The sequence below is a fragment of the Sphingomonas sp. AC435 genome (assembly GCF_979253005.1).
Window position 1 is genome coordinate 400,723 of the sequence record NZ_CEEDCJ010000001.1, and the last position, 56,196, is coordinate 456,918.

General features: G+C 68.0%; 54 protein-coding genes (2 of these 54 cut by a window edge). 20 read left to right on the forward strand and 34 right to left on the reverse strand.

The annotated features are described in order from the left end of the window. On the reverse strand, nt 1-1,135 hold the 5' portion of the coding sequence (locus AC0CH8_RS01820; RefSeq protein WP_465238440.1) for a glycoside hydrolase family 27 protein. 377 nt of this gene lie to the left of the window's left edge; only the first 1,135 of its 1,512 coding nucleotides appear in the window; its start codon is at nt 1,133-1,135; its stop codon lies off the left edge, out of view. Nucleotides 1,136-1,211: 76 nt separating this feature from the next. Here AC0CH8_RS01820 and AC0CH8_RS01825 point away from each other — a divergent pair, with 76 nt between their 5' ends. Further along, nucleotides 1,212-2,123, forward strand: coding sequence for a glycoside hydrolase (locus AC0CH8_RS01825; protein ID WP_465238441.1), 912 nt, complete (start codon nt 1,212-1,214; stop codon nt 2,121-2,123). A gap of 583 nt (nt 2,124-2,706) precedes the next feature. Here AC0CH8_RS01825 and AC0CH8_RS01830 read toward each other — a convergent pair. The 4 genes from AC0CH8_RS01830 to AC0CH8_RS01845 form a co-directional block, all read right to left on the reverse strand. After that, the gene (locus AC0CH8_RS01830) at nt 2,707-4,263 is read right to left on the reverse strand and encodes a family 43 glycosylhydrolase (RefSeq protein WP_465238442.1); all 1,557 of its coding nucleotides are present in this window, start codon (nt 4,261-4,263) and stop codon (nt 2,707-2,709) included. Further along, nucleotides 4,260-6,629, reverse strand: coding sequence for a beta-L-arabinofuranosidase domain-containing protein (locus AC0CH8_RS01835; protein WP_465238443.1), 2,370 nt, complete (start codon nt 6,627-6,629; stop codon nt 4,260-4,262). Before AC0CH8_RS01835 ends, AC0CH8_RS01830 begins: the two co-directional genes overlap by 4 nt. Nucleotides 6,630-6,743: 114 nt before the next feature. Next, nucleotides 6,744-7,784: a glucokinase gene (locus AC0CH8_RS01840; protein ID WP_465238444.1), complete on the reverse strand. Its 1,041-nt coding sequence runs from the start codon at nt 7,782-7,784 to the stop codon at nt 6,744-6,746. Nucleotides 7,785-7,881: 97 nt separating this feature from the next. After that, a complete protein-coding gene (locus AC0CH8_RS01845; protein WP_204199293.1) occupies nt 7,882-8,736 on the reverse strand; it encodes a hydroxypyruvate isomerase family protein in 855 nt (284 codons plus the stop codon). A gap of 135 nt (nt 8,737-8,871) precedes the next feature. Between AC0CH8_RS01845 and AC0CH8_RS01850 the strand changes: the two genes are divergently transcribed. Together AC0CH8_RS01850 and AC0CH8_RS01855 are read left to right on the forward strand one after the other, a co-directional pair. Next, the gene (locus AC0CH8_RS01850; protein WP_465238445.1) at nt 8,872-10,110 is read left to right on the forward strand and encodes a glycoside hydrolase family 43 protein; all 1,239 of its coding nucleotides are present in this window, start codon (nt 8,872-8,874) and stop codon (nt 10,108-10,110) included. Then, nucleotides 10,107-11,690, forward strand: a complete 1,584-nt coding sequence (locus AC0CH8_RS01855; RefSeq protein WP_465238446.1) for an alpha-N-arabinofuranosidase — start codon at nt 10,107-10,109, stop codon at nt 11,688-11,690. The genes AC0CH8_RS01850 and AC0CH8_RS01855 overlap by 4 nt, the downstream gene beginning before the upstream one ends. Nucleotides 11,691-11,730: 40 nt before the next feature. Here the strand turns inward: AC0CH8_RS01855 and AC0CH8_RS01860 are convergent, their stop codons facing one another. The 14 genes from AC0CH8_RS01860 to AC0CH8_RS01925 form a co-directional block, all read right to left on the reverse strand. Then, a complete protein-coding gene (locus AC0CH8_RS01860) occupies nt 11,731-13,542 on the reverse strand; it encodes a DUF885 domain-containing protein (protein ID WP_465238447.1) in 1,812 nt (603 codons plus the stop codon). Between the two features lie 121 nt (nt 13,543-13,663). Next, entirely contained in the window at nt 13,664-14,677 is a 1,014-nt protein-coding gene (locus AC0CH8_RS01865) for an inorganic phosphate transporter (protein WP_204199289.1), read from the reverse strand. Nucleotides 14,678-14,684: 7 nt separating this feature from the next. Then, on the reverse strand, nt 14,685-15,749 hold the full coding sequence (locus AC0CH8_RS01870) for a DUF47 family protein (RefSeq protein ID WP_465238722.1): 1,065 nt from the start codon (nt 15,747-15,749) through the stop codon (nt 14,685-14,687). Between the two features lie 197 nt (nt 15,750-15,946). Beyond that, the gene (locus tag AC0CH8_RS01875) at nt 15,947-16,495 is read right to left on the reverse strand and encodes a hypothetical protein (RefSeq protein ID WP_204199287.1); all 549 of its coding nucleotides are present in this window, start codon (nt 16,493-16,495) and stop codon (nt 15,947-15,949) included. A 41-nt stretch (nt 16,496-16,536) separates the two neighbouring features. Beyond that, nucleotides 16,537-17,070 (reverse strand): demethoxyubiquinone hydroxylase family protein, encoded by a 534-nt coding sequence (locus AC0CH8_RS01880; RefSeq protein ID WP_465238448.1) that lies wholly within the window; start codon nt 17,068-17,070, stop codon nt 16,537-16,539. Beyond that, entirely contained in the window at nt 17,067-17,546 is a 480-nt protein-coding gene (locus AC0CH8_RS01885; protein ID WP_239474725.1) for a disulfide bond formation protein B, read from the reverse strand. The genes AC0CH8_RS01880 and AC0CH8_RS01885 overlap by 4 nt, the downstream gene beginning before the upstream one ends. Continuing rightward, the gene (locus tag AC0CH8_RS01890; RefSeq protein ID WP_465238449.1) at nt 17,546-18,892 is read right to left on the reverse strand and encodes a S41 family peptidase; all 1,347 of its coding nucleotides are present in this window, start codon (nt 18,890-18,892) and stop codon (nt 17,546-17,548) included. The genes AC0CH8_RS01885 and AC0CH8_RS01890 overlap by 1 nt, the downstream gene beginning before the upstream one ends. 235 nt (nt 18,893-19,127) lie before the next feature. Further along, entirely contained in the window at nt 19,128-20,285 is a 1,158-nt protein-coding gene (locus tag AC0CH8_RS01895; protein ID WP_465238450.1) for a murein hydrolase activator EnvC family protein, read from the reverse strand. Continuing rightward, complete coding sequence (locus AC0CH8_RS01900) at nt 20,285-20,707, reverse strand: 23S rRNA (pseudouridine(1915)-N(3))-methyltransferase RlmH (protein WP_204199283.1); 423 nt, start codon at nt 20,705-20,707, stop codon at nt 20,285-20,287. The genes AC0CH8_RS01895 and AC0CH8_RS01900 overlap by 1 nt, the downstream gene beginning before the upstream one ends. 12 nt (nt 20,708-20,719) lie before the next feature. Continuing rightward, nucleotides 20,720-21,133 (reverse strand): ribosome silencing factor, encoded by a 414-nt coding sequence (gene rsfS / locus AC0CH8_RS01905; RefSeq protein WP_465238451.1) that lies wholly within the window; start codon nt 21,131-21,133, stop codon nt 20,720-20,722. 28 nt (nt 21,134-21,161) lie between these two features. Continuing rightward, nucleotides 21,162-21,749: a nicotinate-nucleotide adenylyltransferase gene (locus tag AC0CH8_RS01910; RefSeq protein WP_465238452.1), complete on the reverse strand. Its 588-nt coding sequence runs from the start codon at nt 21,747-21,749 to the stop codon at nt 21,162-21,164. After that, nucleotides 21,746-22,033 carry a type II toxin-antitoxin system RelE/ParE family toxin gene (locus AC0CH8_RS01915; RefSeq protein ID WP_465238453.1) on the reverse strand — a complete coding sequence of 96 codons (288 nt, stop codon included), beginning with the start codon at nt 22,031-22,033 and terminating at the stop codon, nt 21,746-21,748. The genes AC0CH8_RS01910 and AC0CH8_RS01915 overlap by 4 nt, the downstream gene beginning before the upstream one ends. Continuing rightward, nucleotides 22,024-22,281, reverse strand: coding sequence for a CopG family ribbon-helix-helix protein (locus tag AC0CH8_RS01920; protein WP_465238454.1), 258 nt, complete (start codon nt 22,279-22,281; stop codon nt 22,024-22,026). The genes AC0CH8_RS01915 and AC0CH8_RS01920 overlap by 10 nt, the downstream gene beginning before the upstream one ends. Before the next feature lie 31 nt (nt 22,282-22,312). Then, complete coding sequence (locus AC0CH8_RS01925) at nt 22,313-23,584, reverse strand: glutamate-5-semialdehyde dehydrogenase (protein ID WP_465238455.1); 1,272 nt, start codon at nt 23,582-23,584, stop codon at nt 22,313-22,315. Between the two features lie 63 nt (nt 23,585-23,647). Between AC0CH8_RS01925 and AC0CH8_RS01930 the strand changes: the two genes are divergently transcribed. Continuing rightward, nucleotides 23,648-24,733, forward strand: a complete 1,086-nt coding sequence (locus AC0CH8_RS01930) for a DUF3667 domain-containing protein (protein WP_465238456.1) — start codon at nt 23,648-23,650, stop codon at nt 24,731-24,733. A 32-nt stretch (nt 24,734-24,765) separates the two neighbouring features. Here the strand turns inward: AC0CH8_RS01930 and AC0CH8_RS01935 are convergent, their stop codons facing one another. The 7 genes from AC0CH8_RS01935 to AC0CH8_RS01965 form a co-directional block, all read right to left on the reverse strand. Further along, the gene (locus AC0CH8_RS01935; RefSeq protein WP_465238457.1) at nt 24,766-25,137 is read right to left on the reverse strand and encodes a hypothetical protein; all 372 of its coding nucleotides are present in this window, start codon (nt 25,135-25,137) and stop codon (nt 24,766-24,768) included. A 78-nt stretch (nt 25,138-25,215) separates the two neighbouring features. Further along, entirely contained in the window at nt 25,216-26,004 is a 789-nt protein-coding gene (locus tag AC0CH8_RS01940) for a MipA/OmpV family protein (protein WP_465238458.1), read from the reverse strand. A gap of 508 nt (nt 26,005-26,512) precedes the next feature. After that, nucleotides 26,513-27,499, reverse strand: a complete 987-nt coding sequence (locus AC0CH8_RS01945; RefSeq protein ID WP_465238459.1) for an MlaA family lipoprotein — start codon at nt 27,497-27,499, stop codon at nt 26,513-26,515. A gap of 221 nt (nt 27,500-27,720) precedes the next feature. Continuing rightward, a complete protein-coding gene (locus AC0CH8_RS01950; RefSeq protein WP_465238460.1) occupies nt 27,721-28,296 on the reverse strand; it encodes a PEPxxWA-CTERM sorting domain-containing protein in 576 nt (191 codons plus the stop codon). A 103-nt stretch (nt 28,297-28,399) separates the two neighbouring features. Continuing rightward, nucleotides 28,400-28,609 carry a hypothetical protein gene (locus AC0CH8_RS01955; RefSeq protein ID WP_465238461.1) on the reverse strand — a complete coding sequence of 70 codons (210 nt, stop codon included), beginning with the start codon at nt 28,607-28,609 and terminating at the stop codon, nt 28,400-28,402. A gap of 83 nt (nt 28,610-28,692) precedes the next feature. Beyond that, nucleotides 28,693-30,270: a phosphoglycerate dehydrogenase gene (gene serA, locus AC0CH8_RS01960; protein ID WP_204199272.1), complete on the reverse strand. Its 1,578-nt coding sequence runs from the start codon at nt 30,268-30,270 to the stop codon at nt 28,693-28,695. Between the two features lie 105 nt (nt 30,271-30,375). Continuing rightward, complete coding sequence (locus AC0CH8_RS01965) at nt 30,376-31,530, reverse strand: phosphoserine transaminase (protein WP_465238462.1); 1,155 nt, start codon at nt 31,528-31,530, stop codon at nt 30,376-30,378. Nucleotides 31,531-31,663: 133 nt separating this feature from the next. Here AC0CH8_RS01965 and AC0CH8_RS01970 point away from each other — a divergent pair, with 133 nt between their 5' ends. Beyond that, the gene (locus AC0CH8_RS01970; protein ID WP_465238463.1) at nt 31,664-32,302 is read left to right on the forward strand and encodes an extensin-like domain-containing protein; all 639 of its coding nucleotides are present in this window, start codon (nt 31,664-31,666) and stop codon (nt 32,300-32,302) included. Nucleotides 32,303-32,311: 9 nt separating this feature from the next. After that, entirely contained in the window at nt 32,312-33,199 is an 888-nt protein-coding gene (locus AC0CH8_RS01975; RefSeq protein ID WP_204199269.1) for an LOG family protein, read from the forward strand. A 169-nt stretch (nt 33,200-33,368) separates the two neighbouring features. Here the strand turns inward: AC0CH8_RS01975 and AC0CH8_RS01980 are convergent, their stop codons facing one another. Then, nucleotides 33,369-34,076, reverse strand: coding sequence for a c-type cytochrome (locus AC0CH8_RS01980; protein ID WP_204199268.1), 708 nt, complete (start codon nt 34,074-34,076; stop codon nt 33,369-33,371). 99 nt (nt 34,077-34,175) lie between these two features. Here AC0CH8_RS01980 and AC0CH8_RS01985 point away from each other — a divergent pair, with 99 nt between their 5' ends. Together AC0CH8_RS01985 and AC0CH8_RS01990 are read left to right on the forward strand one after the other, a co-directional pair. Then, entirely contained in the window at nt 34,176-35,066 is an 891-nt protein-coding gene (locus tag AC0CH8_RS01985; protein WP_465238464.1) for a prephenate dehydratase, read from the forward strand. A gap of 84 nt (nt 35,067-35,150) precedes the next feature. Next, nucleotides 35,151-35,447: a hypothetical protein gene (locus AC0CH8_RS01990; protein WP_465238465.1), complete on the forward strand. Its 297-nt coding sequence runs from the start codon at nt 35,151-35,153 to the stop codon at nt 35,445-35,447. Between the two features lie 145 nt (nt 35,448-35,592). On the opposite strand, the gene nudC is transcribed toward AC0CH8_RS01990, so the two are convergent. Genes nudC through AC0CH8_RS02005 form a run of 3 tightly spaced genes read right to left on the reverse strand, consistent with a single transcriptional unit; the run spans nt 35,593 to nt 38,875 of the window. Further along, nucleotides 35,593-36,456: an NAD(+) diphosphatase gene (gene nudC, locus AC0CH8_RS01995; protein ID WP_465238723.1), complete on the reverse strand. Its 864-nt coding sequence runs from the start codon at nt 36,454-36,456 to the stop codon at nt 35,593-35,595. Nucleotides 36,457-36,476: 20 nt separating this feature from the next. Beyond that, nucleotides 36,477-37,787 carry a serine hydrolase domain-containing protein gene (locus AC0CH8_RS02000; protein WP_465238466.1) on the reverse strand — a complete coding sequence of 437 codons (1,311 nt, stop codon included), beginning with the start codon at nt 37,785-37,787 and terminating at the stop codon, nt 36,477-36,479. Then, on the reverse strand, nt 37,784-38,875 hold the full coding sequence (locus tag AC0CH8_RS02005) for an A/G-specific adenine glycosylase (protein WP_465238467.1): 1,092 nt from the start codon (nt 38,873-38,875) through the stop codon (nt 37,784-37,786). The genes AC0CH8_RS02000 and AC0CH8_RS02005 overlap by 4 nt, the downstream gene beginning before the upstream one ends. A 14-nt stretch (nt 38,876-38,889) precedes the next feature. Here AC0CH8_RS02005 and AC0CH8_RS02010 point away from each other — a divergent pair, with 14 nt between their 5' ends. The 4 genes from AC0CH8_RS02010 to AC0CH8_RS02025 all read left to right on the forward strand — a co-directional run bounded on the left by AC0CH8_RS02010 (nt 38,890) and on the right by AC0CH8_RS02025 (nt 44,343). Then, nucleotides 38,890-39,417, forward strand: a complete 528-nt coding sequence (locus AC0CH8_RS02010) for a DUF721 domain-containing protein (RefSeq protein WP_465238468.1) — start codon at nt 38,890-38,892, stop codon at nt 39,415-39,417. Next, nucleotides 39,417-40,079 carry a thioredoxin domain-containing protein gene (locus tag AC0CH8_RS02015; RefSeq protein ID WP_465238469.1) on the forward strand — a complete coding sequence of 221 codons (663 nt, stop codon included), beginning with the start codon at nt 39,417-39,419 and terminating at the stop codon, nt 40,077-40,079. The genes AC0CH8_RS02010 and AC0CH8_RS02015 overlap by 1 nt, the downstream gene beginning before the upstream one ends. Nucleotides 40,080-40,088: 9 nt before the next feature. Continuing rightward, a complete protein-coding gene (locus tag AC0CH8_RS02020) occupies nt 40,089-40,814 on the forward strand; it encodes a DsbA family protein (RefSeq protein ID WP_465238470.1) in 726 nt (241 codons plus the stop codon). Between the two features lie 139 nt (nt 40,815-40,953). Continuing rightward, a complete protein-coding gene (locus AC0CH8_RS02025; protein ID WP_465238471.1) occupies nt 40,954-44,343 on the forward strand; it encodes a chromosome segregation SMC family protein in 3,390 nt (1,129 codons plus the stop codon). A 138-nt stretch (nt 44,344-44,481) separates the two neighbouring features. On the opposite strand, the gene AC0CH8_RS02030 is transcribed toward AC0CH8_RS02025, so the two are convergent. Next, entirely contained in the window at nt 44,482-45,228 is a 747-nt protein-coding gene (locus AC0CH8_RS02030) for a hypothetical protein (RefSeq protein WP_465238472.1), read from the reverse strand. A gap of 145 nt (nt 45,229-45,373) precedes the next feature. Here AC0CH8_RS02030 and AC0CH8_RS02035 point away from each other — a divergent pair, with 145 nt between their 5' ends. Both AC0CH8_RS02035 and AC0CH8_RS02040 read left to right on the forward strand, forming a co-directional pair. Beyond that, nucleotides 45,374-45,658 (forward strand): CsbD family protein, encoded by a 285-nt coding sequence (locus AC0CH8_RS02035; RefSeq protein ID WP_204199257.1) that lies wholly within the window; start codon nt 45,374-45,376, stop codon nt 45,656-45,658. A 112-nt stretch (nt 45,659-45,770) separates the two neighbouring features. Next, complete coding sequence (locus AC0CH8_RS02040; protein ID WP_465238473.1) at nt 45,771-47,018, forward strand: putative DNA modification/repair radical SAM protein; 1,248 nt, start codon at nt 45,771-45,773, stop codon at nt 47,016-47,018. On the opposite strand, the gene AC0CH8_RS02045 is transcribed toward AC0CH8_RS02040, so the two are convergent. Then, a complete protein-coding gene (locus tag AC0CH8_RS02045; RefSeq protein WP_465238474.1) occupies nt 46,966-48,387 on the reverse strand; it encodes a glycosyltransferase in 1,422 nt (473 codons plus the stop codon). The genes AC0CH8_RS02040 and AC0CH8_RS02045 overlap by 53 nt on opposite strands. A gap of 49 nt (nt 48,388-48,436) precedes the next feature. Between AC0CH8_RS02045 and AC0CH8_RS02050 the strand changes: the two genes are divergently transcribed. After that, nucleotides 48,437-49,822, forward strand: a complete 1,386-nt coding sequence (locus AC0CH8_RS02050; RefSeq protein ID WP_465238475.1) for a UdgX family uracil-DNA binding protein — start codon at nt 48,437-48,439, stop codon at nt 49,820-49,822. Nucleotides 49,823-49,911: 89 nt separating this feature from the next. On the opposite strand, the gene AC0CH8_RS02055 is transcribed toward AC0CH8_RS02050, so the two are convergent. Further along, nucleotides 49,912-50,724, reverse strand: coding sequence for an aldo/keto reductase (locus AC0CH8_RS02055; protein WP_465238476.1), 813 nt, complete (start codon nt 50,722-50,724; stop codon nt 49,912-49,914). Between the two features lie 72 nt (nt 50,725-50,796). Here AC0CH8_RS02055 and AC0CH8_RS02060 point away from each other — a divergent pair, with 72 nt between their 5' ends. Further along, nucleotides 50,797-51,432 carry a DedA family protein gene (locus tag AC0CH8_RS02060; RefSeq protein WP_465238477.1) on the forward strand — a complete coding sequence of 212 codons (636 nt, stop codon included), beginning with the start codon at nt 50,797-50,799 and terminating at the stop codon, nt 51,430-51,432. Between the two features lie 1,090 nt (nt 51,433-52,522). Here the strand turns inward: AC0CH8_RS02060 and AC0CH8_RS02065 are convergent. Continuing rightward, complete coding sequence (locus AC0CH8_RS02065) at nt 52,523-53,404, reverse strand: cold-shock protein (RefSeq protein ID WP_465238478.1); 882 nt, start codon at nt 53,402-53,404, stop codon at nt 52,523-52,525. A 245-nt stretch (nt 53,405-53,649) separates the two neighbouring features. Here AC0CH8_RS02065 and AC0CH8_RS02070 point away from each other — a divergent pair, with 245 nt between their 5' ends. From AC0CH8_RS02070 to lptB, 4 genes are all read left to right on the forward strand, one after another. After that, nucleotides 53,650-54,270, forward strand: a complete 621-nt coding sequence (locus AC0CH8_RS02070; protein WP_204199251.1) for a ribonuclease D — start codon at nt 53,650-53,652, stop codon at nt 54,268-54,270. Beyond that, on the forward strand, nt 54,263-54,913 hold the full coding sequence (lptC, locus tag AC0CH8_RS02075) for an LPS export ABC transporter periplasmic protein LptC (protein WP_465238479.1): 651 nt from the start codon (nt 54,263-54,265) through the stop codon (nt 54,911-54,913). Before AC0CH8_RS02070 ends, lptC begins: the two co-directional genes overlap by 8 nt. Nucleotides 54,914-54,918: 5 nt before the next feature. Further along, the gene (locus AC0CH8_RS02080; protein ID WP_204199249.1) at nt 54,919-55,458 is read left to right on the forward strand and encodes an LptA/OstA family protein; all 540 of its coding nucleotides are present in this window, start codon (nt 54,919-54,921) and stop codon (nt 55,456-55,458) included. A gap of 115 nt (nt 55,459-55,573) precedes the next feature. After that, a protein-coding gene (gene lptB / locus AC0CH8_RS02085; protein ID WP_204199248.1) for an LPS export ABC transporter ATP-binding protein crosses the window boundary here: on the forward strand, nt 55,574-56,196 show its 5' portion. It continues 157 nt past the right edge of the window; the window shows 623 of its 780 coding nt (coding positions 1-623); the start codon lies at nt 55,574-55,576; its stop codon lies off the right edge, out of view.

The window sequence follows — 56,196 nt, forward strand, 5'->3', positions numbered from 1 at the left end:
GTGTCATGTGCGTGCGATATTCGTCGTCGGTCATGCCGCCATTGCCGACCTCCAGCATGTCGGGGTCGTTCCAGCCGCCGGGTCCCGCCGGCGCGAATTTCGGATTCCGGACGAAGCCGATGTCGGACATCGTCTTGTAATCGTCGGTGATGTCGCCCGTCGTCCGCCAGAGGTGCCCGCCGACCTGCCGCCCCCAGGACGACACGGCGAAGCGCCCATATTCGCATAGGGAATAGATCATCGGCCGGCCCGTCGCCCTCAGCGCCGCACCCATCTGGAAATAGGTGCGCTGGACGCTGTCGGCATCGGCGTAGAACCACTCGCCCGAGCACAGGTCGTATTTGACGTAGTCGACGCCCCAGTCGGCGAAGGTCTTCGCATCCTGTTCGACATGGCCGTAACTGCCCTCATACCCCGCGCAGGTTTTCGGGCCGGGGGAGGTGTAGAGGCCCAGCTTCAGCCCCCTGGCATGTACATAGCCCGACAGCGCCTTCATGTCGGGGAATTTGGCGTTGGGTTGCAGCACGCCGGCGGCGTCGCGCTTCCCCTGCCAGCCGTCGTCGATGTTGATGTGCGTGTACCCGACATCGCGCAGCCCGCGCGCGACCATCGCGTCCGCCATCGCGCGGATCGTCGCGTCGTCGATGCGATCGGCGAACGCGTTCCAGCTCGACCAGCCCATCGGTGGCGTCGCAGCGAGGCCATCGGGAGCGAGCGTACCGAGCGGCGGCAGGTCCGGCGCAGACCGGAACGTGCGCGCCGCGACGTCCGCTGCGGCGGCCGGGCGACCCGCCTGGCGCACGTCGGAATGCCACAACCCGCCCTCCAGCATCACACGCTTGCCGTCGATCCGCGCGGTCCAGCGCCGCGTCGGCCGGTCGGGGTCGTTCAGGTTGCGCGTATCGAACGTCAGCGTGCCGCCGGACCAGCGGGCGTTCTGCATCGGGATCGTGCCGTACCAACCGGTCGTGACCGATCCGCTGACCGATCCCTGTTCGTCCGACACCTGCATCATCGTCACGCCGGGATAGGCGGGCGCGTCGTCGAACACCCACGCCCGCTCCGCAGCGGCGGCAAGGCTCGCATGACCCGCGCCCGTCAGGCATGCCAGCACCAACATCGTCAACGGTCGCATTCTCGTCCTCCCCCACTTTACGCAGACATAATGTCGCGTTTATACCGTATACGATAAAAAGGGAGCAAGTCGTTCGATGATGCGGATCAGGTCGTTCGCCCTGCTGGCTCTTGGCTGCACGGCCATCCCCGCGGGCGCTCAGGATGCACCGGCGACGCCGGCCGCCTATGCCGCAGCGATGATCGGTCCGCCGCCCGCCACATTGAAGCTCGATCCCTTCTATCGTCGCTTTATCGATGCGGAGGGTATTCCGATCGCGTCGTCCGCCGCGGTGCCGGACACCGCGCTGCTGCTGGCGCGCGACATCGCGGTGGCGATGCTGGCGGAGCGGCCGGACCTCCGCCGGGCGATGATCGCGTCGGGTTTTCGCGTCGCGATCATGGGTGAGAAGGAGGGCACGGTCGACCTGCCCGAGCAGCGCGACTGGAAGAAACCGACGATCGACGATCCGCGGCTGACCATCTGCGAGCGCAAACTTTACCCGCAGCGGATCGGCAAGCTCACCGACGCCGAATACTGGAACCGGCGCGCGCGCGGCATGGGCGGATCGCTGACCAGTGCCGCGACGGAGAACCTGCTCGGGATGCGCGACACCCGCTATTACGGGGAGAACATCTTCGTCCACGAATTCTCCCACGCGATCCTGGAGGCGGCACGGACGGTCGATCCGGGCCTCTACGCGCGTGTCGAGCGGGCCTATGCGTCGGCGATGGCGCGCAAGATGTGGACGGGTGAATATGCCGCCGTCACCGTCGACGAATATTGGGCGGAGGGGACGCAGACCTGGTTCAATTCGAACATGCTGGCAGTGGTCGATGGTCGCCGCATCCTGTCGGACACCGACCTCGCGGCCTATGACGTCGCCCTGTTCAACGTATTGAGCGAAGTCTACGGCACCCGCCACCGCGTCCCCGGCGACGCCTATTACATGCATCCCGCCCGCGTGCCGCTGGGGCCGCCGCCGACCTCGACCGCGGAGGTGTGCTGACGCCGGGGTGTCATGCCGCTCTCACGATCCTGGACGACGTGGCTCGTGGGAACGGCCCCTTCGACCAGTCGAGGACGACCGCAAGAAGTCGCGATCTGATTGCGCGAGGTCGAACCGACCCTCGTCCCTCCCCTTCGGGGGATCGTTGCGAGACGGCGCCACTTCCGGCTCCAAATCACCACCCCGGCGAAGGCCGGGGTCCGGTTGGGCAACATTCTCAGGCGAGTACCGCACTAATCCCAACTGGGTTCCAGCCTTCCCCGGCGCGGCAGAAGAAGGTTTTGCGATAATTTGCTTTGGGAGAGAGCTGAGTTGGGACCCCGTAACAGCGCTCCCTAGAGGGAGAGGGCCACCTCAGGAAATCACACTGAAAGGGTTCTCGCCCCTTCGGGCACGTACCGGTCCTGTGTCCGCGCGAAAGCGAGGACCCAGTACTGGGCTCCCCCCTCCGCGGGAGCACGGAGGTGCTGGAACCGTCGCCCGACGTTGAAGGGCATGAGTATCAACCCCGCCCGGAGTCACAAAATGCCCTGCGCCGGTTCCATGCTCCCAGCCCGAACGCCGATCCGACCAGCCCCCCGCTCTACCCGCACGCCGGTAACGGACCCGCCGGCGCCGTCACCGGCGGCGCAGCGCGCGGGGCAAGTGCTTCCCACTCCGACACCGCGACGGCGGCGTGGCGCGTGCCGCTGCCCGCTGCATCGAAAACGGCGCGCAGGCACCGCGTCGTGATCGCCGGAAAGCGCACCGCCTGCCAGACATCGGGTACGGTGGCGTAGGCGCTCGCCCCCGGTACGCGCTTCCAAGCGCCGTCCCAATATTCCAGATGCCAGGCGGCAGGCGGCGCAACGCCCTCGTTCGCGCCGGCGGGATGATCCGCCCAGAAGCGGATGCGGCTGCCGTCGAGCGTCACCGGCTGCGGCCAGCGGTATTCGATCCACTGCTGCGGCGGATTGTCGGGGGACCAGCTGCCCCACAGGTCCGGAGGCAGCGGCGCATCCCGGACGATGCCGTCGTTCAGCGCCTTGATCCAATATTGCACCGGCACCGGTTCGTTCGAGGCGTGCGCCTGCGCCGCGGCGGCAACGTTGCGGGTCGGGACGGGCGGCGGCACCGGGCGGCGGGTCGTCACCACCGGCCGGATCGCCGCGGGCGAGACGCTGTCGTCCCATTCCAGCCGGTCGATCGCCACGCTGCGTCGGAAATGGCCGCCGCCGACCGCATCGGCGGTGTGATAGGCCAAATACCACTGCCCCTTGAACGCGACCGCGCCGGGGTGGCTGGTGGTCGAACTCACCGGCTTCAGCACCGTCCCGCGATAGGTCCACGGCCCCAGCGGCGACGCGGCGGTGCCGTACGCGATGCAGGCATGATAGACGGCCGGCGTGCAGGCGGGGTCCGGCCCGGCATTGTTGCCGGCGTACAGCATGTAATAGGTGCCGTTGCGCTTCATCAGCCACGGCGCCTCGAAGAAGCCGGTCAGCGATTGAACCGCGATCTCCTTCCCCTTTGTGGTGACCATGTCGCGGGCCAGTTCGATCCCGCGCAACTGCCCGAACGTGCCCCAGTACAAATAGACGCGGCCGTCGTCGTCGATCAGCACGGTCGGATCGATGTTCTGGATGTCGTTGGCGACGGGCGTCGTCTGCGACACGATCGGTCCGGCGGGATGCGCATCCCGCCACGGGCCGGTGATCCGGTCCGCGACCGCCACACCGATCGCGAACTTGTCCGCCGCGTTGCTCTCGCGCTGGAGCACGGGCGCGTACAGATAGAAGCGCCCGTCCGGCCCCTTGACGATCTGTCCGGCATAGGCCCTGCCCGGCTCTGCCCACGCGAATACCGCCTCCGGTTTGACAAGCGCCGGATAATGCGTCCAGCGACCGGCGGCCGGGTCCTTGGTCGACAGCAATTGCCACTCGTTCATGATGAAGTCGTTGACGCCCGCTTCCGCCTCGTCGCGGCCGGCCAGTATCCACAACGTGTCGCCGTCCACGATCGGCGCGGGGTCGGTCGAGTAATAGCGACCATCGGCAAGGATCGGGTTGCCCGGCGCGGTGACGGGCACGCCGGTCTGCGCCGTGGACGCGCCGGCCAGCGACAGCGCAGAAATGGCGGCGGCCAGGACCGGGCGCCTCACTTGCCCGCTCCCGCCAGCAGGCGCGCGCCGAAGACCGGCCCCGCCGTTCGCCCCTCATGCGGCACGAACCGCACGCGCACGCTCGCCTTGCCGCGGGTCAGCGCCGGCGGCAGCGGGTAATCGACATCGATGAACTTGCCGGGGGCCTTGCCCGTCAGCTGCTCGCCCGCGACCTTCACGTCGTCGACCAAGATATCGAAATCACGGTTCTTGTCCTCGCCCCAATAGGTCGCTTGCAGGATCAGCGGGCCCGGTCGCGTCTTCAGCGTGAAGGCCATATATCCGCCCGACCGCACGTCGCGGCCGTTACGCCCGCGATAGCTGACCGGCCACGACTGCTCGCTCTCCAGATTGTGATCGCGCTCCGGCTGCATCTCGCCGAAATACAGGATGTCGATGGAGCGGGCCGCCACGTCCTGCTGCCGCGCGAGTTCGGCCTTGAACGCGACTTCTTCCTGCTGCCACTGATCTTGCGTGAACTGCCGGAAATAGACCGCACTGCGGCGGTCGAACTGGCGGTAGAAGGGAACGAAGGTCAGGTCGCCGGGCCGCCCGACACCGCGGGCGGTGAAGGTCGATACCTTGGTGGCGACGGGCGCGAAGGCGGCCAGCACGTCGTCCCCGACCAGGGCCGGCTCCATCCCCGTCCATTTGTCCTCCGCCGGGCCGAGGTCGGCGGCCATCACCAGCGGCCCGCGCAGGATCGCGACCGGTCCGCCGCCCTCCGCAACCTCGGTGCGCAGCTCCAGCGGCAGCGTGATCGCGACGGTGTCGCCCGCTTTCCAACGGCGTTCGACGATCGCGTAGCCGGCGGTGCGCGACACCGGCACGGCCTGACCGTTGACCGTCACCGCCTCCTTGCCCGCCGCCCAGCCGGGTACGCGCAGCGCGACGCGGAACCGCCCGCCCTTGCCCAAGGTCGCGAAGGTCAGCCGCGCCTCCGGATCGTGGGGATAGCCGGTGTCCAGCGCCACCGTCGCCCTGCGCGCCGCCCAGGTCGCATCCGCCGGGATGTAGAGGTTGACCATCAACATCCGGTCCCCCTCCCAGAAGATCGAATCGCCATGCTTGGCATGCGCTTCCATCCCGCTGCCGCCGCAACAGACGAAGCCTTCTTCCCCCGCCGGCGCATATTCGCGAGCCGCCCCCGACAGCATCGGCGTGAAGTAGGAGAAGCCGGCATTGCGCGGATTGAGCTGCGACAATGTGTGGTTGACGTGTGCGCGCTCGTAATAGTCGAACAGCGCGCCGTTCGGCTCCCACGCGAACAACTGCCGCGTCAGCTTCAACATATTGTACGTGTTGCAATGCTCGCACGTCGCCTCGCTCAAGGCGCCGGCGATGCGATCCGGTCCGAAGAAATACTCACGATCGGCATTGCCGCCGATCGCGTAGCTGTGGTGCTGCGTCACCGTCTCCCAGAAGAAGCGCGCGGCGGTGCGGTATCGCTCGTCGCCGGTCAGGTCGTACAGGCGTGCAAGGCCGACCAGCTTTGGCACCTGCGTATTGGCGTGGAAGCCGGCCAGCTTGTCCTCCCGCGCGGCGAGCGGATCGAGCACGCGGCGATCGTAGATCCGCTGCGCCACCTTCAGCCAGCGGGCATCCTTCGTGCGCGCGTAGAGTTCGGCGTAACTTTCGTTCAGGCCGCCATATTCGCACCCCAGCACCTCCTGCATCTGCGCGTCGTCCAGCGCCGCGAACACGCGCTCGAAATAGGTGGCGAGGCCGATCAGCACCGTCAGCGCCTGCGCATTGCCCCATGCCTCGTGCACGTCGAGCAGGCCGGCGAACAGCTTGTGCACGGTGTACAGCGGCGACCACGAACCGTTGAGGTCGAACCCGCCGGACTTGATCTCCCCCTTCATGATCTCCGGGAAGATCTCCTCCCCGTCGACGATCGCGCTTTCGCCTTTTCGCTTCCGCCCCAGTGCCCCGACATAGCCAGTACCGCGCTTCGCCTGCGCCTCCGCCAGTTCGGCGACGATGTAGTCGGCGCGGCGGCGACACTCGGCATCGCCGGTCTGCGCGTTCATCAGCACCAGCGCGGTCAGGTAATGACCAAGCGTGTGGCCGGCGAGCGAATCGCTCTCCCAGCCGCCATAGATCTCCGCCTTCGGCGCCAGCCCGGCATATTTGCGGAAATTGTGCAGCAGCCGGTCGGCGCTGAGACCCAGCAGATAGCGGTGGTTGACCGTCACCGCCGTCGCGAAGTCGGACGGTTTCAGCCGTACCGCCGACAGCGGCAACGACTTCAAAGCTGGCAACCCCGCCGGTCGATCGACCGCGGCGTGCAGGGGCCGCGCAAACGTCACCGCCGCCAGTGCCGTGCCGCTATGCAGCAATGACCTTCGCGTAATCGGCGTCATGATCGTTCCCTCGTCCGTTTGACCCCGTGTAGTCGGACAAGAAAATTTCGTATACCTTATTTTACTCGTGGTCGAACGGATGATTCCGAATAGCGGCTGGAATGCTGCCGAGCGTCATCTGCTGCGAAGCGCCTGTGCCGCTCCGATCAGTTCGGCATGATCCAGATCGCAGAAGGCGCGCGGCATCGCCTGAAGCAGCCGGCCGTATTTCCCCGTCCCGGCGAACACGGCCCGCATGCGATCCGACGCCAGGATCGGACGCAACGCGCTCGCCAGACCACCCGTCACGATCAGGCCGTCCCAGGCGCCGAACGTCAGGACCAGACTGCCGAGATGCGCCGAGAAGGCCTCGGCCAGCAGGTCGCAGGCCTGACGCGCGACCGGGTCCGTGGCACGGTTGCGCGTGATCGCTTCGGGCGTCGTCGATCGACGCGGCGATTTCTGCACGGTAGCAAGATGATCGTAGATCGTGCCGAGTCCGACCGCGGAGATCAGATGCTCCGCAACGACCGGATAGCGGTCGGGAAACAGGGCCGCCGTCAGATCCGCCAATGCCCGTGATGCGGGAGCCAAAGCGGCATGCCCGGCCTCCGTCGCCACGACGGCGATGCCGCCATCGGCATGGCGCGTCATCAGCGACACGCCCAGACCGGACGTCATGCCGACGATGCAATAGGTGCCGGGGCGCTGCGGATCGATCGGCGGCGACGCTCCGATCGGCTCGAATCGCCGATCCTGATGCTCGGCGAGTGCCCACGCCTCCGCCTCGAAGTCGTTGAGGATCAGCGGCGGCCGGCCGAGCATGGCGCGAAGCCCGGAACGCGACACGAACCAGCGCGTCTGCGTGACGGAGATCGTATCGCCCCGGGGCAACCCCGCGACGGCGATCGCGATCCGTTCCGGCAAGCGGTCGAGGCCGAGCTCACGCTGGAACGCGGTCAGCGCGCCGGCGACGCTGGAACTGGCATCCGCGCTATAGGTGCGGATGCCGGTGAGCTGCGGAAGCCCCCGAGCGTCGGTCAACGCGATCCGCAACCCCTTGCGCCCGAGATGCGCGACGAGGGCGGGTTCCAGTCCGGACTCCACGGCCGTGCGCGGCGGTGGCGGACATGGCGATAGCGGGTGCGGCAGTCCGGCCGCTCTGATGTCGAGCACGAATCTCTCTCCTGCGCCCACTGTCGTGACGTGCAGGTGTTATCGCTAACGTCCGTTGATTATTCGTGTTCGATCAATCGCCGCACCGCGCGGGGCGCTACACCGTGCAGATGCGCACCGCCTCGCGAAGCGCCGGCAGCGGATCGCCGGCGGGCACGAACTCATGCGCGAAATACCCCTGAAAGTTCAGGTCGGCGACCGCCCGCGCGACGCCGTGCCAGTTCACTTCCTGCGTGTCGTTCAATTCGTGGCGACCCGGCACGCCGCCGGTGTGGAAATGTCCGATCCACTTGATGTTCTTGCGGATCGTATCGATCAGATCGCCTTCCATGATCTGCATATGATAGATGTCGTACAGCAGCTTCACGTTCGGTGAGTTCACCTGCTCCATCACGCGCGCTCCCCACGCGGTGTGATCGGCCATATAGTCGGCATGATCGACCTTGCTGTTGAGCAGTTCGAGGCAGATCGTGACGCCATTATCCTCGGCGATGCGCTTGACGCGGTTCAGGCCGGCGACGGTGTTCGCCGCTCCCTCCTCATCGGACATGCCGCGACGATTGCCGGGAAAGGCGATGACGTTGGGCACGTCGGACTTCTTCGCCTGGGGGATGCCGACCCGGAACGCCGCCTCGATCGCCGCATGGTTCTCGCGCCGGTTCAGCCCGTTCGCGATCGTCATGCCGTCCGCCGCATAGCCCATCGTGCAGCGCAGCCCATGCTTGCGCGGCACCTCGTAATCGGCCGGTTGCAGCAGATCGATCCCCTGCATCCCGATCTTCGCGGCGAACGCGCACAGGTCGTCGAGCGGAATCTTCTCGTAGCACCAGCGGCTGACCGATTGCTTCAACCGCCCGGCGGACGGTGCGGCAGCGCAGGCCGCGATCGGGCCGAGGCTCGTCGTCGCTGCAAGGGAGAGGGTGGAGCCGATGGCCTGTCGCCGTGTGATCATCGTCGCACGGTACCGGAGCGTGCGGCGAGCGCAAGGCACGTCGCGTCGAAGCCGACCATACGGGGATATTGTCAGACTAATTGACGCTGCGGAGGCGTCATGATCTAAGGCACTCCAAAATAGGAGAGAACCGGAATGAAGGCTGCATTCGGATACGGCATGGCATTCCTGTGCCTCGGCGCCCTGACGATTCCCACCGGATCGCGCGCCGGCGAAACCCCGGCGAAGACGCCGGCAGCGGGCGACACCCCGGCGAAGACGCCGGCAGCGGGCGACACCCCGGCGAAGACGCCGGCAGCGGACGAAACCCCGGCGAAGACGCCGGCGGCGGGCGAACGCCAGCTCCAAGTGGTTCGCGATCTCGCCCGCCATCCAGCACCTCCGGCCGCCAAACTCCCGCGCTCCGCCTATCTGATGACCTATTTCAAGGACGAGACGCACTCGCTGTACTTCGCGATCTCGCGGGACGGATACAGCTTCACCGACGTGAACGACGGCCGCCCGGTTCTGTCGGGCCGCGCTATCGCCGACCAGAAGGGCGTACGCGATCCCCACATCATGCGCGGTCCCGACGACGCATTCTACATGTCCATGACCGATCTTCACATCTTCGCCCAGCGCGAGGGGCTGCGGACGACGGAGTGGGAGCGGCCCGACAAGGATTTCGGCTGGGGCAACAACCGCAACCTGCTGTTCATGAAAAGCCGCGACCTGATCCACTGGACGCTGGCGAAGGTCGACGTGTCGCGCCTGTTCCCCGCCTTCGCCAAGGCCGGCAATGCCTGGGCTCCCGAGACGATCTGGGACCCGGCGAAGCAGCGGATGATGGTGTATTTCACCACACGCTACGGCAACGGCCCGAACTTCATGGTCTATTCCTATGCCGATCCGGCGTTCACGACGCTGACGACGGTGCCGAAGAAGATCCTCGATTATCCGCGCCCGGACGTGAACGTGATCGACGCCGACATCACGAAGGTCGGTGGCAAATATCGCATGTTCTACGTCGCGCATGAAAAGCCGGGCAACATCCGCCAGGCGGTGTCGGACCGGCTGACCGGACCCTATGCGTACGATCCGCAAAAGGTCGATCCGGAGAAGGTCGCCGCGGAGGCACCGACGCTGTGGAAACGGTACGACACCGACACCTATGTGCTGATGTACGACGTGTTCGGGGCCAAGCCGAACAACATGGGATTTGCCGAGACGAAGGATTTCCGGACCTTCACCGATATCGGCCGCTTCAACGATCCCGGATCGCGCATGAAGGCGACCAACTTCGCATCGCCCAAGCACGGCGCGGTGATGCCGATCACCGATGCGGAGGCGGCACGCCTCGAAACCTATTTCAGCGGCAGGGGCCCGGCGCGATGACCGGCGCGCTGCGCCGGCTGGCGCTCATGCTGGGTCTGATCGCCACGCCGGCGCTGGCGCAGCAAACGACCCTGCTCGTCCACGCCGATCGTCCCGGCCCGCAGATCGCGCCCGAAATCTACGGCCAGTTCGTCGAGCATCTGGGTCGCGGCGTCTATGAGGGCATCTGGGTGGGCGAGGATTCGCCGATCCCGAACACGCGCGGAATCCGCAACGACGTGGTCGCGGCACTGAAACAGGTGAAGGTGCCCGTCATCCGCTGGCCCGGCGGCTGCTTCGCGGATTCCTATCACTGGCGCAACGGCGTCGGCCCACGCGACCGGCGCGCGCAGGAGATCAACGCGTCCTGGGGCGGCAAGCCGGATACGAATGCGTTCGGCACGCACGAGTTCATGGATTTCCTGGGCCAGATCGGCGCGCAACCGTTCGTGTCGGTGAACGTCGGCTCCGGCAGCGTGCAGGAGGCGGACGACTGGATGCGGTACATGACCGCCCCCGCGGACAGCGACCCCGGTCGTGCCCGCGCCGCCAATGGTCGCGCATCGCCGTGGGCGGTGCCCTATATCGGTGTCGGTAACGAGAGTTGGGGCTGTGGCGGCAACATGACCGCCGAGACCTATGCCGCGACGTTTCGCCATTACGCCGCATTCCTGCGCAGCTATTCGGGACCGGCCGCCCGCTTGATCGCGGTCGGCGCGGACACTGACGATTATGCGTGGACCGAGACGATGATGGCGCGCGCGATGACGTGGCGCCCCGATCCCACGCCGCTCGCCTATATCGATCGTCGGCCGTTGATGTGGGGCCTGTCGCTCCACTTCTACACCTTTGCGGGCAACGACTGGCAGGACAAGGGCCGCAACGTCGGTTTCGATCGCACCGGCTGGGCGAAGGCGCTGGGCCGCGCGTCGCTGACCGATGCGCTCATCGCGAAGCATTCGGCGATCATGGACCGGTACGATCCGGGCAAGACCGTGGCGCTGGCGGTGGACGAATGGGGTGCGTGGTTCGCCAGCGAGCCGAGCACGTCGGCGCTGTATCTCGACAGTACCCTGCGCGACGCGGTGATCGCAGGTGTCAGCCTCAACATCTTCAACCGGCATGCCGACCGGGTGAAGATGGCGAACGTCGCGCAGATGGTGAACGTCATCCAGTCGCTGGTGCTGACGCGCGGGGCCGACATGGTCGTCACGCCGACATGGCACGTCTTCGACCTGTACAAGGTGCATCAGGGCGCGACGATGATCCCCGTCGACGTCGCGGCTCCGGACTATGTCGAGGGTAAGGAGCGCATGCCGCAGGTCAACGTCTCCGGCAGCCGCGATCCGCAGGGCGTGCTGCACCTGTCGATCGTCAATCTCGACCCCGACCGCCCGGCCCCGGTCCGCGCCCTGCTGGCAGGGGGCACGGGCCGCACCGCCACGGCCGAGACGCTGACCGCCGCCCGCATCGATACGCGTGTCGAATTCGGCAAGCCCGATCCGTTCGTGCCGCGACGCTTGCAGGACGTGCGCCTCGCCGGCGACACCCTGACGATGACGCTGCCCGCACGCTCGGTTACGCTGGTGACGATCCGGTAGGGGAGACGATCCGGCAGGCGTTCGCGAAGACAGGTTGCGACTAGTTCTTGCCGATCCGCTCGCGCGCGACCCGCTCCAGCACCGTCAGCGGCATCGCTCCCATCGTCAGCACACGGTGAAAGCCTTTCGGGTCCCAGTTCGCCCCCGCCCGGCGCTTCGCCTCGTCGCGCATCCGCACCCAGACGGTATGGCCGATCTTGTAGCTGCACGCCTGTCCCGGCCAGACGGTATAGCGGTCGATCTCGCCCTGGCTGCGCCCGCGGGCGATGCCGGTCGTCGCGATCAGGTAATCGGTCGCCTTCTCCCGACTCCAGCGCTTGGCGTGCATGCCGGAATCCACCACCAGCCGCGTCGCGCGGAACAGCAGCGACTGGAGGTAGCCGATCTGCCCCAGCGGATCGCCGTCATACAGCCCCATCTCGTCGGCGAGCTGTTCGGAATAGAGCGCCCACCCTTCCGAATAGCCGGAATAGAAGCCGCGGCGGCGGATCAGCGGAATGTCCTCGCTCTCCAGCGCCGACATGACCTGGAGATGATGTCCCGGCACCGCCTCATGATAGCTGAGCGTGGCGAGCCCAAATTTCGGACGATCGAACGTGTCGCGCAGGTTGATGAAGTAGATCGCCGGACGCGACCCGTCGAGCGACGCGGACTGGTAATAGCCGCCGGGCGCACCGGCCTGGATCGCCTCGGGCACCCGACGCACCTCGACCGGAGCCTTGGGCAGGACGGCGAATTGTTCGGGCAGGCGCCGCGTCATCGCCGCGATCTGCGCGCGCAGTTGCTCCAGCAGCGCATCGCGACCCGCATCGGTGTTCGGATAGAGCTGGTCGGGTCGCTGATTCATCGCCACCAGCCGCTCGCCGACGCTGCCCTGGGTCAGCCCTTGCGCCGTTAGAAGACCATCCAGCCGCGCACCGATCTCCGCCACCTGCGCCAGACCCAGCCGGTGGATCTCGTCGCCCGTCATGTCGACCGTGGTCGCCGCACTTGCCGCGGCCGCATAGTAGGCGTCGCCGTCCGGCAGGCGCCAGACGCCCGCATCGTGCACCGCCCGTGCGCGCAGGTCGGTCACCAGCGCCCGCTGCCGGTCCAGCGCCGGGAACACCCGATCGCGCATCAGCGCAGCGACGGCCTGCGCCCGCTCCGGCGGCAGGTTCGCCGCCTTCAGCTTGGCCGCCAGATCGGTGACCGGCCCGGTCGCGTCGGGCGCCCTGTCACGCACCGCCGCCAGCTGCTTCAGCGTCGTATCGAGGATGAAATCCGGGGCGAACACACCCCTGGCGGCATCCTCGCGCTGGCGTTCGGTTTCCGCGTCGATCGCGCCCGCGAATGCCTGCACCCGCGCCACATAGGCGTCCGCATCCGTCGCGTCCCGGACACGGTGCTGGTTTCCCAGGAAATCGGGTACGTCGCGATAGGCGCCGGTCAACTGCGTCAGCACATAGGGGGCGAACCGCCCGGCACTGGCCCCAAACCCGTAGCGCTGGCCGGCGACGACGCGCTGAAGGCCATATTCGACGACGTCGTAATCGAGCCTGGCCGCGTCGCCCAGCGTGTCGCGCGGCACCGCCTTCAGCGCGGCCAGTTCCTGCTTCGCCCGCGCGAACTGCCGCGTCTGGCCCGCGCGCGACGTGTCGTCGAGCCTCGACTTCAGGCCGCTGCGCGCACCCGTATCCAGCCCCAGCGATGTCGCCTGTTCGGGACTGTCGTCCAGCCGTGCGTAGAAGAAGCGATCGAGCATCGCCCGGAACTCCGCATCCCGCGTCCCCACGGCGGCACGTACCTGTTGGGGCAGGACCATCAGGGCGGAGGTGAGGCTGGCCGATGCGAGGAACTGGCGGCGATGCATGGACGCTCCCGACGATGGATGGTCGCACCGCAGGGTGCCCGGTGATGTTGAAGGCCGCGAGCGGCTTTGTCGAGGACCGGCCAAGGCCCGCAGATGATACGCCGATCCTCGCGGAAGGCGCCTAGAACAACAGCGTCAGCGCGTAGAAACCCGCACCGACCAGTGCGGACGCCGGGATCGTGATGATCCACGCCGCGACGACGCTCTTCGCCACGCCCCAGCGCACGGCGGAGGCGCGGCGCGCGGTTCCGGCACCGATGATCGCGCCGGTGATCGTGTGGGTCGTGGATACCGGAATGCCCATCGCCGATGCCCCGAACAGCACGATCGATCCGGCCATCGAGGCGCTAAATCCCTGATGCTGCGACAACTTGGTGATCCGCGATCCCATCGTCTCGATGATCTTCCACCCGCCCGTCATCGTGCCGAGCGCGATCGCAACGTAGCAACTGATCGCGACCCAGTGCGGCACCTCGAACGGCCCGGTCAGGTTGCCCGTGGAATAGAGCAGGACGGTGATGATCCCCATCGTCTTCTGCGCATCGTTCAGGCCGTGGCTGAGCGAATAGGCCGCGGACGAGCACAGATGCAGCACGCGAAAGCTCCGCTCCGCCTGGGCCGACGACGAGCGCCGGAAGATCCAGCTCGACGCCAGCATCACCGTCATCGCCAGCATCATGCCGATCGTCGGCGACAGCACGATCGCGAGCAGCGTCTTGTTCAACCCGGTCCACTGCACGCCGGTGATGCCCGCATGCGCCACGCCCGCGCCGATCATCCCGCCAACCAGCGCATGACTCGATGACGACGGGATGCCACGCAGCCAGGTGACGATGTTCCAGAACATCGCCCCGCCCAGCGCGCCGAAGATCACCGCCGGCGTCACCACCCGCTGGTCGATCAGCCCCTTGCCGATCGTTTCCGCCACCGCGTGCAGGCTCGGAAAGGCGATCGTCAGGAAATAGGCGGCGAAGTTGAAGAAGGCGGCGAAGATCACCGCGCGCACCGGCGACAGCAGCCGGGTCGCGACGACGGTGGCGATGGAGTTCGCGGCGTCGTGCAGCCCGTTCAGGTAATCGAACGCCAGCGCGACCAGGATCAGGCCGACCAGCAGCGGAAAGGCGAGTTCGTGCATCGGAGGGTCAGGCGTGATCGATGACGATGCCGTCGATCTCGTCCGCGACATCCTCGAACGCGTCGACGATGCGCTCCAGATGCTTGTACAGTTCGCGCTCGATCACGAACCGCAGCGTGTCGGTCGCACCATGTTCCTGGAGCGAGCGCTTCAGCCCGGCGGCATGAATCTCGTCGGCGTGCCCCTCGATCCGGATCAGCCGCTCGGTCAACTCGTGCAGCCGTTCGCCATTGCGGGTCACGTCGCGCAACAGCGGCATCGCCTCCGCCGCCAGCCGGGCCGCATCGACGACGATCGCCGCCATGTCTCGCATCTCGGGCGCGAAGCTGCTGACGTCGTACAGGTCGATCGCCGCCGCCGCCGCCTGCATCTCGTCGATCGTGTCGTCGAGACTGCCGATCAGCGCGGTGATCGACGCGCGATCGAACGGCGTCAGGAACGTGGCGCGGACGCTTTTCAAAACCTCGCGCGTGATCTCGTCGGCATCATGCTCGCGCTCGATGATCTCGCGAATGTGTTCCTTGCCGGCCGGCCCGCCGTCGAGCAGCCGCGCGGTGGCTTCCGCGCCCGCCAGCACCGTCGCCGCATGCGCCTCGAACAGTTCGAAAAAGTTGCCCGTCTTCGGAAGGAGACGCTGGAACCACGCGAACATCGAATTGCCCTTTGCTGGATGACCGGGAGGGCGTCGATGACGGTCGCCTTGCCGCACCGCAAGCTGGAACTGCGCCGGGGCAAAGGACTGGATCAACTCCCGCAGATCAGCTTCGTCCACCGCCTTGGCAGCATCTGCAAGCGAGAACCAGCGCCGTTCCCGCTCCGCCCGCTCCTTCCAGTCGTCCAGCTCCTGCGTCACCGCCAGCGGAAACACGTCCACATCGACCATCAGCGACGCACCGCTGCCACGTCGCTTGCGGTAGCGATAGGCACCGATCGGCACGGGACACAGCGCGCCACACACCCCCGCCTCCTCTTCCGCTTCCGCCGCTGCGGCGGCGTGGAGCGAGGCGGTCGGGCCGACATTTCCCTTCGGGATCACCCAGCGGCCGGTCCCGCGGGACGTGACCAGCATGATCCGGACGGCGACCGCATCGCCACTGCCTTCGATCCGGTACGGCAATGCGGCGATCTGGCGAATGGCGAAGGTCCGATCCGATGGGGCGACACCCGTGTGGCCGCATTACGGATTCGTGACAATCGCCGCGATCAGGTTTCGCACGGCCGATGACAGGAATGTCGCACGACTACACCTGTATCGCGCGGTCCCGTCGATCAGGGGACCTGCCGCGCGTCGCGCTGGCGCGCGCGCTTGTCGGCGCGGTAGGCCTGGTCGCGCTGGCCCATGCAGCCGACCGCACCCCCCGCGCCACCCGCGGCGGAGCACGACCCGATCCCGCTCGCACCCGTCGCCATCACGCCGCCGGCATTCGCCGCCCAGCTCTGGTTCTGGGGCGTCACCTCCAGACTGCGGAGTTCCTTGGGCAGGCGATACTGCTCCTCGGCGGAGCGGCGTTCGCACACCACGATCTCGTCGCCGTCACTGTTCGTCGGGCAGCGTTCGTTGCCATAGATCACCAGCACGCCGTTGACCGGCGCGCCCTTGCCGACGCCCTCCTGAGCGACGGTGCCCTGACGTGGGCGTGCAATGCCGGGCAGCGCCGGCCGCGCACTCACCTGCGCCGCGACCGGCCGCGACGCCGCCGGGGGAGCGGCGCTGGTGACGGGTGCTGTCGCGGGGGCGGGCGTCGTCACCTGCTGCGCCATTGCCGGAGCGGTTAGGGGCGCGGCCAGCAACGCCAGCACCAGCATCGATCGTTTCACGCGCCACTCTCCCCGCCCGAGACATCCCCGAGACATTGTAATCAAATCCGCTTCGCCGCCGCGATCGCCAGCCGGCACCCGAGCCGGATCGCGCCGCTCAGGACCGGATAGCCGAACGTATTCTCCGCGCCCGCCGCCAGGGCGTGCTCGCGGTGCTCGACCTCTTCGGCCTGGAAATCGGCGATCGCCGCCGACAGTTCGGGGTCGCTGTCGCCCAGCTCCTCGAGCTGCTCGGCATAATGCTTGTCGATCTCGGTCTCGACGGCGGCGGTGCACGCCATCGCCGCGTCCGGCCCCATCGCCGCCGTCGCCGCGCCCAGCGCGAAGCCAGCGACCGTCCAGAACGGCTGAAGCAGCGTCGGTCGCACGCCGCGCTCCACGATCATGCGATCGAAGAACGCCCGGTGACGCTCTTCCTGCGCCGCCATGTGGTGGATCGCACGTGCCGCCGGATGCCGGTCGCCCAACACCGCCAGCTGCCCGGCATAGATGCGCGTCGCGCCATATTCGCCGGCCTGATCGACGCGGATCATCGCATCGCTCCGCTCGCGCCGGTCACCGGGTTTCCAGCTCATCGCACCCTCCGCAACAGCCACAGGATCAGCGCCGCGCCACCGAGTGACAGGATCGCGTTGTAGCCTGCCATCGAAACGCCGAACAGCGACCATTGGGCCCGGTCGCACCGCACGACCGGCGCCTTCAGGAGCGCGTCGAGCCGATCCGCGGCCGAAATCCCGCCGAGTGGAGCATTGGCGGTGCAGGCGGTAAAGCCCTGCCACCAATGATATTCGACGCCGGCATGCATCACGCCGATCACGCCCGACACGCCGATGCACACCGCCGCCACCGCGACCAGCGCCGCGCGGCCGCCACCGCGCCGGACCATCAGCGCCAGTACCGCGATCACGACGGCGGCATAATGCGGCAGTCGCTGCCAGTGGCACATCTCGCACGGGATCAGCCCGCCGATGAGCTGCGACCCCCATGCGCCCGCCAGCAGCGCCAGCGGCAGCAGCAGCGCGATCAGATTGGCGGTACGCAAGCGGCTCATCATTTGGCTGGCGTCTTCACCGTGACCTTGGTCGCCGCCGCCACCTGCGCCGGCCCGCCCAGCCGTGCGACGGTCTTCAGCGCATAATAGAGCTGGAAATCCTCGATCCCCTGCTTCTTGAGCTGCTCGGGCGTGGCGGCGAAGCGCGGGTCGGTCTTCGCATCCTCCTCCAGCACCTTGTTGTCGGCCTTGACCTCGTTGATCAGGTGACGGCGCAGGTCCGCCTCGCGGAACACCGGCCGCGACTTGTAATCGGGGTCGCTGATCTGCGGCACGGCGATATCGGGCTCGATCCCGCCCTCCTGCACCGACCGACCCGAGGGCGTATAGTAGCGCGCCGTCGTCAGCCGCAGCGCCGTCTCCGGCCCCAGCGGCAGCAACGTCTGCACCGATCCCTTGCCGAAGCTGCGCTCGCCCATCACCAGCCCGCGGTGGTGATCCTGCAACGCGCCCGCGACGATCTCCGACGCCGACGCGGTACCCGGATTGGTCAGGACGACGACCGGCAGGCCGTGCGCGTCGTCGCCCGGCTTCGCGAAGTACCGTTCGATATCCGACTTCTCGCGCCCGCGCTGCGACACGATCTCGCCGTGGTCGAGGAACGCGTCGCTGACGGCGATCGCCTGCGTCAGCAACCCGCCGCCATTGTCGCGCAGGTCGACGACATAACCCAGCGGCCGGTGCCCCAGCGCCTTGTCGATCGCCATGATCGCCGCGCGCGTGTCCGCGCCGGTCGCCTCGGAGAAGGTGTTGATGTTGATATAGCCGACCTGCCCGCGGACTTCCCACTTCACCGGCTTCTGCGTGATGACCTCGCGCATCATCGTCACGTCGATTGGCTTGGTCGTACCCGGCCGCACCAGCGTCAGCGCGATCTTCGTACCCGGCTTCCCCCGCATGAGGCCGATCGCCTCGTCCAGCGTATCGCCATAGATCAGCTTGCCGTCGATGTGGGTGATGTAATCGCCCGCCTTCACGCCCGCACGTGCCGCCGGCGTATCCTCCTGCGGCGCCACGACCTTCACCGCGCCGTCTTCCATCGACACGGTCAGGCCGAGACCGCCGTAATTGCCCTCGGTCATGATCCGCAGATTCTGGAAATCGAGCGCGTCGACATAGCTTGAATGCGGGTCCAGGCTGGTCAGCATGCCCTGGATCGCGCCCTTGATCAGGGTCTTGTCGTCGACCTTGTCGACGTAATCCGACTTGATGCGGTTGAACACGTCCATGAATTGGTCGAATTCGCGATAGGTGTCGCTGTCGACCGCCGCCATCGCCGCGGTGGCGAGCGGAATCGCCGACATCGCAGCGACGATCGCGGTGGCAGTCAGGAGCGGACGACGCATGAAGTTCCTCTGGCGGCAGGACGGACCGCCCATGTAGCGGATTACGGACGGCCGATCAAAGCGGGGTTGCGGTGAACGGGGGCTGACCGGATCGGGCGAACCGCGGACGACACCGACCTCCCCGGCGGAGGCGCCCCGCGTATCCCGTGAAGGCGAGAACCAGTAGCCCAGCAGCATTCGCCCTGCTTCAAGAACACCGGGCTCCGGCCTACGCAGGAGCACCCGTAGGTGGTTCCTACCCCGCCAGCGCTGCCGCATCGATCGGCCGCCCACGCCGCCGCACCTCGATCGTCACCGGCAGTCGCTCACCTCCGACCGCCAGACCGATCGCCCGCCCCTGCGCCACCGTCGCGCCGGCCCGCACGCCGACCTGCGCCAATCCGGTCAACAGACTGGTCCAGCCGCCGCCGTGATCGATCACGACGATCGCACCGTATTCGCCGAACCGCCGCGCATAGCGCACACGCCCCCCGGCCGGCGCGACCACCGTCGCTCCCGGCGCGGTCACGAAGGACAGTCCCCGCGACCGCACCCCCGCTTCCGAAATCTCGCCGAACCCGGTCACCAGCCGCCCCGCAACCGGCATCCGCAACACGCCGCGCGGCGGAACCGGGCCGAGCACCCCCACCGCCATCGGCCGCGCGACCGGGCCGGGCAGCCGCGACAGGCCGGCGACGGTCGTCTGCCCTTCGTCGTCTTCCGTCATCCGGTCGATCAGGTCGCGTGCCTCCTCGCCCAGCGCCAGCGCACGATCGGACTCGGTGATCGCGCCACGCCCCAGCGCCACCGCCTTGCCGCGATGCGACGCTTCCAGCGCGGCAAGGCCGCGGCGTTCGCGCTCCAGCGTCGCGCGACTGTCGCCGATCGCCCGCGCCGCCAGCGCCGCATCCGCGCGCAGCCCCCGCGTCCGCTCCAGCTCCGCCCGCACGCCGGCCGTTCGCGTCCGGATCACCGGCAGCGTGCCGCCGAGCACGGCGCGCAGATGCACCAGATCGTCGACCGACCCCGGCTGGGCCACCGCCACGATCGCCGGCCGCGCCGCCAGCGACTGCAATGCCGCCAGCAGTCGCGCGACGGGTGCCTGCGCCGCCGCCAGTCGCGCGCGTTGATCCGCCAGCAACCGGTCGACCACAGCCGCGCGCGCCCCCGCCGTCGCCAGATCGGCCTCTGCCGCGCTCACCCGCGCCGCGAGCGCCCGCTCCTCCGCCGCCGCCTTCGCCGCGGCATCACGCTCCCGCCCGGCAGCGGCGGCGAGCCGGTCAGCGCGCGCCTGCGCCGCCGCGCCCGCGCGCTTGGCCTCGGTCAGGCTGCGCTGGCGATCGACGAGGTTGGGGCCCGCCGTCGCGACCCCGCCCGTCGCCAGCAGCGCCAGCAGGATCGCCGTCGCGCGCATCAACCCTCGCGGTGGTACGGATGATTGGCGAGGATGCTGGTTGCGCGAAACAATTGCTCGGCCAGCATCGCGCGCGCCAGCATATGCGGCCACGTCGCGCGCCCGAACGAGAACAGCATGTCCGCCTCCGCCCGCTCGGCGTCACCGAACCCGTCCGCCGCACCGAGCAGGAAACGCGTCTCGCGCACCCCTTCGTCGCGCCAGCGGCCCAGACGTTCGGCGAAGGCGAGCGAACCCAGCACCTCGCCCTTCTCGTCCAGCAGCACGCGCCGCGCATGCGGCGGCATCGGCGGTTCCTTGCCGCCCGTATCGGGCAGCTCCGTGACCTTGGTCGGCCACGCGATCCGCTTCAGATAGCGATCGACCAGTTCCGCCTCGGGCGACCGGCCGATCCGGCCGCGCGCGACCACGTGGAGCAGCACGCGAGGGTGCCGTCAGTGCGCGGCCGGATCGGTCTTCGGGATCGCGCCGCTCGGGTCCGGCGCATCGCCGAACGACCACATCCGCTCCAGATTGTAGAAGGAGCGGACTTCGGGCCGGAACAGGTGGATGATGATGTCACCCGCATCGATCAGCACCCAGTCTGCGGTCGGCAGCCCCTCCGTCCGGGTGAGCCGGCCCGTCTCGGCCTTGATCCGCTCGGACAGCTTGGCGGCCATCGACGCCACCTGCCGGGTCGATCGCCCGCTGGCGATGACCATGTAATCGGCGATGCTCGATTTCCCCGCGAGCGGGATCGACACCGTCTCGACGGCCTGATCGTCGTCGAGCGAGGCCAGCACCAGCTTGTGCAGCGCCTCGATCTCTTCGGGATCGGCGGAACGGGGAACGGGAGAAGAAGTGGCCAAGGGAGCTCCTGTGAGGACCGGGCGGCGCTTAGAAGAAGCGCCGGTGCCAGTCGGGATCGCCGGCGCGGATGCCGGTGGCGGACGTCGGATCGGGGCGGAAGCGCAACAGCACGAGGGCCGGCAAACTCCACGTCGTCCATCGGTTCGCGGCCGACCGCGGTCGCCGATATCGCCGCAGCCAGGCCATCGCGGGACCCGCGAGGGCACGGCCATCATATCCCGGCCGCGCCACGACCGCAATCGGGATCGCGCGCGCGATCCCGCGCCAGTCGCGCCAGCGGTGGAACTGCGCCAGATTGTCCGCGCCCATGATCCACACGAATTGTCGTTTCGGATAACGGCGTTGCAGCTTGCGGATTGTGTCGACGGTATACCGCGTGTTAAGCCGCGCCTCGATCGCGGTCGCGCGGATCGGCGCCCGCCGCGCCACGGTCCGCGCCGACGCCAGTCGCGCGGCCAGCGGTGCCATGCCCTTCCCGGGCTTCAGCGGATTGCCCGGCGACACCAGCCACCACGCCTCCTCCAGCGCCAGCGCGCGCATCGCCGCCAGCGTGATGCCGCGATGCCCCCGGTGCGCCGGATTGAACGATCCGCCGAGCAGGCCGGTGGGGATCATCGCGAAGGCTGCGACCAGTTCTGGCGCTCGTGATGCACGCGCAGCACGTCCACGCCCTCCGGGACCAGCCGGTAGCGGATCAGGTAAGGCGTATGGCCGACCTTCAATATTCTATGACCGTCGGCATGCGGCCGCCCGGTCTGCGGAAAGTTCGCCAACGCGTTCGCGCGTTCCCGGATCGTCGTCAGGACCTCGACAGCAGTCGCGCCGCTCGCTTCACGGAGCAGCCAGGTATCGATTTCGCGCAGATCGTGGAGTGCCGGCGTCGTCCAGTTCACGCGCATCGTGCACGGTGCCTGGCGATCATCTCGTCGAGTTCGACCATCACATCCGCATGCGGCACCACATCACCGCGATCGGCCGCATCCACACCTTCCTGCACGAACGCCCGGAACTCCGCCTCATGCTCGGCGACGCGCTGCACCGCCTGCGCCACGAACTCCGCACCGGTAATCCCCCGGCTGCGCGCCAGCTCCTCGACCAGCGACGCGGTTTCGGCCGGAACTTCGGCGGTGATGCGGGTCATTTCCATCACGCGAGGCTACGCCGATCCCGGAACCGCATCAACCGCGCACCTGCCCGGTGCCGCGGCCCAGCCATTTGTACGTCGTCAGCCCCTCCAGCGCGACCGGTCCGCGCGCGTGCAGCCGCCCGGTGGCGATGCCGATCTCCGCGCCCAGCCCGAACTCGCCGCCATCGGCGAACTGCGTCGATGCGTTCCACAGCACGATCGCCGAATCGACCTCCGCCAGGAACCGCTCCGCCACCACTTCATCGCCGGCGACGATCGCGTCGGTATGATGCGACCCATGCGCGGCGATATGCGCCAATGCGCCGTCGACCCCGTCCACCACCGCAACGGACGCGACCGCGTCGAGATACTCGGTGTCCCAGTCCTCCGCACTCGCCGCCGCCACGCCAGGCAGCGCCGCCCGGATCGCCTCATCGCCGCGCACCTCGCACCCGCGCGCCGCCAGCGCCTCGACCAAAGGCGCGGCATGCGGCCAGCGACGGTCGATCAGCAGCGTCTCCATCGCGCCGCAGATGCCCGTCCGGCGCATCTTCGCGTCCAGCACGATACTGCGCGCCATGTCGAACCCGGCGGACGCATCGACATAGACGTGGTTGATCCCGTCGAGATGCGCCAGCACCGGCACCCGCGCCTCCGCCTGCACGCGCGCGACCAGGCTCTTGCCCCCGCGCGGCACGATCAGGTCGATCAGACCCGCCGCGGTCAGCATCGCGCCCACCGCCGCCCGGTCCGTCGTCGGCACCAGTTGCGCCGCGTCGCGCGGCAGGCCCGCCGCCGCGAGCCCGTCTGCGAACGCCGCATGCAGGGCGCGGTTGCTCGCCACCGCCTCCGACCCGCCACGCAGGATCACGGCGTTGCCGCTCATCACGCACAGGGCCGCCGCGTCGACCGTCACGTTCGGACGGCTTTCGTAGACGATGCCGATCACCCCGATCGGCACCCGCACACGCGACAGCATCAGCCCGTTCGGCCGGGTGCGCGTGTCGATCGCCTCGCCCACCGGGTCGGGCAGCGCCGCGACCGCCTCGACGCTGTCGGCCACGCCCGCCAACCGCGCCGCGTCCAGCCGCAACCGGTCGAGCAGCGCCGGCGTCAGCCCCGCCGCCGTGCCCCGCGCCATATCCTCCGCATTCGCCGCCAGAATCGCCGTCGCAGCATCGCGCAATGCCGCCGCCGCCGCTCGCAGACCCGCACGCCGCGCCTCGCTCGGCAAGCGGGCCAGCCCCCCGGCGGCGACACGCGCTGCGGTGCCCATCGCGGCGATGAGAGCGGCGGGTTCGGCGGCAGGATCGGTGTCGGCCATGATCGTTCCGCTACCATGCCGAACCCCCTCGCGCCACAGCGCACGCCGCGCTAGACCGCTCTGATGATGGGGGACATGGCAGCAGCCGCGGGGGACGTGGCGACGGGAGCATTGTGGGCGCGGGCGGTCGAACCGCGCGCGGGCGAGCATGCGGATCACGACGGTCACGGCGACGCTGGCGGCCTGTGCCTGAACTGCGGCACGACACGGATCGGCGATTTCTGCCACGCCTGCGGCCAGTCGTCGCACGTCCATCGCAGCTTCGGCGCGATCGGCCACGATCTCGCGCACGGCGTCTTCCATTTCGAGGGGAAGATCTGGCGCACGCTGCCGATGCTGTTCTTCCGGCCGGGCGAACTCGCCCGCCGCTACGCGCATGGCGAGCGCGCGCGCTTCGTGTCGCCGCTCGCGCTGTTCCTGTTCATCATCTTCATCCTGTTCACGATCCTCAGCATCATCGGCGCGCATCTGGAGGTGCCGGAATTTGCGACCGGCGAGGGCACGGCGATCCAGACCAAGCTGGAGCGGAAATACGCCGAACAAGGCGAGAAGATTGCCGCCCTGACACGGCAACGGGCGACCGCAAGCGACCCCGCGCGGTCCGCCTTTCTGGACAAGAGGATCGCCGGCGTGCGGGACGATCAGAAAGCAGTCGGATCGACCCTGTCGGTCATCAAACGCGAGGGCGGTCCCTCGTTCGAGGATGTCCACACCGGCTGGAAACGCCTCGACAAGGGCCTGTCGAAGGCGATCGAGAACCCGAACCTGATCCTCTACAAGCTGCAATCCAACGCGTATAAATTCGCCTGGGCGCTGATCCCGCTGTCGCTCCCGTTCATGTGGTCGCTGTTCCCGTTCAGCCGTCGCTTCACGATGTACGACCATGCGGTCTTCATCACCTACTCGCTGTGCTTCGTCAGCCTTGTCGGGATGATCGTCAGCTTCGGCACGATGGCCGGCATCATGGCGGCGTGGCTGTGGACGGCGGCGTGCATTGCCGTGCCCGTCCATATGTATAAGCAGTTGCGCGGGGCCTATGGTTGCAGCCGGATCGGCGCGGCGGTGCGGATGATCCTGCTCTTCGTCGGCGCGAACCTCGCGCTGATCGCCTTTGCCGGGTTGCTGGTGGGACTCGGGCTGGTCGGCTGACCCGAACCGCGCGACGTCCCGCCCCCGTCACCTCACCCGCACGGATACCGCTTCGCGAGCACCCGCGCATAGCCGTCCTTCAACGGCCGCTTCTTTTCCGCCGGCGACAGTGCGTGCAGCCCGTCGAGCATTTCCATGATGCCGACCGAGGATCCTTCGGGCACACAGGCGATCGGCTGCTTGCCCGCCGCACGCCGCGCCTCGTCCTCGGCACGAAGCTGCCGCGTGGCGGCCTTCGCCTCGTCGCGCAGCGCGCCGAATTCGGGCGACAGCATCGCGCCGATCCCCTGCGCCTTCAGCGCGTCCGCACGGGTCAGGAACGTGCCGACGCTGATCGCCGCCGATGCGGCGGAGACGGGCAGGACGGCCGCAGCAGCGGCAACGAGAACGACGACATGACGCATGATGCGAACTCCGGTGGTTGCCCGGCCCCATAACCCGGCCCGGCTGTCTTCACCGTGAACCGCGACCATACCGCTCGATCACCCGCCGAACGTATAGGTCAACGCCAGCCCACCGGACACCTGGTTCCGCGATCCGTAGCGGCGGACGATCGGCGACCGCGCCGGATCGTCGACCAGCCGGTCGTATTTGGCATAGCTCGATACGCCCCAGCGCCCGCCCAGATGCCGCACGAATCCGGCGGTGAGGCCCGCCGCCTGCAACCCGCCCTTCGCATCGAACGCGCGCAGCCCGGTGGCGACCGCCACCGCCGGCGCAACGCTGAAGAACGCGTCGTGGTAGCGCCCGTCCGCGAACGTTACGCGTGGTCCGATCGAGAACAGCCAGTCGTCGCCCTTCCGCGCGACATAATCTCCGCCGACGTTCGCGATCAGGCCCTTGTGCCCACCCAGCCCCTTGCGCACTTCTCCGCGCAGCCGGATCATGTCGGTCAGCGCATATTGCAGGAAACCGCCCGCCTCGAACGTGGCACCGACCTTGGGCAGCGCCGCCCCGACATCGCGGGCGGTGCGGCTCCCCTCGAACCCCAACGCCGGCCCGATCGCGAATCGGCCGCGCGTCAGGACCGCGAAGCCCGCGCTTTCGTCGGGTGCCTCGAAGGGCAGCGAATCCGTACCCCGCGCGCTGACGACATCGACGAACGGGCGCAGGCTGATGCCGTCCGCGCCCGGGTAGCTCGGCACCAGTTGCGGCCCCAAACCCACCCGCGTCCGCCGCGGCCGGTCGTCCTGCGCCTCCGCCGCGCCGGCACTCGCCAGCAGAACCAGGGTCGCGACGAACGCGGACGAGCAGAGACGGAAGGCGATCATACGCGCATGGTAGTGCAGAGCACCGCATTGCCAAGCGAAAGCGGCGGAGCCTTGGCGCTACCGTCCCGCCTGTGGCGCCCCTCGTAAGCGAGGGTGGCAAGAAGACGAGCGACACTGGTCCAGTGTCCTCCTCCTTTGGGGATCGTGCAAAACCCTCTTCTACTACCCCGGCGAAGGCCGGGGTCCAGTCGGGATGTCGGCGGTGATCTACTGACAAGGTTGCCCAACTGGACCCCGGCCTTCGCCGGGGTGACGGCGTGTCGACAGATCGTCGAACTCTTTCGCAGCGATCCCCCCGGGAAGCGGCTGGGGAGCGCCGTGCCGCAAGCCCCCGCCCAACCATCACGAACAAACATCGCCGCTGTCCTACACGGACAAACTATGACACCTCCGGTAGAGGCTCTTTCTCATCGCCGGTCATTCTCGCCGACGCCACCCCACCGGCGCGCGCGAAACACCGCATTGGACTAACCTTAGCCTAACCTTCCGACCGGCCCGCAGCACCAAGTCACTGATTAACCGGCACAACCCCCGAAACGGTCGGAACCGGCACCACCGGCTCGACCGGAGCGGGCACTTCCACCGCATCCGACCGCGGCCGCACCCGCACCGGACCGGTCGGTGCCTCCGTCATGCCGCCGACGGTGCCCGTCGTCCGGCCCTTCAGGCGATCGATCTCCGCCTGTCGCCGCTGGAGATAGAAGTCGCGGCTGTTGACGTACGGGTCGCCGCCCTTGTCGTGCAGCTGCACCAGCGTCTCGTCGAACTCCGCCCGGTGGTCGAGCGCGCCGAGCACGCCCGCCGGCACCGCGAACTTCGGATCGGTCACGCCCTGTCCCAACGTCACCGGCAGCACGATCCGGTCGATCGCGCCGCCGAACAGGTCGCGCACCGTCGTCGGCCCGACCAACGGCAGGAACATGAACGGCCCGTTCGGCACTCCGTAGAATCCCAGCGTGTTGGCGAAGCCGTTGCTCCGCCGCGGCAGCTTGAAGGGCTTGCGCTTGGCCATGTCGAACAGGCCGATCACCCCGACCGTGGAATTGACCGCGAATCGCCCCACCGTCTCCAGCGCCTTGCCGATCTTGTGCTGGAGGACGAAGTTCACGAACACGACCGGCTCGCGCAGGTTGTAGAGGAAGTTGTGGATGCCGCGCCGGATCGGACTCGGCACCTTTTGCTTGTAGGCGCGTGCCACCGGACCGACGACCGCCTTGTCGACCGCCTCCGTCGCCTTGAACGACTGTTCGTTGACCTTGCTCAGCGGATCGGGCGCTTCCCAGTCGCCGCGACCGGTCACGACGATGTCCGGCTGTTGCGCCGCACTCTGGGCGGCCTGCCCGGGCGGCGTCGCGGGAACTGCCGCCTGCCCCGGCGACGCTGCGATCACGACCTCCGCCGCGACGACCGGCGTCGGCACCAGAGTCTCGGGCGCGTCCTGGAGCAGCATCGCGCTCAACACCATCGCCGCGTTCACGACCAGCACGTCCGACATTCCCCTTGCGCCAGTCGAACGCGCCGCGACTCTGGGACGCGACCGACTGCATCAGCGATCACTAGGCGGCAACCACAGCAAAGCCAATCGCTTCGCTGACCCGCTCCCGTTCCTACCTCCGCCAGTCTTCGAAAGCGGTTAACCGATCGATCGCCCACACACGAAAGGGGCGCCGGTCCTGCGACCGACGCCCCTCCGTATTCGCTATTCGCCGGGATGGATCAGGCGAACGAAACGGTCGCCTTGCGACGACGCAGCGCGCCGCCGATCATGCCGAAGCCGCCGATCATCAGCGCCCACGATGCCGGCTCCGGCACCGCACCGGCCAGGTTCGCCGTGGCGAACGCGGTCGCACGGGCGTCCAGCGTTCCGGTGCCGACCTGGGTCGCGCCGTTGAACAGCGTGTAGATGTAGTTGTCACGGAACCCGCAGCAGCTGTCCGTACGACCGAAGATCGAGATCGTCGTGACGTCGAACGCGCCGCCCAGATCGACCGTCAGGATGTCGCCGGCGTTGTAGTCGTCGCCGTGATAGATGAAGGGATAGTCGCCGCGCGTGTCGCCGTCGACTGCGAACGACGGAACCGCCGGGCCGTTCACATAGACGCTGGTCGCCGTGGCGGTCTTGCCCTGCGCGACGTTCAGGCCGTTGGCGAACAGCTGAAGCTCTGCGACCTGCAGCACTTCGACCGTCGACTTGATCTGCACCGACGTCACCGTCACGGCCGAGGCCGGGCTGGCCACTGCGACCACTGCCGTCATCGCCGCTGCTGCGGCCAGTACGCTCTTGAACTTCACACCGTGTCTCCTCGTTCGTTGACGAGGCGTTAACAGAGCGTTCAGGTTCGATATACCGATTTAAACGTGGTTAAACAAAGTGTCATCCCGAAACGGGACCGCTTCAGATCAGTCCGCTGCGGGCTAAAACGAACAGAGCGACCGGCCACAGCACCGAGTTGACGATGTCCGCGATCGTGTCGGGCAGCCGCCACGATCCCGTCCGCACCCGGTCGAAACACTCGTTCACCAGCTCGGCCAGCACCGCGACGACCAGCGGCCAGACGGCGCCGACATCGCCCGCGATCGCGACGCCCACGACCCATATCAGCATGCCGACATGGACGTGGAGCGTCGCGTGGTCGAGCCCGGTGGTATTCGCCAGCCAGACCTTCGCGCGGTTGTGGAGCGGCTCGCTCAGAAGGCGAGGCCCATCGCGGTCTTGACGCCCGGCAGCGCCTTCAGCTTGGCCAGCAGGTCAGCCGATACCGGCTCGTCCACCGATAGCAGCAGCACCGCCTCGCCGCCCGCCTGACGCCGACCGAGATGGAAGGTGCCGATGTTGACCCCCTCCTCGCCCAGCGCGGTGCCGAGGCGGCCGATGAAGCCCGGCGCGTCCTCGTTCACGACGTACAGCATCGGCCCGGCGAGATCGGCCTCGATCTTGATGCCGAACAGCTCGACGAGGCGCGGGGCCTGATCCCCGAACAGCGTGCCCGCCACCGATCGCTCGCCATCGGCGGTCTTCACCGACACGCGCACCAGCGTGTGGTAATCACCCTCGCGCTCGGTCCGCACTTCGCGCACCTCGATGCCGCGGTCGCGTGCCAGCAGCGGCGCATTGACCATGTTCACCGTATCGGTCTGCGTCCGCAGGAAGCCCGCCAGCGTAGCGCTGACCAGCGGCTTCTGGTTCAGCTCCGCCGCCGCACCCTCGCTGTGCACCGACAGGCGCGGGATCGCACCGGTCGTCAGCTGCCCGACGAGGCTGCCCAGCTTTTCGGCCAGCTGCATATACGGCTTCAGCTTGGGCGCTTCCTCCGCCGACAGCGACGGCATGTTGAGCGCGTTGGTAACGCCGCCCGAGACGAGGAAGTCGGCCATCTGCTCAGCGACCTGAATCGCGACGTTGACCTGCGCCTCCGTTGTCGACGCGCCCAGATGCGGCGTCGAGATGAAGTTGGGCGTGTTGAACAGCGGCGACGCCTTGGCCGGCTCCTCCACGAACACGTCCAGCGCCGCGCCGCCGACCTGGCCCGAATCGAGCGCCGCCTTCAACGCGACCTCGTCGACCAGTCCGCCGCGCGCGCAGTTGATGATCCGCACGCCCTTCTTGGTCTTGGCGATCGCCTCCGCCGACAGGATGTTGCGGGTGCTGTCGGTCAGCGGCGTGTGCAGCGTGATGAAGTCGGCGCGCGCCAGCAACTCGTCCAGCGTCACCTTCTCCACGCCCATCTCCACCGCCCGCTCGGGCGTCAGGAACGGATCGAACGCGACGACCTTCATCTTCAGGCCGCGAGCACGGTCGGCGACGATCGAGCCGATGTTGCCCGCCCCGATCAGGCCCAGCGTCTTCGACGTCAGCTCGACGCCCATGAAGCGGTTCTTCTCCCACTTGCCGGCCTGCGTCGACGCATCCGCCTCCGGCAACTGCCGGGCGAGGGCGAACATCAGTGCGATGGCGTGTTCGGCGGTGGTGATCGAATTGCCGAACGGCGTGTTCATGACCACGACGCCCTTGGCCGACGCCGCCGGGATATCGACGTTGTCAACACCGATGCCGGCGCGACCGACGACCTTCAGGTTCGTCGCATGATCGAGGATCGCCTTGGTGACCTTGGTCGAGGAGCGGATGGCGAGGCCGTCATACTCGCCGATGATCGCCATCAGCTCTTCGGGGGTCTTGCCGGTGATTTCGTCGACCTCGACGCCGCGCTCGCGAAAGATCTGCGCGGCTTTGGGGTCCATCTTGTCGGAAATGAGGACTTTAGGCATGGTTTGAAGCACCTTCGTCATCCCGGCGAACGCCCGGATCTCGTGCGGCCAGCGCACGGAATATGGAGGGAAACCCCGGCTTTCGCCGGGGTGACGTGTCTGGGATCAGCCCGCCTTGACGGTCGCGTAGGCCCAGTCGAGCCACGGCCCGAGCGCGACGATGTCGGCGGTATCCACCGTCGCCCCGCACCAGATGCGCAGGCCCGGCGGCGCGTCGCGATAGCCGGCAATGTCGAATGCCGCGCCTTCCTTCTCCAGCAGCGACGCCATCCCCTTAATGAACGCCTCGTCCGCACCGTCGACGGTCAGGCAGACGCTGGTCTTGGACCGGCTGGCCGGATCGGCGGCGAGATGGCCCAACCAGTCGCGCTCGGCCACAATGGCGTCGAGCGCAGCGGCGTTGGCATCCGACCGCGCGATCAGCCCGTCCGCACCGAGGTTCTTGGCCCATTCCAGCGCAAAGATCGCGTCCTCGACGGCGAGCATCGAGGGCGTGTTGATCGTTTCGCCCTTGAACACGCCCTCGGCCAGCTTGCCCTTCGACACGAGACGGAACACCTTGGGCAGCGGCCATGCCGGCGTGTAGCTCTCCAGCCGCTCGACCGCACGCGGGCCGAGGATCAAAACGCCGTGCGCGCCCTCGCCGCCCAGCACCTTCTGCCAGCTGAACGTCGCGACATCGATCTTCGCCCAGTCGATGTCATAGGCGAATACGCCCGACGTAGCGTCGGCGAAGCTCAACCCTTCACGGTCGTCCGGGATGAAGTCGGCGTTGGGAACGCGGACGCCGCTCGTGGTGCCGTTCCAGGTGAACAGTACGTCCGTCGACCAGTCGATCTGCGTCAGGTCGGGCAGCTGCCCGTAATCGGCACGGATGACGGCCGGGTCGATCTTCAGCTGCTTGACGGCATCCGTCACCCAGCCCTCACCGAAGCTCTCCCACGCCAGCGTCGTGACCGGCCGCGCGCCGAGCATCGTCCACATCGCCATCTCGAATGCGCCGGTGTCGGAACCGGGGACGACGCCGATGCGGTGCGTGTCGGGCAGCTTCAGCGCGGCGCGCATCAGGTCGATGCAATATTGCAGCCGCTGCTTGCCGATCTTCGACCGGTGCGAACGACCCAGCGATGCGGTGGCCAGCTTGGCAGCGTCCCAGCCCGGAGGCTTGGCGCAAGGGCCGGAGCTGAAGAAGGGGCGAGCCGGCTTGGTAGCGGGCTTCTGCGCACCCCGAACGTCGGGGGCGGTCACGGTATCCGTCAATGTATCTCTCCTCACAGAGAGCACGCGCCGCGTTGGGACGGCGTGGCCCGCCGACGGCCCTAGCGGTGATCCGCGGGGAGTCAACCTCGATCAAGGGGCTGACATCGTCCGTTCGACCCGCGATGATAGTCGGATGAAGGTCGTCACCGTTCTGTTCGCACTGTTCCTGCTCTCCGCGTGCGGACGGACCCAACGGCCGGGCGGCCCGCGCGAACCGACACGACCCTCGACACGCGAAACCGCGCAATGTCTCGCAGACCTGCGGCGCGAGGGCGTCGACTTCCGGGTGTTGCCCGACAGGGATTACGGCAAGGGTTGCGGCGTGTTCGGGGCGGTGCAGTTGACCGACATCGGCGTGCCCGTGACCGGCATCACCGCCATGCGCTGTGGCACCGCGCGCGCCTTTGCCGGCTGGATCAGGAATGCAGTCGCGCCGGGTGCGTACCAGATGCTGGGGTCGGAACTGGCGCGCGTCGAGGGCATGGGCACCTATGCCTGCCGCAACGTCGTCGGCTCCACGCGCGGTGGCGACCGGCGATCGGGGCACGCGCTCGCCAATGCGGTCGATGTCGGCGGCTTCGTGCTGAAGGACGGACGGCGGATCAGCGTGCTGCGCGACTGGAACTCCGCGGACGAGGTCACGCGCAACTATCTTCGCCAGATGCGCGCATCCGCCTGCCGCCGGTTCGGTACCGTTTTATCCCCCGATTATAACGCAGCGCATGCAAACCACCTGCATCTGGAGGATGACGGCGCGCGCTTCTGCCGCTAATCGGAGGCGATGACCGACACCCGCGTACCGTCCCGCGTCTTCCCCCGTGCCAAGCAGGATGCGGAGAGCGCCGAAGCCGTCGTCCACACGCCGCAGACGCAGAGCCCCGCCTATAAACTCGCGTTCCAGGACATGGATTTCCTCCTTCGCGAGGATCTGCGCCCGGTGCGCTTCCAGCTCGAACTGCTGAAGGCGCAACTACTGTTCGAGGAGGCGAAGATCGCCTCCACCTTCGTCTTCTACGGATCGGCGCGCATACCGGAGCCGGCCAAGGCGCAGGCGATGCTGGACATGGCGACCGACGACAAGAGCCGGAAGATCGCCGAGCGGCTGGTCGATAAGAGCCGCTATTACGACATGGCGCGTGAACTGGCGCAGATCACCAGCCGGCTGCCGCGCGACGAAGCGGGGCGGCGGCACTTCGTCGTATGCTCCGGCGGGGGTCCGTCGATCATGGAAGCCGCCAATCGCGGCGCGCACGACGTCGGGGCCGAGTCGGTTGGGCTGAACATCGTCCTGCCGCACGAACAGGCGCCGAACCCCTATGTAACCCCCGCCCTGTCGCTCCAGTTCCACTATTTCGCGCTGCGCAAGATGCACTTCCTGCTGCATGCCCGCGCGCTGGCGGCATTTCCGGGCGGGTTCGGAACGTTCGACGAGCTGTTCGAGCTGCTGACGCTGATCCAGACGGGCAAGATCGCGCCGATCCCGGTACTGCTGGTCGGTCGCGAATTCTGGGAAAAGGTCGTGAACTTCGAGGCGCTGGTCGAGGAGGGCGTCGTGTCCGAGCGCGACCTGTCGATCTTCACCTATGTCGAAACCGCCGAAGAGGCATGGGACGTGGTCCGCAACTTCTACGAGGAGCGCGCGCGTCAGGAAGATGCGGCGGAAGGTTAGGCTAAGGTTAGTCCAACGCGACGTTTCGACACCGTCCGATCCCGGCCCTTCTTCGCGGGATCACAGGCGTATAGCCGTTTGCCCGCGTGTAGGACAGCGCCACCCTGAACATGACGAAGGCGCGCCCACCGACAGGTGGACGCGCCTTCGTCATGTTCGCAGCGTCGGGTTATTCCGTGCGAGCACCCTTGCGAGCCGCTTCCGGATCGATCGACGGTGCGCCGCTGGCGGGGGTGCCGGTGTTGCCGATATCGGCGGTGTTGCCGCGCGCGCCGACTTCCTCGGCGTTCTCGCCCTTGGGCGCAACGTCGCCTTCAGCGGGTGCAGCACCGGGCGCAGCCGCACCAGCCGCGGGCGCGGCGGGCAACGGCAGGTTCGAACCCTGCTGGTTCAGATACAGGATCACGTTCGCGCGGTCCTGCGCGTTGCCGAGACCGGCGAACGTCATCTTCGTGCCGTTCGCGAACTTGCGCGGGCTGGTCAGCCACGCGTTCATCTTGTCAAAGTCCCAATTGCCGCCGACCGACTTCAACGCGTCCGAGAAGGCGAAGCCGCCCTTACCCTGCGCAATCGCCTCGCCCATCGTGGCGTAGAGGTTCGGGCCGACGCCGTTCGCGCCGCCCTGGTTGATGGTGTGGCAGGCCGCGCACTTCTTGAACACTTCCGCGCCCTTGGCCGCGTCGGCGGTCGGTAGCAGCGACGCGATCGGCACCGCTGCGGCCTCGCCGCCGCCGGCTTCCTCGACGCCCTCGATCGCGTAACCCATCTTTTCCGGGCGATGCCCCTCGAACAGCATGTTGCCGACGATCGCAGAGCCGAGCGCGACGATGCCCGCGCCCAGCGCCCAGCCCGCGATCGTGTTGGTCTTCAGGTCCATCTTTTGCCCCAGAATATTTGGGTCGTCCTTAGGAAAGCCTAGCGTCGACCGCAAGCGGCGCTTGATCGCGACCGCCCTGACGGCCTAACGCCAGCGCCCATGCAGAGTTTCGCCGCCCCCGCCGAAGCGCTGGTCGCGGCGATGACCGCCGCCGCCGCCGCCGAGCCCGATCGTGCCGTCGCCTTTCAGGGCGCTCCCGGTGCCAACAGCCATGTCGCCGCCGCGCAGGCATTCCCGGAGGGGTTGCCCCTGCCCTGCTTCGACTTCGCCGATGCGATCGACGCGGTGAAGGAGGGGCGCGCCGATTGTGCCGTCATCCCGATCGAGAACTCGCTGCACGGTCGTGTCGCCGACATGCACTTCCTGCTGCCCGAATCGGGGCTGGTCATCACCGGCGAGCATTTCCTGCCGATCCGTCACGCGCTGATGGCGCTGGGGCCGATCGACGAAATCCGCCAGGCGATGAGCCATCCGCAGGCGCTGGGCCAGTGCCGCCACTGGCTGAAGGCGCGGCGCATCGAGCCGATCGCCTATCCGGACACCGCCGGTGCGGCGGCACGGGTGGCGGAGCTGGGCGATGCGACGGTCGCCGCGCTCGCCCCACCGGCCGCCGCCGCGCTGTACGGGCTGGAGTTGCTGGCGACCGACATCGCCGATGCGGACCACAACATGACGCGCTTCGTGACGCTGGCGCGCGGCGGTCGGCCTGCGACGGGCGAGGGGCCGTGGATGACGACGCTGATCTTCGAGGTGAGGAACGTCCCCGCCGCTTTGTACAAGGCGATGGGCGGCTTTGCGACCAATGGCGTCAACATGACCAAGCTGGAAAGCTATCAGCGCGGCGGCAGCTTCGCGGCGACCGAATTCATGGCCGATGTCGATGGGCGTCCGGGCGATCCCAACTTCGATCATGCCATCGAGGAACTGGGCTTCCACAGCAAATGGCTGCGCGTGCTGGGCACCTACCGTCAGGCGCGCGCACGCGGCTGACGACCCGTCCGGCGGATCGCTTGACGGGCACGCAACTTCGGTGTTCTTCCAGCATTATCAATGTGGTCCGAACCAGAGACGAGCATGCCGAACCCGAACTCCTCCGAAGATTCCTCGTTCCAGCACGACGCCAATCCAAAGCCGGACGCGCAGGGGCAGGCAGCGCTGCTGCTGATCGAAAGCCTGATCCACAGCCTGATCGACAACGGCGCGCTGACCAAGGCGCAGGCGATCGAGGCGATCGAGAGCGCGAGCGAGGTGAAGGAGGAAAGCGCGAGCGAGAACAAGGAGTCGAAGACGGTCCTGCGCCGCTCGCTCGCCTTGCTGGAGCAGATGCAGATCAGCATCGAGAGCAAGGAAGGCCGGTACGACACGGCGTGACGGGTCGGACGCACCCGCTTGTTTGTCCGTGAGGGAGACTGCGAGACCTGGCGATCCGAAGCCGCGAGCGCGGGACTGGCCGAAGCCGCGAGCGCGGGACGGGATCGCTTAGCTACGCTCGCAATGACGGAGGCGGCGCGTGGACTCAGGGCTTGGCGGATGTCGCGTTGGCCCACACCGACAGCAACGTATGCGCGATGGCGTAGGCCGGCGGCGCCAGGAAGGGGCCCTTCTCCCCGGCGAGCACTGCGCGGACTTCGTCACGGGACACCCAGATCGCGTCCTCCAGCTCGTTCGTGTCGAGCGTGATGCGGTCGTCGAGCGCGCGAGCGGTGCAGGCGATCATCAGCGAAGACGGGAATGGCCAGGGCTGGCTGGCGACGTAGCGGACGTCGGTGACGGCGATGCCCGCTTCCTCGCCGATCTCCCGCGCGACGGCTTCCTCCACCGATTCGCCGGGTTCCAGGAAGCCGGCCAGCGCGGAATAGCGGCCGGGAGGGAAGGCAGGCTGGCGTCCCAGCAGGGCTCGACCGTCATGCTCGGCGATCATGATGACGACGGGGTCGACGCGCGGGAAATGCTCCGTTCCGCACGTCGGACAGGCGCGCCCCCAGCCGGTGCGGAAGGGCGCCGTTGCCGATCCGCAATTGGCGCAGAAGCCGTGGCGCGCATGCCAGTCGAGCAGCGATCGTGCACCGGCATAGGTCGCCGCTTCGCCGGGCGCGAGGTCGTGCAGCGCGGCGATCAGGTCGAACGACCGCCCCTTCGCACGCTCGCCGGTGATCGTCGCGAAGTGCGGTACGCCGTCGCGGTCCAGGCCGAGCAGCGCCAGTTCGGAGCCGTCCTGCGGCAGGGCCGTCCACGCAAGCCGATCGCCGTCATAAGCCGGCGTGTAACCGTCCAGCACCAGCAGTCGCGCGCGCGGATCGGCCTTCGCCGCCGCCAGCCCAATCGCATCGTGGCGCAGCGCATCGCCCCGATCGAGCGTGCCACCGGTAAACCCGATCATCTTCGTCACCATCCGATCGCTCACCGCGGCGGATTGCCGCCGTGGAGCCGCTGCATGTCCTGCAACAGGGCGCCACCGACATCGCTCGCCAGCGGATAGGCGGTGCCGGGGAAGTAATTGACCATCACCGTCGCGCGGAAATTGCGCACCGGATCGACCCAGGCCAGCGTGCCCGCCGCGCCGCCCCAGGCATAGGTGCCCTTCGACGAGCCGCCGGGCTTGTCGGTCAGCCGCACCGATCCGCCCGCCCCGTACCCCTGATCGCCCTCGAAGAAGACGCCCGGTGGCAAGAGGTTGGATGTCGCGAGCGCCACCGTCTCCGGCTTCATCACCTGCACGCCGTCGACCGTGCCGCGCGCGGCGATCATGTGCAGGAAGCGATCATAGTCGTGCGCCGACGAGACGAGGCCCGCGCCACCGTACGGGAAGCTGGGCGGCGACAGGTAGATCGAGGTCGCGCCGGGATCGAGCGGTACGCGCTGTTCCCCGACGATCGTGTAGTTGGTGGCGAGCCGCGCCCGGTTGCGGGTCGGCACGAAGAAGCCGGTATCCGGCATCCTGAGCGGCGTGAAAAACCGCGTCTGGAGGAACTGGTCGTACGGCATGCCGCCCGCCACCTCGATGACGCGCGCCAGCACGTCGAGCGCGACCGAATAGCTCCACGTCGTACCCGGCTCCGCGATCAGCGGCACGGTCGCGACGCGGTTTGCGAACTCCGCCAGCGTTTTCGGCCGGACGAGCTTCATCTTCGCTTCCGCCGCGCCGTTGACCTCCAGCGGCAGCAGGCCGAGCCGCTCATACTCGGCGAGCAGCGGCCCCTTCGCGACGATCGAGTAGCTGAGACCGGCGGTGTGCGTCAGCAGGTGGCGGATCGTGATCGGCGCCTTCGCGGGCACCGAGTCGAGGCTGGCCTGCGGATTGGTCAGTACGCGCATCTTCGCGAAGGCCGGGATGTATTTCGACACCGGATCGTCGAGCTTGAGCTTGCCCTCCTCGATCAGGAGCATCGCGGCCATGCCGGTAATCGGCTTGGTCATCGAATAGACGCGCCACAGCGAATCGGGACCCGTGGCGGGGGCGGTCGCCTCGTCGGCGATGCGTCCCGCCTGCACGTAGACGGGCGGACGATCGCCGACGCCGAACGCAGCGACGATGCCGGGCATCTTGTCGTCGCGGACATACCCGTCGAACAGCGCCTGCGTCGCCGTCAGCAGCGTCCGGCCGGAGGGTTGCGCAGGCGTTATCGGTGCCGGCGTCGGCTGCGGGGCTGCGACCTGCGCCAGCGAGGGGGACGACAGGGCGATCAGCGGCAGCAACAGCCAGGACTTCATACGTCTCTCCCGATGACCGCCTCCGCGGCCGTTGATTCGATGACCGCCTCCGCGGTCGTTGTTTCGATGACCGCCTCCGCGGCCTTGGCGAACAGGGTCGGCAAGCCGGCCGCCGACAGGTCGGCGATTGGCCACCACTCGCCGTCTTCCTGCGCTTCCCCGACGCCGACCGCCAGCGTCAATTCCAGATCGAAGTGCGTGAAACCGTGGCGAATCGTGACCGGCAGGATGCGCCAGTCGGCGGCGGCGGGCGCGTCCGTGAGCGCGGGTGGCTCCGTCGCCCACGGCCCGGTCGGCAGCGCGCGCATGCCGCCCAGCAATCCGTTAGGCGGACGCCGGACGAGGCGCACCGCGTCACCGCGTCGTAGCCAGAAGATCGTGCCATATTTCTGGGGCCGGGCGCGCTTGGCGGCTTTGCGGGGCAAGCGCTCCGGCTGTCCTTCCGCGAAGGCGGCGCAGTCTTCGCGTAACGGGCAGAGCAGGCATTTCGGCGCACGCACGGTGCACAGGCCGGATCCGAGGTCCATCATCGCCTGCGCGAAGTCGCCGGCGCGAGCGTCCGGCGTGATCGTATCGGCGGCGACGCGGATCGCGGGGCGGGCGGCGGGCAGTGGCGTGTCGATCGCGAACAGCCGGGCGACGACACGTTCGACATTGGCGTCCACCACCACCGCCCGCTCCCCGAACGCGATCGCCGCGACTGCGGCAGCGGTGTAGGCCCCCAGCCCGGGCAGCGTGCGCAGTTGCGCCTCGGTGCGGGGAAAGGCTCCGTCGTGATCCGCGACGACGGCCTTCGCCGCCTTCACCAGATTGCGCGCCCGGGCATAATAGCCAAGCCCCGCCCAGGCGGCCATGACATCGGCGTCGTCGGCAGCGGCGAGGCTGCCGAAGTCGGGCCAGCGCGCCACCCATGCTGCGAATCGGGGGCGGACCGCGGCGACCGTGGTCTGTTGCAGCATCACCTCCGACAGCCAGACGCGGTACGGGTCGGGCACCTCTCCCGGCAACGCCCGCCACGGCAGGACGCGGCGGTGCGCGTCGTACCACGTCAGGAGGTTCTTCGAGATCGAACTGCGCTTTGCGTCCACCCGATCGCTATGGCATGGCGGCGGACATGAGCAAGCGCGTCCGCGCCCCCAAACCAGAACCCGTGCGATCGAATCGGTCGCGTGCCGTGTCCGAGCTGTTGCCGGACATCGGCGGTGCCGCGTTCCGCAAGTTCGGCTTCGTCCAGTCGTCGATCGTCAGCCGCTGGCCGGAGATCGTCGGCGAACGGCTCGCCTCCGCGTCCGCGCCCGAGTCGATCCGCTTTCCGGTCGGCAAGAAGCAGGACGGAACGCTGACGCTGACCGTGAAGGGCGCGCATGCGGTGATGCTGCAACATGTGGTGCCGGAGATCATCGAGCGGGTGAACCGCTTCTTCGGCCACGCCGCCGTCGCGCGCGTGCAGATCCGGCAGGGCGAGGTCATCGCCCCTGCCCCCCGCCGCGCCGCGCCGCCGTCGCTGAAGCCCGTGCCCGCGGAAATGGGCGAGGGGATCAAGGCGATCGCCGATCCCGAACTGCGCGCCGTGCTCGAATCCCTCGCCGCGGGCGTCGCCGCCACCCGCGGCCTGCCCAAGGTGTCGTGATGCGCTGGTTCGCCGTCCTGCCGCTCGTGTTGCTTGCCGCCGCCCTCCCGGCCCGTGACTGGTCGACCAACGTCACTGCCGGTGCGGACGGCGCGTGGACGATCGGCAACCCGACGGCGCGCGTGAAGCTGACCGAATATGTCAGCTATACGTGCCCGCATTGCGGCCACTTCACCGCCGAATCGACGCCGGTGCTGAAGAACCAGATGGTCCGGTCCGGCTCCACCAGCCTGACGATCCGGCATCTGGTGCGCGACGCGCTCGACCTGGCGGCGGTGACGATCGCGCGGTGCGGCGGGCCGGCGGGCTTCCCGGCGCGGCATGCGGCGATCTTCGCTGCTCAGGAGACGTGGATGGCCACCGGCGAGACGTTCCTGCGCGGCAGTGGCGAGGCGCTGGACAAGCTGGCGAAGCCGCTCGCGTTCCGGCGCATCGCCGATGGCGCGGGGCTGACCGCGATCGGTAAGGCGAACGGCCTGACCGAGCGGCAGGTCGCGGCCTGTTTCGCGACACAGGGTGCGCTGGACTCGGTCGCCAAGCTCAATGCGTCGGTTCCCGCCGAGGTGCAGGGCACCCCCACCTTCTATGTCGACGGCACGCTGGTCCCCAATGTGGACTGGGCGAAGCTGGAACCCGTTCTGCGCGCCAAGGGCGCGAAATAGGAGTACCCCATGAAGCTCGCGTTCCTTCTTCCGCTCCTCGCACTGGCGGCCTGTTCGGGTCAGGGCAGCGGCGGCAATTCCACCAATGCCGCCCCCGTCGCCGCGCAGGCCGCGCCGAACGGCGGCGACTGGACGCAGACGGTCGCGAAAACCGACGAGGGCATGGTGATCGGTAATCCGAACGCACCGATCAAGCTGGTCGAATACGGATCGCGACTGTGCCCGGCGTGCAAGGGACTGGCGGACGAGGCGTACACGCCGCTGATCGGCACGCACGTCAAGTCGGGCAAAGTCAGCTTCGAGTTCCGCGAATTCCTGATCCACGGCGCGGCCGACCTGCCGCCGGCGTTGCTGGGCGCGTGCGGCGGCACCGCGACCTTCTTCCCGGTGCTGGAGCAGATGTACGCCAATCAGGAAGCCTTCACCAGCAAGTGGCAGACGATGCCCGCCGACGTGCAGCAGCGCATCCAGGCCGCGCCGCCCGCACAGGCGATCCTGCTGTTCGCCGAACAGATGGGCATCATCGACTTCATGAAGCAGCGCGGCCTGCCCGAGGCGAAGGCGCGCGCGTGCCTGACCGATATGGGCCGGATCGACGCGCTGACGAAGCAGACCCAGACCAAGGGCCAGGACGGCACGGTGTCGGGCACGCCGACGCTGCTGATCAACGGCGAAAAGATCGACGGCATCACCTGGACCTCGCTGGAAAAGGCGTTGAAGGCCGCGGGGACGTAAGTTCCCGATCCTCCCCTGCAAGGGGAGGTGGCAGGCCAAAGGCCTGACGGAGGGGTGTCTTCGCTGATGGTGGCACCCCTCCGGCGCTCCGCGCCACCTCCCCGTGCCGAGAAGGATTCAGTAGGAGAAAGGCCACCGGATGCGCATCAAGCGGCTGCGGCTGGCCGGCTTCAAGAGCTTCGTCGAACCCGCAGACCTCGTCATCCGCGAGGGGCTGACCGGCGTCGTCGGTCCCAATGGCTGCGGCAAGTCCAACCTGCTGGAGGCGCTGCGCTGGGCGATGGGCGAGGGCAGCGCGAAGTCGCTGCGCGGCGCGGGCATGGACGACGTGATCTTCGCCGGCACCGCGACCCGCCCACCGCGTGACTTCGCGGAAGTGTCGATCCTCCTCGACACCGCCGACGACACCGAGACGGAAGTGGTGCGCCGGATCGAACGCGGCGCGGGCTCCGCCTACCGGATCGACGGGCGCGACGTACGCGCCAGGGATGTCGGGCTGCTGTTCGCGGACGCCGCGACGGGCGCCCATTCCCCCGCGCTCGTCAGCCAGAACCGCATCGGTGCGGTGATCGCCGCCAAGCCCGCCGACCGTCGCCAGATGCTGGAGGAGGCGGCGGGCATCGCCGGGCTCCACGTCCGTCGCCGCGATGCCGAAATGCGGCTGCGCGCAACCGAGACCAACCTCGCGCGGCTCGACGAGGTGCTCGCCGATCAGGGCGCACGGGTCGCGTCGTTGCGACGGCAGGCGCGTGCGGCGGAACGCTATCGTGACCTGTCCGACCGCATCCGGCTGGCGGAGGCGCGGATGATCTACGCCCGCTGGCGCGATGCCAAGCAGGCGGCGGACGCAGCCAAGGCCGATGCCGAAGCCTGCGAAGCCGCGGTCCAGACCGCGACGGATGCCGAAGCGGCGGCCGCGGCACTTCAGCATGAGGCAGCGGAGGCCGTCGCGACCGCACGCGCCGACGCCCTCGTCGCGCGCGACCGTGCCAGCGAGGCGGGACATGAACTGGCGGCACTCAGGACGGAGGCGGCCGGCGCAACGCGGCGGCTGACCGAACTGGAAACGGCGCTGGTGGGGATCGCCGACGATCGCACGCGCGAGGGATCGTTGGCGACCGATGCAGCGGCGGCGCTGGAGGCGCTGGCGGTCGAGGGCAAGCGCCTCGACGCGGCGATCGTCGCGGCGGAGGCGCAGGTGCCGGTGCTGGAGGCGGCGCTGGCCGAGGCGGAGCGAGCCGGTCGCGATGCGGAGGTCGCGCTGGCGCAGGCGATGAGCGCACGTGCAAGCGAAGCGGCCGAAGCCCGCGTCGCCGCCGCGGCCCTCGCCGCCGCGACCACCCGTCTCGATCGGGCGGCCCGCGAGGTGGCCGAGGTGACGGGGGCGCTTGGGTCGTTGCCGCGCCTCGAACCGCTGGAGGCGGAACGGGCGGCGGCGGCGGCACGTCGCGCGCGGGCACTGATCCAGGCAGACGCGGCGCGGATGGCGATTGCCGATGCGGAGGGAAGCGAGCGCACAGCCTTGGCAAAGCGCGACACGGCGGAGGCGACGCGCGCGACGGCCCGTGCGGAGCTGGCCGCAATCGACAGTGAGATCGCGGTGTTGGAGCGGACGACGAAGCGCGGTGGAGCCGAGCGGCTGGTCGATCGATGCACCCCCCGGCCCGGTTATGAGCGCGCGCTGGCGGCGGCGCTGGGAGACGATCTGGAGGTCGGGCCCGAGGCATGGGCCGGGGCGGCGGTGGAGGCGGGCGATCCTGCACCGATCGCGGGGGCGGACGTGCTGGCAAACCATGTCGCGGCCCCCGACCTGCTGGCACGACGACTGGCGCAGGTGTTCGTCGTGGATGCGGATGCCGGACAAAAGCTCGCGGTCGGTCAACGGCTGGTCACCCGCGGTGGCGCGCTGCGGCGGTGGGACGGGTTCCACACCGCGCAGGCGGGCGGTGCGACGGCGGAGCGACTGGAGCGGCGTAATCGCCTGACAATGCTGACCGCGGCCCGACCGGCAGCGGCGGCGGCGGTCGCAACGGCCGAGGCGGCACGCGCGGCGATCGACGTGGCGATGGCGGAGGCACGGACCAGCGCAGCCGAGGCGCGGGCGCGACTCGCGCGCGCCGAGACCGAGGTGCGGGACGTCCAGCGCTCGGAAGACTCGGCGACCACGCAGGCGGAGCGGTTGGCCGGGCGGCGCGCCGATCTGGACACCCGTGCCACGCGACTGGGACGTGAACACGACGAGGCGGAGACGGAACGTGCCCGTGCCGCCGCAGCGATGGCGGCGTTGCCGGACGGATCGGCCAGCGCCGCCCGCGCGGAAACCCTATCGCGGGAGGCGGGCGAGCGGCGGCTGGCGATCGCCGAAGCGCGAGCGGCCCGGTCGGGACTCGATCGTACCGTCGCGGCGGACCGGGAACGGCGCGCAGCGGCGCAGGCGGAGGTGAAATCCTGGCGGACGCGCGCGGGCGAGGCGGCGAAACGGATCGCGGCGATGGCGGTGCGTGAAGAGGCGATTCGGCAGGAGCGCGATGCGCTGGCACCCCACCCTGCCCTGCTTGCGGTGCGGATCGCCGAAATTGCGACGGAGCATGATGCCGCCCGCACCGCGCTCGACTCGCTGACCGCTACCGAGCGTGAGGCGGACCATGCGGTGCGGGCGGCGGAGGCACGGCACCGTATGGCGCTGGAGACGCTGGGTCAGGCACGTGAGGCAAGGGCGGGCGCGGTCGCACGGGTCGAGAATCAGGAACTGCGCCGTGTCGAGATGGGGCGGTTGCCCGGCGAGCGGTTCGGCTGCCCGGCGCCGGTGCTGCCCGAACGGCTGAACTTCGTCGGCGGCGAGGTGCGCTCGCCCGCCGACGAGTCGCGAACGCATGAGAAGCTGTCGGCGGAACGCGAGCGGATCGGGCCCGTGAACCTCGTCGCCGAACGCGAGCTGGCGGAGGTGGAGTCGTCGAGTACCACGATCGCCGCCGAGCGCGCCGAACTGGGCGAGGCGGTGGCGGCCCTGCGCGGGTCGATCCAGACGCTGAACCGCGAAGGTCGTCAGCGCCTGCGTGCTGCGTTCGAGGCGGTGGACGGCCATTTCCGCCGATTGTTCGCTACCTTGTTCGATGGCGGCGCGGCGCATCTGGAACTGGTTGATTCGGACGATCCGCTGGAGGCGGGACTGGAGATCATGGCGCAACCGCCGGGGAAGCGGCTGCAATCGCTGACCCTGTTGTCCGGCGGAGAGCAGGCGCTGACCGCGGTGGCGCTGATCTTCGCGTTGTTCCTGACCAATCCGGCACCGATCTGCGTGCTGGACGAAGTTGACGCGCCGCTGGACGATGCAAATATCGAGCGCTTCTGTGACCTTCTCGACCGGATGACGCAGGAAACCGCGACCCGCTATCTGATCGTCACGCACAATGCCGTGACGATGAGCCGCATGCACCGGCTGTTCGGCGTGACGATGATCGAACTCGGCGTCAGCCGGCTGGTGTCGGTCGATCTTCAGGCCGCGGAAACGCTGGTCGCTGCCGAATAAGGCGGATGTGCCGCATTGCAGCACCATACCGACATAATACCGCAATGATCCGCGGCCAGAGGGATCGGGCCGGGCCTCCTCCCCCTGTGTCCGGCACCCGAACTACGGGGCAGTCGCGATCCCGCGGCTGCCCTTTTTTCAGAACGTGAAACTGACGCCGCCGACCGCGCTGTGATTGCGGATGTTCAGGTCGACGCGGATGTCGCCGGTGGTGCCGGTCTGGCCCGCGATCTCGCCACCGATCCGTCCGGCGATGGCGTCCGCGGCGACGCGCGTGTAGCGATATTCCGCGAACACGCCGAGCCAGCGCGTCAGCATCAGCTTCGCACCGCCGCCCGCACGCAGGCCCCAGTTCCCGCCGATATCACTGTCCGTGATGAGATACGCCGGCCCCGCGAACGCATAGGGCTCGATCCCGCCGGCGGGTACGCGCACCATCGCCAGTGCGGCGATGGTCGCGGTCATCGGCACGGTCAGACGCGGAATATCCACCGCAATCGAGCGACCGGGGTCGATCACGACCTCCTCCCCGAACAATCGCTCGTCGAGCCGCAGGTTCGCGGTGGCGCGGATCGTCTGCCGCTTGACGTCCGGGTCCAGCGTGGCGACGTCGACTGCGACCCCGAACGCGCCGAACCAGTGACCGACGCGCGCGCCGTAGATGTCGGATCGGGTCGGCCGCAGCGTCTCGATCTCGACGCGCAGGTCCGCCGGCACGATCTGGCCGTTGATCCGGGCCTCGTCGGCGGTCAGCGTGGCGGCGGTTTTCTCCGGCCACGCACGACCGGCGAAGACATCCACGAACGTCTGTGCATCCGCGCTGCCCGCCACCGCCGCGCCGCTCACCATCATCATCGCCGCCAAAGCCGCGCGCGCGTTCCACATTCCCGTCGGCCCCTTTTCGAATTCCGACCCAAATCACGGATCGGCGGGATGTTCCGGCCGGATTGTCGTGGAGGATCGTTGCGGGGGCGGCACTTTCCGGCGTGCCGGCCGTTCAGGGCGCGTCATTTCCAACAAAGGACCGATCATGAACGCGACCACTTTCGAAGGCGACACGCAGAAGCTGACCGGCAACGTCAAGGAAGGCGTCGGCGCGGCCCTGGGCAACGACTCGCTGCGCAGCGAGGGCGTCGCCGATCAGGTCGTCGGTTCGGCGAAGCAGGCGGCAGGCGTGGCGCGCGACGCGATCGCCAACCCCGGCCCGGTCGTCGAGAAGGCCAAGAGCTTCGCCAAGGAGCGTCCCTATGCCGCCGCGGCGCTGGTCGGCGTGGTCGGGCTCGCCATCCTCAACACGCTGCGCGGCAAGCGCTAAGTGACGGACGGGGCGGGATTTCCCGCCCCGCTCGGCAACCTGGGTTACCGGTCGCAAGGTTCTTGGCGGCATCGACTTGTGACCGGGGCGCCGGGAACGTATGTCGAACGCGATGGCGCAACTCGACACCCAGCAAAAGCTCGAGATTTTGGCCGATGCGGCGAAATATGATGCATCCTGTGCGTCGTCGGGCACGGCCAAGCGCAACAGCCGCGATGGGAAGGGTATTGGGTCCACCGAGGGGCACGGCATCTGTCACGCCTACGCACCGGACGGGCGCTGCATCTCGCTGTTAAAGATCCTGCTGACGAATAGCTGCATCTTCGACTGTCATTACTGCATCAATCGCAAGAGCTCCAACGTCCGCCGTGCGCGTTTTACCGCGCAGGAGGTCGTCAATCTGACGCTCGCCTTTTATCGCCGTAATTATATCGAGGGCTTGTTCCTGTCGTCGGGGATCATCCGCTCGTCCAACTATACGATGGAGCAGATGGTCGAGGTCGCGCGGTCGCTGCGCGAGGATCATCATTTCCGCGGCTACATCCATCTGAAGACGATTCCGGATGCCGATTTCGAACTGGTGCATCAGGCGGGACTGTACGCGGACCGCGTATCGATCAACGTCGAACTTCCGACCGTCGGCGGGCTGAAGCGGCTCGCCCCCGAAAAGGACGGCGCTCGGATCGAGGGTGCGATGCGCGACGTGAAGGCATCGATCGCCGACACGGGCGATGCGCGCAAGAAGTACAAATCGGCGCCCAAGTTTGCGCCGGCCGGCCAGTCGACGCAGATGATCGTAGGGGCGGATTCCGCCACGGACGGCGATATCGTCACGCGCGCGTCGAATCTGTACGATCGCTTCGGGCTGCGCCGTGTCTATTACTCGGCATTCAGTCCCATTCCCGACGCCTCGTCGGTGCTGCCGTTGCAACGCCCGCCGCTGATGCGCGAGCATCGTTTGTACCAGTCGGATTGGCTGATGCGCTTCTACGATTTCACGCCGGCCGAGGTCGTGTCCGCCGCGGACGACGCGACGGGCATGCTGCCGCTCGACATCGATCCAAAGCTGGCGTGGGCGCTGAAGTTCCGCGACCGCTTCCCCGTCGACGTGAACCGCGCCCCCCGCGAAATGCTGTTGCGGGTACCGGGGTTGGGCGTGAAGGCGGTCAACGGCATCCTCACCAGCCGGCGCTGGCGAAAGTTGCGGCTGGACGATATCGCGCGGTTGACGGTGTCGGTCGCCAAGCTGCGACCGTTCATCATCGCCGAGGACTGGCGACCGGTGGTGCTCGCCGACCGTGCGGAGATCAGGCCGCTGGTCGCGCCGAAGCGGCAACAGCTGGAGCTGTTCGCCGCCTGAGCCATGCGGCCGCGCCGGCGACCAGTGTCAGCAGCAGGAACGGCGTCACGACATCGCGGTGACGCTCGTCGAACTCGAACCACACGTCGACGAGCAGCATGTGCGCCAGCGCGGCGATCAAAAACGCGACCGGCACGCGGCGCTCGAACCGCAGGACAGCGGCCGTCATCGCCAGCATAGCCGTTTGTGCGGTCTGGGCGAGCGGGAGCAGGGCGGCGGCGAACACGGGTGCGATCGGTGGCTGCATCGCGCTCAGCCGCGACACGCCGCTCTGCGCCAACCCCAACGCGCGGATCGTCTTGGCCAGCGTCAGGCGCATGAATTCGGCCGGATGCGCGATGATCCAGCGTCGTGCCATACCGCCGGCTACGCGGCCGACCTCCAGCTCCGGCAGGCCGTGCAGGATGGCCGGATAGGCCATCCAGCGCCCGGTAGCGTCGGGATTGTTGCCGATCCACAGGCTCAGCCCCGATACGCTGGTCAACGGGACGAACGCGCCGAACAGCGCGCCGTTACGCAGCCACCACGGCAGCATCACCGCCGCCGCAACGCCTGCGGCCGGAGCGCCGACCGCCAGCATCCGCCGCCAGCCGATCCGCGGCCACGCCGCCAGTCCGAACGCCAGCGCGAGCGGTGCCCAACCGGGCTGCGTCAGGGCGAGCAGCCCCGCCGCCACGCCGATCGCCAACGACCGTCGCCACCAGCGCCCCTCCCCCGCCATGCACCACGCCAGCGCCAGCAGGACCGCGAGTGCCACACCCAACCCCTCTTTCTGCGCGAGGGGCGCAGAGAAGAGCGTGGCGGGCCAGATCAGGTAGAGCGCTGCCGTCGCGACGCCGATCCGCCGGTCGGCGACCCGCTCGCCAAGCCGCACGATGGCGGCGGCGGTCAGCAGGTCGATGGCCGTGCACAGGATCAGCAGCGACGGGGTAGAGAACCCCGCGAGCCAACCCCATCCCGCCAGCAGCAGCGGGTACAAAGGCGGGTAGAAGGCGCGGACGGCGATCCCCAGCCACGGGTCGTCGATCGCGAGGCCGCGCCCGGCCAGCCCGTTCTGCGCAAGTTCCACATAGATGGCGGAGTCGCCCGGCGACACGCGATTCGCGGCGAGCAGCGCGCTGCCGATTCGCAACGCCGCGGCGGCGACGGCCAATCCGGCCCATTCCGCACGGGACGGTGGTCGTACGGCGCCGGCGAGGATGCGGCAGGCAAGCCCGGCCCAAGCGAGCGTCAGGACGATTCCGACCAGCGACGCCCCCCAGCGCTCGACCAGCGCCGGCGTCGAAAAGACGCCATAGGCCGCGGCGAGCAACAGCAACGCCGCCGATGCGTTGGTCAACCAGCAGGATCGGGCAAAACGCGTCGTCATCGCGACCCTCGTAGAAGCCACGACTTGCAAAGCGTTTAAGGAGCGGCGGATGCGCGTGGTGACATTGGACCAGCCGGACGATTTCGACGGCTGGCGCGATGCGGCACGGGGGCTTGCGGCCGAGCAGGTGCCGCCCGACGATGTCGTGTGGCAGGTCGGCGATGCGGCCACCGACCTGTTCGCAGGCCAGGCGGAAGCGCGAGCCGTACCGGCGTCGTCCGGCTTCTCGGTGCCGCGGGCCTTTATCGACCTCGCGCGCAGTGTCGTCCTGTCATCCGAACCGGAGCGGTTCGCGCTGCTCTATACGCTGCTCGCCCGACTGCGGACAGAGCCCAAGCTGATCGAGGATCGCGCCGACCCGCTGGTCCGGCGGCTCGACCGCATCGCCAAGGATGTCCGCCGCGACATCCACAAGATGCGCGCCTTTCTGCGCTTTCGCGAAGTCGAGGATGCGGACGGCACGCGCTTTGTCGCATGGTTCGAACCGGACCACCACATCGTCCGCGCCAATGCCGCGTTCTTCGTCAATCGCTTCGCCAGCATGCGCTGGTCGATCCTGACCCCGGAGGTCACGCTGCACTGGGATGGCAAGACGTTGCAGGAGGGTCCGGGCGCGAGCAAGGCCGATGCGCCCGAGGGCGACCCGACCGAGGATGTCTGGAAGACCTATTACGCCAGCATCTTCAACCCGGCGCGTGTCAAGGTCGGCGCGATGCTGCGTGAGATGCCGCGCAAATACTGGAAGAACATGCCCGAAACTCAGTTGGTCCCACAACTGATCGCGGGCGCACAGGCGCGGGAGGCGAAAATGATCGAGACGGCGCGGCAGGATATCGGCGGCAACAGCATGGCGGCGTGGCAGGCGCTGCGCGAGGAAGCCGCAGGCTGCACCCGCTGTCCGCTCTACAAGCCCGCGACACAGACCGTGTTCAGCGAGGGACCGGTCGACGCACCGCTGATGTTCGTGGGCGAACAGCCGGGCGATCAGGAGGATCTGGCAGGCAAGCCCTTCGTCGGCCCGGCGGGGCAGGTGTTCGACCGCGCATTGACGGCGGCGGGGATCGATCGCAGCCGCACCTACGTCACCAATGCGGTCAAGCATTTTAAGTTCGAACAGCGCGGCAAGCGGCGCATCCATTCCAAACCCGGCACCGGCGAGATCGATGCCTGCCGCTGGTGGATTCAACAGGAACAGATGCTCGTGAAGCCGCAGGTGACGGTGGCGCTCGGCGCGACGGCGGCGCGGTCGCTGTTCGGCAAGACGATGACGATCGGTCGTGAACGTGGTCGCGAACTGCGCCTGCCGGATGGGGGCGCGGCGTGGATCACGGTGCATCCGAGCTATCTGCTGCGCCTGCCGGATCCCGCGCAAGCAGAGGAGGAGTTCGGTCGGTTCGTGGAGGATTTGAAGCTGGCGGGCGCGGTGTTGGGTTAAGCGTCATCGGCCGCAATTCAGCCACCCACCCTATTGCACTTGGAAGTGCAAGACCCTCCCTCTCCCAGCAGGAGAGGGGAGCAACACACTCACATCTCGCGTGGATCGGGGCCTAGTCGGCCGTCCTCCGTGTCCATCGCGTCGATCGCGGCGATGTCGTCGTCGTCGAGCGTCAGGTCGGCGGCGGCGAGGTTGTCGCTCAGGTGATCGGGGCTGGACGCCTTGGGGATCACCGAGAACCCCTTGGCTAGATGCCAGGCGAGAACCACCTGCGCGGCCGACCGGCTATGCCTGTCTGCGATCGCGGTGATCGCCGGGTCCGTCAGCAGGTCCTTGCCCTGCCCGATCGGGCTCCAGCTTTGCGTCACGATGCCGTGTTCCGCGTGGTATTCCCGCGCCTCGCGCTGCTGGAACCGGGGATGAAGCTCGATCTGGTTGACCGCGGGGACGACGCCGGTTTCGGACGCGAGCCGCTCCAGATGCTCCGGCAGGAAATTCGATACGCCGATCGAACGTGCCTTGCCCGCCTCACGCAGGGCGATCAGCGCCTGCCATGCTGCGACATAGTCGTCCTCGCGGGGGACGGGCCAGTGGATCAGGTACAGATCGACCGCATCGATGCCCAGCAGCGACAGGCTCTCGTCCAACGCGGCCGTCGCGTCGCTGTGGCGGTCGTTCCACAATTTGGTGGTGATCCACACATCGCCGTCCGGCCCCGTCTCGCCCTTGATCCCGTCGCCGACACCGCGTTCGTTGCCGTAGATCGCCGCAGTGTCGACCAAGCGAAAACCGAGATCGAGCCCCTTGCGCACGACCAGCGCAGCTTGGGGATCGGGAATCTGCCACGTTCCCATGCCGAGTTGGGGCATGATGCGGCCGTCGTTGAGCGTCAGATTGTTCATGCCGGCTCAACCCGTGCCGAACGCGGGCGGTTCCGATTGACCTGAAGCGCCCCGACGCCCTAGCGCGACGGCATGTTCGAGAAGATTCTGGGCGCGCTGGCCGCTTTCGTTATCTGGGTGATTTCCAGCGGAGGCTATATCGGCATCGCCGCGCTGATGGCGATCGAGAGCGCATGCATCCCGCTCCCCTCCGAAATCGTGATGCCGTTCGCGGGATACCTCGTGTCGACCGGTCGGTTCGACCTGTTCTGGGCGGCGACCGCCGGCGCGATCGGATGCAATATCGGCTCGATCGTCGCCTATGAGGTGGGCAAGCGCGGCGGCCGGCCGCTGGCGGAGCGCTGGGGCCGGTACATCCTGATCGGGCATGACGAATTGGATGCCGCCGACCGCTTCTTTGCGAAATGGGGCTCCGCCGCAGTGCTGATCGGACGGCTGCTGCCGGTGATCCGCACCTTCATCGCGTTTCCCGCGGGCGTCGCGCGGATGAAGTTGCTGCCGTTCCACATCTATACGTTCGTCGGATCGTGGCCGTTCTGTTTCTTTCTCGCTTGGATCGGCATGAAGCTGGGCGACCAGTGGAACAGCGATCCGCGCCTGAAGGCCGCGTTCCATCAGGCGGACCTTGCGATCGGGCTGGTGCTGGTGACGCTGGTGGCGCTGTATGTGTGGCACCGGGTGCGCGGCATCCGGAAGAACCAGTCTTAGGGGGTTGCTTCAGGCTGTCGGGTACGGTGACCGCGGCAGGTACGTCGTCACTCTCGACTGGTTCGATACTGGTCGCGTTCGAGCAGGGACGCGGACTTCGCGGGAGCACATGACCAGTTCCCATCTGACGGGAATAATTACCGCCTCGCTCCGTTCCGTTGGCAAGCGTGCCATCAGGAGGCTGAGCGGATAGCGTTTGCTGGACCGCGCCCCCCCGCAACACGTCGCTAATATCCCCTTGGGACAAGTATCGATCCTGTGGCGCCGCGAAGGCGGGACCCAGTACTGGGCTCCCGCCTTCGCGGAGAAAATGGGATTTCGCGCTCGCTCCTCTCCCTGTTCGAAGGGGTAAGTACCCAACACGTTTGGGGTGACGCGGCTGGAGTGAGGAGGCGGGTCGGGCGAGCCACGTCGCGTGAATGTCGATTCGACGTGGATCGTGAGGACTTCCGTCTTTCAGGCTTGTCCCGGCGCTGACCGGACGGAAAAGCCGTAATGTGTGGGTGGTGCGGCCGAGGCCAGAACAGACAGCGTATTACGATGACCACGGCGAGATTCCCGCCGGGATTGCCGTTGATTCATCCTTGATGGCCACCTGTGCGGGCATGATGCTCGACACCACCGTCACTGCCATTCCGTCATACGGGCCAGTCCCGGCATCAACTGTTCCGACGAACCAGCGCGGTCTGGTCGCCCCGGTCGGTGGATGCCCGGACGAACCCTGCACGAAGGACTCCGGTTCGTCGCAACGGGACATGCGAGCCGAATCGCGAACCCGGTGGCAGCGGCGCGGAGCCTCCGATCTGAACGGGCCGCCATTGCACGATGCCCGGCTATCCGCGCGCCAGTTCGGCAGCATCGACACGCCGTTTCGTGGCGAGCGATCACCGGGCTCCGCTCGGCACGAATGAGCGGCATTGGGAGTGCCGTATCGATGCCGCCAACGGGAGCAGCACACCGGGCGCTCACCTTGAACAACGGCGGCGCAGCGATCTCCTGCTCCACCCCCAAACGCACGAACGGCCCGCCCGGCGAATGCCGGACGGGCCGTATCGTTCAGGCCCAACAGGCCGCAATCATAAGATTGCGATCAGCTGCCCTGCGCCAGGTTGACGGCGGCATACTTGCCGCGACGGTCGACCTCGATCTCGAACTGAAGGCGGTCGCCCTCGTTCAGGCTCGACATGCCGGCACGCTCGACGGCCGAGATGTGGACGAACGCATCGGGCTGTCCGTCGTCGCGCTGAATGAAGCCGAAGCCCTTCATCGCGTTGAAGAACTTGACGGTACCCGTCGCCTTCTCGCCAGTCAGCTGACGCTGCGGCGCACCACCGCGGTCGCCGCCTGCACCGCCGAAGCCGCCACGATCGCCACCCGGACGCGGGCCACGGTCGCCGAAGCCACCTTCGCGCGGCTCGCGCGGAGGCGCACGATCGGTGACGGGCATCGGCTCGCCCTCGATCTTCAGCTCGGTCGCCGAAATGCGGCCACCGCGGTCAACCAGGGTGAAGCCGAGCGGCTGACCCTCTGCCAGACCGCTCAGGCCGGCCTGCTCCACGGCGGAGATGTGAACGAACACGTCCTCGCCGCCGTCATCGCGAACGACGAAGCCGAAGCCCTTCTGTCCGTTGAAGAACTTGACCACGCCGGTGCCCTCGCCGACGACCTGCGGGGGCATGCCGCGGCCACCACCGCCGCCACCGCCACCGCCGAAGCCGCCACCGCCGCCGCCGCCGCGGAAACCACCGCCGCCGCCGCCGCCGAAGCCGCCACGATCACCGCCGCCTCCGCCGCCGAAGCTGCTGCCGCCGCCGAAGCCGCCGCCACCGAAGCCGCCGCCGCCGAAGCCGCCGCGATCACCGCCGCCGAAGCTGCTGCCGCCGCCGAATTCCTCGCCGCCGCCACCAAAACCGTCGCGCTTGTCGCGTCCACGCCCGCCGCGATTGCCGCGGCCGCCTTTATCGAAACCCATAAGCCCTGTTCGTCTTCCCGGTTCGCCCGTATGCATCCTCAAGAACCCGAGCGCCGGACGACGAACGAGGGGCCTTAGAGCGCGAAACCTATTGCGCCCACTTCGCGGCATAACCGATTCGCGCGACGCCTGCGAACAAAATCGTCAATTTCGAGGCCGGAGAACGCGTATACTTGCGTTATGTGGCCCGCATGCCGACGTCGCGGCCCATTGAGCGTTCATCCCCCAGCCGCTACGGCATCGATATGACCGTTCATTTCCACGAAGAAGACATTCCCGCCGGCCTGTTCGCCGATGCCGGCAGCATCGCCGTCGATACCGAGACGATGGGACTGATCACGCCGCGCGACCGCCTGTGCGTGGTGCAATTGTCGGACGGTGGCCCCGACGAGCATCTGGTTCGCTTCGGCCCGAACAGCGATTACGCCGCCCCCAATCTCAAGGCGTTGCTGGCGGATACCGGTAAGGTGAAACTCTATCATTTCGGTCGGTTCGATATCGCCGCGCTCCGCCACTATCTCGGTATCGTCGCGGGGCCGGCCTGGGACACGAAGATCGCGTCGCGGCTGATCCGGACCTACACCGACCGCCACGGCCTGAAGGAGCTGGTGCGCGAATTGCTGGGGCAGGAACTGTCGAAGCAGCAGCAATCCTCCGACTGGGGCGGACCGGAACTGTCGGACGCGCAAAAGGAATATGCCGCGTCCGACGTGCGCTATCTGCACCGGCTCCGCGCCGAGCTGGAGAAGCGGCTGGTGCGCGAGGGGCGGATGACGCTGGCGCAGGCGTGTTTCGACTTCCTGCCGATGCGTGCGGAACTCGATCTGGCCGGCTGGCCGGAGCAGGACATCTTCGCGCATGCCTGATCCCCTGCCCCAGCCGGTCCGCCGGGAGCGCACCGCGCGCGAGATTTGGGCCGCGCCGGGCAGCAGCCACGACCGGCTGGTGACGATCGCACGCGTCGGGTTGCCGATGTCGATCGGGGTGCTGGCCGCGTTTCTGGTGATGGCGCCGCTGACCGCGACCGGCGACGTGTCGTTCGTGCTCGACAAGAACAAGGTGGAGGTCGCGACCGAGCGGCTGAAGATTCAGGCCGCGCGCTATAGCGGACAGGACACGAAGGGGCAGCCGTTCCAGCTGACCGCCGGCTCTGCGATCCAGAAAAGCTCCGCCGAACCGATCGTGCGGTTGAACCAATTGAAGGCCGGTATCCAGTTGACCGACGGCCCGGCGCAGGTCGTGGCAAACACCGGCCGCTACGACATGGATACGGAAACCGTGAAGCTGGACGGGCCGATCGCGATGCGCGCGGCGGGCGGCTACGCGCTCGATACGCGCGACGCGACGCTGAACCTGAAGAACCGGCAGATGCAGAGTCAGGGCGGCGTCAGCGGGACTGTGCCGCAGGGGACGTTCCGCGGCGACACGATGCGCGCGGACCTCGAAACCCGGACCGTGACGATCGACGGCAATGCGCGCTTGCGGATCGTGCCGAGAGGGGCGAGATAGCGTCGATGCGCGCCCTGCTTCCGCTCCTGATCCTGTCGTCGTCGCTGATCGTCCCCCCGGCGGGCGCGCAGCAGCGGCACAACACCAACGCGCCGATCGATTTCGGGGCGGACCATATCGAGTTGCAGGACAAGGCGAATCGCGCCGTGCTGTCCGGCAACGTGTCCGTGAAGCAGGCGGAGATGACGCTGAACGCGGCGCGGATGACGGTCGCCTATACGGGACAGGTTGTCGGCGGGAGTCCGCAGGTCTCGCGCCTCGATGCGGCCGGCGGCGTGACGGTGCGGCGACCGGACCAGACCGCCAAGAGCCAGTATGCGATCTACGACCTCAACCGCCGCGTCATCACCATGCTGGGCGCGGTGACGCTGACGCAGGGGACGAACACCGTCAACGGCGGTCGCCTGACGATCAACCTCGACACCGGACGCGCGGTGGTGGACGGATCGTCGGTGGGCGGCAGCAGCGGCGCGCCCGGAACCGGCACGACGCAGCAGCGCGGCGGTCGTGTGACGGGCACCTTCTCCGTCCCCAACCGCAATTGATGCCCCGCCGGGCGCGGAGGGGCTTCCCGTCCGCGTCGGCGTCGGGCATGCACGAACCCTGCCAAGCGGGCGTCCGTTAACGGCCCGGTAACGAAGATTTGCGAGGCACCCGCCGATGGACGTCGCCACCCTGACCCCCGAAATTCCGCAGCCGATCGTGGAAGCCCCCGTATCGGAGGGGTTGCAGGTGGTGTCGATCGCCAAGTCCTACGACAAGCGCATCGTGCTGACCGACGTGTCGGTCTCGGTCGGGCGCGGCGAAGTCGTCGGGCTGCTCGGCCCGAACGGCGCGGGCAAGACCACCTGCTTCTATTCGGTGATGGGGCTGGTGAAGCCCGATTCGGGCCGCATCATGCTCGACGGCGACGACATCACCGGCCTGCCGATGTATCGCCGCGCCATCCTGGGGTTGGGCTATCTGCCGCAGGAAACCTCGATCTTCCGCGGATTGTCGATCGAGAAGAACATCCTGACCGTGCTGGAGCTGTCGGAGCCCGATCCGGCGGCGCGGCAGGCGAAACTGGCTCGACTGCTCGACGAGTTCGGCCTGACGCGGCTGCGCGCGGCGCCCGCGATGGCGCTGTCGGGCGGCGAGCGGCGGCGGGCGGAGATTGCGCGCGCGCTAGCGGCGGAACCGTCGATCATGCTGCTCGACGAGCCGTTCGCGGGCATCGACCCGATCTCCATCGCCGACATCCGCGATCTGGTGAAGGACCTGAAGCGGCGCAGCATCGGCGT

Bases quoted from the DNA above. Each gene is read 5' to 3' on its own strand.
- AC0CH8_RS01825 (WP_465238441.1), top strand. From the start codon at position 1,212: ATGATGCGGATCAGGTCGTTCGCCCTGCTGGCTCTTGGCTGCACGGCC.
- AC0CH8_RS01835 (WP_465238443.1), bottom strand. From the start codon at position 6,629: ATGACGCCGATTACGCGAAGGTCATTGCTGCATAGCGGCACGGCACTG.
- AC0CH8_RS01845 (WP_204199293.1), bottom strand. From the start codon at position 8,736: ATGATCACACGGCGACAGGCCATCGGCTCCACCCTCTCCCTTGCAGCG.
- AC0CH8_RS01850 (WP_465238445.1), top strand. From the start codon at position 8,872: ATGAAGGCTGCATTCGGATACGGCATGGCATTCCTGTGCCTCGGCGCC.
- AC0CH8_RS01855 (WP_465238446.1), top strand. From the start codon at position 10,107: ATGACCGGCGCGCTGCGCCGGCTGGCGCTCATGCTGGGTCTGATCGCC.
- AC0CH8_RS01860 (WP_465238447.1), bottom strand. From the start codon at position 13,542: ATGCATCGCCGCCAGTTCCTCGCATCGGCCAGCCTCACCTCCGCCCTG.
- AC0CH8_RS01865 (WP_204199289.1), bottom strand. From the start codon at position 14,677: ATGCACGAACTCGCCTTTCCGCTGCTGGTCGGCCTGATCCTGGTCGCG.
- AC0CH8_RS01880 (WP_465238448.1), bottom strand. From the start codon at position 17,070: ATGAGCTGGAAACCCGGTGACCGGCGCGAGCGGAGCGATGCGATGATC.
- AC0CH8_RS01885 (WP_239474725.1), bottom strand. From the start codon at position 17,546: ATGAGCCGCTTGCGTACCGCCAATCTGATCGCGCTGCTGCTGCCGCTG.
- AC0CH8_RS01890 (WP_465238449.1), bottom strand. From the start codon at position 18,892: ATGCGTCGTCCGCTCCTGACTGCCACCGCGATCGTCGCTGCGATGTCG.
- AC0CH8_RS01895 (WP_465238450.1), bottom strand. From the start codon at position 20,285: ATGCGCGCGACGGCGATCCTGCTGGCGCTGCTGGCGACGGGCGGGGTC.
- AC0CH8_RS01910 (WP_465238452.1), bottom strand. From the start codon at position 21,749: ATGATCCCCACCGGCCTGCTCGGCGGATCGTTCAATCCGGCGCACCGG.
- AC0CH8_RS01915 (WP_465238453.1), bottom strand. From the start codon at position 22,033: ATGCGCGTGAACTGGACGACGCCGGCACTCCACGATCTGCGCGAAATC.
- AC0CH8_RS01920 (WP_465238454.1), bottom strand. From the start codon at position 22,281: ATGGAAATGACCCGCATCACCGCCGAAGTTCCGGCCGAAACCGCGTCG.
- AC0CH8_RS01925 (WP_465238455.1), bottom strand. From the start codon at position 23,584: ATGGCCGACACCGATCCTGCCGCCGAACCCGCCGCTCTCATCGCCGCG.
- AC0CH8_RS01930 (WP_465238456.1), top strand. From the start codon at position 23,648: ATGATGGGGGACATGGCAGCAGCCGCGGGGGACGTGGCGACGGGAGCA.
- AC0CH8_RS01935 (WP_465238457.1), bottom strand. From the start codon at position 25,137: ATGCGTCATGTCGTCGTTCTCGTTGCCGCTGCTGCGGCCGTCCTGCCC.
- AC0CH8_RS01940 (WP_465238458.1), bottom strand. From the start codon at position 26,004: ATGATCGCCTTCCGTCTCTGCTCGTCCGCGTTCGTCGCGACCCTGGTT.
- AC0CH8_RS01945 (WP_465238459.1), bottom strand. From the start codon at position 27,499: ATGTCGGACGTGCTGGTCGTGAACGCGGCGATGGTGTTGAGCGCGATG.
- AC0CH8_RS01955 (WP_465238461.1), bottom strand. From the start codon at position 28,609: ATGCTGATATGGGTCGTGGGCGTCGCGATCGCGGGCGATGTCGGCGCC.
- serA (WP_204199272.1), bottom strand. From the start codon at position 30,270: ATGCCTAAAGTCCTCATTTCCGACAAGATGGACCCCAAAGCCGCGCAG.
- AC0CH8_RS01970 (WP_465238463.1), top strand. From the start codon at position 31,664: ATGAAGGTCGTCACCGTTCTGTTCGCACTGTTCCTGCTCTCCGCGTGC.
- AC0CH8_RS01975 (WP_204199269.1), top strand. From the start codon at position 32,312: ATGACCGACACCCGCGTACCGTCCCGCGTCTTCCCCCGTGCCAAGCAG.
- AC0CH8_RS01980 (WP_204199268.1), bottom strand. From the start codon at position 34,076: ATGGACCTGAAGACCAACACGATCGCGGGCTGGGCGCTGGGCGCGGGC.
- AC0CH8_RS01985 (WP_465238464.1), top strand. From the start codon at position 34,176: ATGCAGAGTTTCGCCGCCCCCGCCGAAGCGCTGGTCGCGGCGATGACC.
- AC0CH8_RS01990 (WP_465238465.1), top strand. From the start codon at position 35,151: ATGCCGAACCCGAACTCCTCCGAAGATTCCTCGTTCCAGCACGACGCC.
- nudC (WP_465238723.1), bottom strand. From the start codon at position 36,456: ATGATCGGGTTTACCGGTGGCACGCTCGATCGGGGCGATGCGCTGCGC.
- AC0CH8_RS02000 (WP_465238466.1), bottom strand. From the start codon at position 37,787: ATGAAGTCCTGGCTGTTGCTGCCGCTGATCGCCCTGTCGTCCCCCTCG.
- AC0CH8_RS02010 (WP_465238468.1), top strand. From the start codon at position 38,890: ATGGCGGCGGACATGAGCAAGCGCGTCCGCGCCCCCAAACCAGAACCC.
- AC0CH8_RS02015 (WP_465238469.1), top strand. From the start codon at position 39,417: ATGCGCTGGTTCGCCGTCCTGCCGCTCGTGTTGCTTGCCGCCGCCCTC.
- AC0CH8_RS02020 (WP_465238470.1), top strand. From the start codon at position 40,089: ATGAAGCTCGCGTTCCTTCTTCCGCTCCTCGCACTGGCGGCCTGTTCG.
- AC0CH8_RS02025 (WP_465238471.1), top strand. From the start codon at position 40,954: ATGCGCATCAAGCGGCTGCGGCTGGCCGGCTTCAAGAGCTTCGTCGAA.
- AC0CH8_RS02030 (WP_465238472.1), bottom strand. From the start codon at position 45,228: ATGTGGAACGCGCGCGCGGCTTTGGCGGCGATGATGATGGTGAGCGGC.
- AC0CH8_RS02035 (WP_204199257.1), top strand. From the start codon at position 45,374: ATGAACGCGACCACTTTCGAAGGCGACACGCAGAAGCTGACCGGCAAC.
- AC0CH8_RS02040 (WP_465238473.1), top strand. From the start codon at position 45,771: ATGGCGCAACTCGACACCCAGCAAAAGCTCGAGATTTTGGCCGATGCG.
- AC0CH8_RS02045 (WP_465238474.1), bottom strand. From the start codon at position 48,387: ATGACGACGCGTTTTGCCCGATCCTGCTGGTTGACCAACGCATCGGCG.
- AC0CH8_RS02050 (WP_465238475.1), top strand. From the start codon at position 48,437: ATGCGCGTGGTGACATTGGACCAGCCGGACGATTTCGACGGCTGGCGC.
- AC0CH8_RS02055 (WP_465238476.1), bottom strand. From the start codon at position 50,724: ATGAACAATCTGACGCTCAACGACGGCCGCATCATGCCCCAACTCGGC.
- AC0CH8_RS02060 (WP_465238477.1), top strand. From the start codon at position 50,797: ATGTTCGAGAAGATTCTGGGCGCGCTGGCCGCTTTCGTTATCTGGGTG.
- AC0CH8_RS02065 (WP_465238478.1), bottom strand. From the start codon at position 53,404: ATGGGTTTCGATAAAGGCGGCCGCGGCAATCGCGGCGGGCGTGGACGC.
- AC0CH8_RS02070 (WP_204199251.1), top strand. From the start codon at position 53,650: ATGACCGTTCATTTCCACGAAGAAGACATTCCCGCCGGCCTGTTCGCC.
- lptC (WP_465238479.1), top strand. From the start codon at position 54,263: ATGCCTGATCCCCTGCCCCAGCCGGTCCGCCGGGAGCGCACCGCGCGC.
- AC0CH8_RS02080 (WP_204199249.1), top strand. From the start codon at position 54,919: ATGCGCGCCCTGCTTCCGCTCCTGATCCTGTCGTCGTCGCTGATCGTC.